The following is a 55,486-nucleotide window of genomic DNA, read 5'->3' as shown; positions in this document are numbered from 1 at the left end:
CAAGCAACTCCGGATGCTGATCGAGGTCTAAAAGACGCAGCAATTCATCAGGACTGGTGATTACATCGGCAAGTTGCGATAACCAATCTTCTCTGGATGGGGTGTTTAGGGTTACAATATGCGCCATTTTGTGGCTTAGCTACCAGTTAACAAATTTAGAGGGCCTTATGGCAACGTACTATAGCAACGATTTTCGTGCTGGTCTTAAAATCATGATGGACGGCGAACCGTACGCGGTTGAAGCCAGCGAATTCGTTAAACCAGGTAAAGGTCAGGCATTCGCACGCGTTAAGCTGCGCCGCCTGCTGACCGGCACCCGTGTTGAGAAAACCTTCAAATCTACTGACTCCGCTGAAGGCGCTGATGTTGTCGATATGAACCTGACTTACCTGTACAACGACGGTGAGTTCTGGCACTTCATGAACAACGAAACCTTCGAGCAGCTGTCTGCTGACGCGAAAGCCATTGGCGATAACGCGAAGTGGCTGCTGGATCAGGCTGAGTGCATCGTGACCCTGTGGAACGGCCAGCCTATCGCCGTTACCCCACCAAACTTTGTTGAGCTGGAAATCGTTGAAACCGATCCAGGTCTGAAAGGTGACACCGCGGGTACTGGCGGCAAGCCAGCAACGCTCTCCACCGGCGCTGTGGTGAAAGTACCGCTGTTCGTACAGATCGGTGAAGTGATCAAAGTGGATACTCGCTCCGGCGAATACGTATCCCGCGTGAAGTAATTTACGTCATGATTCGAGGCGCAGCGTCCGCTGCGCCTGATTTTTGCAGGCAGGGATGATGAAACGTACCGTTAAAATTCTGCTTCTGTTAGCGCTCTCCAGCGTACTGCTTTCCGGCTGTAACACCGCCCGTGGCATGGGGGAAGATATCCAGGACCTCGGTCATATCATTTCTCACGCAGCCAGCTAAGTCCGTCTAATTTTCCTAAAATTGCTTCCTTTTCCGTCAATCGGCGGGATCTTGTCTATTCTTAAGTTGCTATACACAAAACAACTTTGGCTATAAAAGGAAGATATTATGGTTAAGAAAACAATTGCAGCGATCTTTTCTGTCCTCGTGCTTTCCTCCGTGTTGACTGCATGTAATACCACCCGCGGCGTAGGGGAAGATATCTCCGACGGTGGTAACGCGATTTCTGGTGCAGCAACTAAAGCTCAGAACTAATGAAGCATGGACGGTACGGCACGTGAGTTTCACCGTACCGTCAATTATCTGCTTCCTAAAGGGATAAAAACGGTGAAAAGCGTGTATCCATATGCAGCTTCATGCGGATATTGCGTTTATAGGTATAAACCGTTTTTCCGTTAATGCTCAGGTGAGCGGCTATCTTTTGGTTGCTCGCGCCGTCCATCCATAACGTCAACACTTTCTCCTCCTGTCGTGTCAGCAAGGGGGCGGCCACCGTCGGGCGGTACGTGCTTGCGCGCGAAATTAACGCGTCATTGATAACCGTCGCGATTTCCTCAAGAGGGGCATTTTTCATTAGCGAAGACCAGACCGGGAAGTTCCCGAGCCAGGTCGCCAGGTCCTTGTCCTCTCCCGATTGCAGCATAATAAAAGGTAATTTTTCGCTGGCGTTCAGCAAAGAAGAGAGTTGCTGGAAATGGTGAATATCCTGCCTGAAACCATGCAGGTCAGCGATGACCAGCTCAGGTTTCCATTGCAGAATGTGCTCCCTGGCGAGGAATAGATTGTTCAGCCCGGTCACAACGTAGTGCCCCGGGAATAAACCGGAATGATTGAGCCATGCTTCAAACCCGGTGCGGGTGAAGTGACAACGGTCAATCAAAAGAATCTTGAACATATTTTATTCGCAGTCGGCTAGTGGTTTGGCTTCCTGCCATCAGAAAGCACATCATCATAGAGAAGTCCGATGAGCTATAAATGCCTGAACTCCGCGCCATACTGCGGCTATTTCTGGGCTTAACGCGTACATCAGAAAATGATTGAAAAAAAATCACACGCTAACCAAAATATGGGGTGTTATCTGCCTTGCGGGACGACCCGTAAGCGCTTCCTTCATCGGGGACGGCCCCAACTGTTTTTAAGTTAAGGAGCCCGAGATGTCCTGGATTATTCTCTTTATTGCTGGTCTGCTCGAAGTGGTATGGGCGATTGGTCTCAAGTACACCCACGGATTTACCCGCCTGACGCCCAGCGTTATTACCGTTACGGCGATGATCGTGAGCATTGTTCTGCTATCGTGGGCAATGCGTTCTCTGCCCGTGGGAACGGCCTATGCCGTCTGGACGGGGATCGGTGCCGTAGGCGCGGCGATTACCGGCATTCTGCTGCTGGGTGAGTCAGCGAGCCTGGCGCGCATTGCCAGCCTCGCTCTGATTGTTGCCGGTATCATTGGGCTGAAGCTCAGTACCCATTAACGGGGCTGTTTTACCCAGATGAGTTTCGACACATCAAACCCCTGTCGGGTCGCGACGTCCAGCATCTGCTGTTTCATTTCTGACGAAATAGTTGGCGTGCGGGAAAGTATCCACAGATAGTCGCGATCCGGCCCGCAGACCAGCGCGTGACGGTACTCTCTGTCGAGTGCTATCACGTTATAGCCGCCATAAAACGGGCCGAAGAAAGAGACTTTGAGCGCGGCCCGTCGCGGGTCGCCAGTGAAGTAGGCTTTCCCGACCGACTGCTGCCACATCTCACGATCGGGATTATAGCCCCGGTTGATCACCTGAATACCGCCATCATCCATTGGGCTGTAATTAGCAGTAACCTTCTCTAAGCCCTGCTCAAACCGATGGTCGAGGCGCGCGATTTCATACCATGTTCCAAGGAAGCGTTGTGCATCAAAAGGCGTGACGACGGTAACGCCAGGAGGTGGGGTAGGGGAACTGCAGGCCACCACTAAAAACGCGGCTGTCACCGCGGCGATAACAGGCAAAATGCGCATAGGAGTTTCCTTACTGTTTTTTGTTAAGTGTAGATGACGGCAAGGAAAATGTGGTTTTTGTGCGGTGTGTTTCGCCGGGTAAGCGCAGCGCTACCCGGCAATGTTTTACTGCAGCGCGTCGAGGATACGGTATGCCGCCTCAACTCGCGCCGGGTTCGGATAGCTTTTATTCGCCAGCATCACAATGCCGAGCTGCTTTTCAGGAATAAAGGCCACGTAGCTGCCAAACCCGCCGGTGGAGCCCGTTTTGTGCACCCATGAGGCCTTAACCGGGGGAACGGGTGGACTCACTTCTCTCGCAGGCAACGGTGCCAGCGCCACCTTGTTATCACTGCCTCCGACGACGGTTTTGGCATCGACCGGCCAGTTAAGCATCTCCCAACCTAACCCCTGATACATGGCACCCACGCGCCAGTAGCGAGACTGCGCCAGCGTAATGCCTTGCTTCAGGGACGTATCCTGCAGCGCGTCAGGGGCCATATTGGCCATCACCCAGCTCGCGATATCCTGCACGTTGGTTTTCACGCCATATGCCTCTGCGTCCAGCATGCCCGGTGAAACGTGGACCGCTTTACCGTCACGATATCCCCAGGCGTAATGCGTCTCCTCCGCTTTCGGAACGTTAATCCAGGTATGATCCAGCTTGAGCGGCTTAAAGACCCGCGTCGTCATGGCCTGCTCATAGTTCATGCCGGAAGGTTTGACCGCCAGCGCGCCAAAAAGACCGATGCTGGAGTTGGCGTAAAGACGCGTTGTGCCCGGCTTCCACTGAGGCTGCCAGTTTTGATAAAAGCGCAGCAGGGAAGCGTTATCTGTAACCTCATCGGGCACCTGTAAAGGCAGGCCACCGGCGGTGTAGGTTGCCAGATCCAGCATGCGAATCCCTTGCCACTGCTTGCCGGTCAGATCAGGCCAATATTTGGTTACCGGATCGCCCAGCGAAATTTCGCCGCGGGCAATAGCATCGCCCCCCAGCACGCCGGTGAAGGTTTTACTTATAGAGCCCAGCTCGAACAGGGTTTGCGGGGTGACGGATTTGTTCGCCGCGATATCGGCCTTTCCAAAGGTAAAGTAGTGTGGCTGGCCCTGATAAATCACGGCCACCGCCATGCCTGGAATACCCTGCGCTTTCATCAGGGGCGTAACGTTGCGTTCTACCACGTCAGCCAGCTGTTTTACCGACATCGGCGCGGCGAGTACAGAGCAGGATGTGCTGAGCAGCAGGGCGCAGCAAAGGAATTTTTTCATCATCAATTATCTTCCATAATAGCAGGTCAAGGGAGTGTCCGGGCCCGGCAGACCGCTGTAGTCTGTTGGATTTGACTATGGCTGACAAACGGTTAAATTTAGCATGAGCTGTTAATTTTTCTAACGGATGGAACAATGACCCGCAGCTATCTTCCGCTTAATTCGCTTCGCGCCTTCGAAGCGGCCGCCCGGCACCTCAGTTTTACGCATGCCGCGATAGAGCTGAACGTCACCCATTCCGCCATCAGCCAGCACGTTAAGGCGCTGGAGCAGCATCTGAATTGCCAGCTGTTTGTCCGCGTCTCGCGCGGCCTGATGCTGACCACGGAGGGGGAAAATCTGCTGCCGGTGCTGAATGATTCATTCGATCGTATCGCCGGAATGCTGGATCGCTTTGCCAGCCAGCGCGCTCAGGAGAAGCTAAAAATTGGCGTAGTAGGGACTTTCGCCACGGGTATCCTGTTCTCTCAGCTCGCGGACTTTCGCCGCTGTTATCCGCATATCGATCTTCACCTTTCCACCCATAACAACCGCGTCGATCCGGCTGCTGAAGGGCTTGATTATACGATCCGCTACGGTGGTGGAGCGTGGCACGGCACCGAGGCGCAGTTCCTGTGCCCTGCGCCGCTGGCGCCGCTTTGCTCGCCCGAAATCGCCGCCGTGCTCCAGTCTCCGGCCGACATCCTGAAGTTTACCCTGCTGCGCTCTTACCGACGCGACGAATGGTCGGCGTGGATGCAGGCGGCAGGCGAGCATCCTCCGTCGCCAACGCACCGGGTGATGGTGTTTGATTCGTCTGTCACCATGCTGGAAGCCGCACAGGCAGGTATGGGCATTGCCATTGCGCCTGTCGATATGTTTACCCATTTGCTGAACAGCGAGCGCATCGTGCAGCCGTTTACAACGCAAATTGATCTGGGCAGTTACTGGTTAACGAGACTGCAGTCGCGGGCTGAAACGTCCGCAATGCATGAATTTGCCCAGTGGCTGGTGGCAAAGATGCAGAAATAAAAGGCCCGCCGGATGGCGGGCCAGAAGCGTCAGATGGTGACCACGGCAATCAGCGTCACCACTGTCAGGATGGTTGCCAGCCCGTAGAACACCCATTTACCGCTCGGCACATGGATTTTCAGGTCATGCATCGCATGGTGAATGCGGTGCAGGCCGCACCACAGCGGCAGGACGATCATCAGGAAGATGAACACGCGGCCAATAAAGCTGCTCGCAAACGCCAGCACGCGCTCGTAGCTCAGCGCATCGCCCGGGAATAGCCCCAGCGGCAGCATAATGCCGACCAGCAGGATGATCACCGGGGCGATGATGGCACTCCACATGCCGCCTGCGCCAAACAGGCCCCAGAAGACCGGCTCGTCTGAACGTTTTGGATTTGGATTGATCACAGTAGTCTCCTTACCAGAACAGTGCGACAAACAGAATGACAACAGTGACCAGGATCGTCACTGCCCATAGCCCTTTAATGACCGGCTCCGGCCCCATTTTTTCGTCTTTAATGATGATGTTTGCCGCTTTTGGCGCCAGTTCAAACCAGGTTTTGGTATGAAGTAGCGCCGCCGCGAGCGCGATCAGGTTCAGAACCACGATGATTGGGTTTTGCAGGAAACCGACAAAGTTCGCCCAAGTTTCCGGCCCGTGTTTAAGGGCAAAAACGCCATACATTAACTCAAGGCTGAACCAGACCGCCGGTACCGCCGTGCCTTCACGCAGCATATAGAAGCGATAAAACGGCAGGTTTTTCCACCAGGTGGACGGCACAGGCCGCACGTAGGCTTTGCGTTTAGTCGTCATCATGCACTCCTTAGCGTGGTTTCAGGGTAGCGATAAGAAAGTCTTTCGAGCTTTCCACTTTACCCTGCTGAATTGCGGCGGCCGGGTCGACGTGCTTCGGACAGACTTCGGAGCAGTAGCCCACAAACGTACAGGTCCAGACGCCGTTCTGGCCGTTTAGCTGCGCCATACGTTCTTTTTTGCCGTGGTCGCGGCTGTCTTCGTTATAGCGGTGCGCCAGGGTAATGGCGGCCGGGCCGATGAACTCCGGGTTCAGGCCAAACTGAGGACAGGCGGCGTAACACAGGCCGCAGTTGATGCAGCCGGAGAACTGATGGTATTTCGCCATCTGCGCCGGCGTCTGGGTGTTCGGACCCTGGTCCGGCGTGCGCGGGTTGCCGATGATGTACGGCTTAATCGCTTCCAGGCTTTCGATAAAGTGGGTCATATCGACCACCAGATCGCGCTCGATTGGGAAGTTGCCCAGCGCTTCAACCTTAATGCCTTTGGTGTAGTCACGCAGGAAGGTTTTACAGGCCAGCTTCGGCACCTTGTTGACCATCATGCCGCAGGAGCCGCAGATCGCCATGCGGCAGGACCAGCGGTAGCTCAGGTCCGGCGCCAGGTTGTCTTTGATATAGCCGAGCGCATCCAGCAGGGAGGTTTGCTCGTCATAAGGCACTTCGTAGAAAGCGCTGTGGGGGGCGGTATCCACTTCCGGGTTGTAGCGCACCACTTCAACTTTCAATTTTTGCATCTCAGCCATTCGCCTTCTCCTTCTTCTCGGCGGCTTCTGCTTCTGCGCCATACACGCGTTTAGCCGGTGGCAGCGTGGTGATTTTCACGTCGCTGTAGTCCAGACGCGTGGTGCCATCCGCATCGCGCCAGGCGAGAGTGTGTTTCAGGAAATTGACGTCGTCACGTTCGGTGCAGCCTTCGTCCAGACGCTGGTGGGCGCCGCGAGACTCTTTACGCGCCAGCGCAGAGTGCGCCATACATTCCGCGACGTTCAGGCCGTGGCCAAGCTCAATGGTATAGAGCAGGTCGGTGTTGAAGACGCTGGAGGTATCGGTGATGCGCACGCGCTTGAAGCGCTCCTGCAGTTCCGCCAGCTTGTCGACGGTTTTCTGCATCAGTTCCGGCGTACGGTAGATACCGCAGCCTTCTTCCATCGACAGGCCCATCTCGTCGCGGATCTTCGACCAGTTCTCGTTGCCTTCCTGGTTCACCAGATCCTTCAGGCGTTTTTCAACGTCTGTGACCTGCGCATCCAGCGCCGCACCGTTTGCTTCGCCTGCGGTTGCCGCACGCTCCATGGCGCGCTCGCCCGCCATGCGGCCAAAGACGACCAGCTCTGCCAGCGAGTTAGAGCCCAGACGGTTGGCGCCGTGCAGGCCGACGGAGGAACACTCGCCCACGGCGAACAGCCCTTTAATGCGGGTTTCACACTGCTGGTCGGTTTCAATCCCGCCCATGGTGTAGTGCGCGGTTGGGCGTACCGGTATCGGCTCTTTCACCGGGTCGACGCCCACGTAGGCTTTTGCCAGTTCGCAGATAAACGGCAGACGCTCCAGCAGTTTCTTCTCGCCCAGGTGACGCAGGTCGAGATAGACCACGTCGCCGCGCGGCGTTGAGATGGTGTTGCCCTTGCGCCACTCGTGCCAGAAGGCCTGAGAAACTTTGTCGCGCGGGCCGAGCTCCATGTATTTGTTTTTCGGCTCGCCGAGCGGGGTTTCCGGGCCCATGCCGTAATCCTGCAGATAACGGTAGCCGTTTTTGTTGACCAGAATACCGCCTTCACCGCGGCAGCCTTCCGTCATCAAAATGCCGGAGCCAGGCAGGCCGGTTGGGTGATACTGCACAAACTCCATATCGCGCAGCGGCACGCCGTGGCTCAGCGCCATGCCCATCCCGTCGCCGGTGACGATGCCGCCGTTGGTGTTGTAGCGATATACGCGACCCGCACCGCCCGTTGCCATCACCACCGCATTGGCGCGGATCTGGACGAGCGTGCCTTCCATCATATTCATCGCCACCAGGCCACGTGCATGACCGTCGTCGACCAGAATGTCGAGGACAAAATGTTCATCGAAGCGCTGAATTTGTGGGAACTGAAGGGAGGTCTGGAAGAGGGTGTGCAGCATGTGGAAGCCGGTCTTATCGGCGGCGAACCAGGTGCGTTCGATCTTCATGCCACCGAAGCGGCGGACGTTAACGCTGCCGTCCGGGCGGCGGCTCCACGGACATCCCCACTGCTCGAGCTGGGTCATCTCCGTTGGGCAATGGTGCACGAAGTAGTCAACGACATCCTGTTCGCAAAGCCAGTCGCCCCCTGCAACCGTGTCGTGGAAATGGTATTCGAAGCTGTCATGATCCTGCGCGACGGCGGCGGATCCTCCTTCTGCTGCCACCGTGTGGCTGCGCATCGGATAGACTTTTGAAATCAATGCGATTTTAGCGTTCGGGTTGGCTTGTGCCGCAGCAATTGCAGCGCGTAATCCAGCCCCGCCAGCGCCTATTACGGCAAGATCGGCTTGAAAAGTTTGCACGACATTCCTCCAGATTTTTGTTTTCCCGCAATGCGATGAACTAAAGGAAGTTCACCTGCCCGAACGGGCGATTGCGGAAGCGATTCCACTGCTCCTTTATGGGTATAACAGTATAACCGCGTAGTTGTGAGGGAAATTTGACGTGTTCGATTTTTTTGCTGTTCTGTGCGGTGATTTATCATCGTGATTGATGAATTGCATCACAAAATAATCCACATAAATGAAATACGCGTTTTTACTGCGCAAAATTTGTCTCTGCCACAGCTAACGAGTAGACTTCGTGCCCTTGTCTGAAATCGGAGAAAAACTCATGAGCGAAACGGCCACCTGGCAGCCGAGCGCATCCATCCCAAATCTGTTAAAACGCGCCGCAATTATGACGGAGATCCGCCGTTTCTTTGCCGACCGCGGCGTCCTGGAGGTGGAAACCCCGTGCATGAGTCAGGCAACGGTAACGGATATTCATCTTGTCCCGTTTGAAACCCGTTTTGTTGGCCCAGGCCACTCCCAGGGCATGAATCTGTATCTGATGACCAGCCCGGAATATCACATGAAGCGCCTGCTGGCGGCGGGGTGTGGTCCGGTGTATCAGCTGTGCCGCAGCTTCCGTAATGAAGAGATGGGGCGTCACCACAACCCGGAATTCACCATGCTGGAGTGGTACCGCCCGCACTATGATATGTACCGCCTGATGAATGAGGTGGACGATCTGCTGCAGCAGGTACTGGACTGCTCAGAAGCCGAAACGCTCTCCTATCAGCAGGCCTTCCAGCGCCATCTGGAAATCGATCCGCTGTCGGCGGACAAAGCCCAGCTGCGTGAAGTGGCGGCAAAACTGGATCTGAGCAACGTGGCGGATACCGAAGAGGATCGCGACACGCTGCTGCAGCTGCTGTTCACCTTCGGCGTGGAACCGCAGATTGGCAAAGACCGTCCGACGTTTGTCTATCACTTCCCGGCAAGCCAGGCGTCTCTGGCGCAGATCAGCACCGAAGATCACCGCGTGGCAGAGCGTTTTGAGGTTTACTACAAAGGCATCGAGCTGGCGAACGGCTTCCACGAGCTGACCGACGCGCGCGAACAGCAGCAGCGTTTCGAGCAGGATAACCGTAAGCGCGCCGCACGCGGTCTGCCGCAGCAGCCGATTGATGTTAACTTGCTGGAAGCATTAAAAGCCGGTCTGCCGGATTGCTCCGGCGTGGCGCTGGGCGTGGATCGTCTGGTCATGCTGGCGCTGGGCGCCGAGCAGCTGGGCGATGTGATTGCCTTTACGGTCGATCGCGCCTAAAGCATGGCCGGGTGGCGCTGTCGCTTACCCGGCATATAGTTTCTGTGGCAATTTTCCTTTCCATTTCTTCTTCGCAACATTAAAAACTGCCATTTTCTCTGTACACGGGTCTTTTTCTTAAATTGCCTCGTATAGCCACAATATTAGTCTGGTCATCTGCTACCATCCGCGCAGTTTAATTCCTCTTCGGATGGTTATATGTCCCAGTCACTCAAAAAGATGACCCTCACCGGGCTCATTCTGATGATTTTTACGTCAGTTTTTGGCTTTGCCAACAGCCCGTCGGCTTTCTATCTGATGGGCTACAGCGCGACGCCGTTTTATATCGTTTCTGCTCTGTTCTTCTTTATCCCGTTTGCGCTGATGATGGCGGAGATGGGCTCGGCTTACCGGAAAGAAGAGGGCGGTATCTATTCATGGATGAACAACAGCATCGGCCCGCGCTACGCGTTTATCGGCACGTTTATGTGGTTCTCCTCCTACGTCGTCTGGATGGTCAGCACGGCGGCCAAAGTCTGGGTGCCGTTCTCCACGTTTCTTTTCGGCGCGGATAAAACGCAGGTCTGGTCTTTAGCCGGGCTGAGCTCCACGCAGGTGGTCGGGATTCTGGCGGTGTGCTGGATGGTGGTGGTGACGCTGGTGGCGTCAAAAGGCATCAACAAAATTGCCCGTATCACCGCCGTTGGCGGTATTTCCGTGATGTGCCTGAACCTGGTGCTGCTGCTGGTGAGTATCGCCATTCTGTGCCTGAACGGCGGACACTTCGCGCAGGAGGTGAACTTCGTTTCGTCGCCTAATCCGGGCTATCAGTCCGGGCTGGCCATGCTCTCCTTCGTGGTATTTGCCATTTTTGCCTACGGCGGTATTGAAGCGGTAGGTGGGCTGGTCGATAAGACCGAGAACCCGGAAAAAAACTTTGCCAAAGGGATTATTTTTGCCGCCATCGTGATTTCCATCGGCTATTCGCTGGCGATTTTCCTCTGGGGCGTTAGCACTAACTGGCAGCAGGTGTTGAGTAACAATACCACTAACCTCGGGAACATCACCTACGTGCTGATGAAAAGCCTGGGAATGACGCTGGGTAACGCCATGCACCTGACGCCGGAAGCATCGGCCACCCTGGGGATCTGGTTTGCGCGCATTACCGGCCTGTCGATGTTCCTTGCCTATACCGGCGCGTTCTTCACGCTAATCTACTCGCCGCTGAAAGCAATCATCCAGGGTACGCCAAAGGCGCTGTGGCCGGCACGCATGACGCAGCTCAATACCGCAGGCATGCCTGCCAACGCCATGTGGATGCAGTGTCTGCTGGTGTGTGTGTTCATTCTGCTGGTGTCATTTGGCGGTGATACCGCGTCTGCGTTCTATAATAAGCTGACCCTGATGGCGAACGTATCGATGACGCTGCCGTACCTGTTCCTGACGCTGGCGTTCCCGTTCTTTAAGGCGAAGCGGGATCTTGAGCGTCCGTTTGTGATCTTCAAAACCCGCGCGGCAACGCTGCTGGCGACCACGGTGGTGGTGCTGGTCGTGGCATTTGCCAACATCTTTACCGTTATTCAGCCCGTGGTTGAGGCGAACGACTGGAACAGCGCGCTGTGGATGGTCGGTGGGCCAGTCTTCTTCTCGCTGCTGGCGATGGGGATTTATGAGAATTACCGCCGGCGCTCAATGGCGTACGTCACGGAAGTGGCGTAGCGGTAAAATACCCCTCCCGAAAGGGAGGGGAGAACGATTACAGACTTCCCGCCGGGCGCGATCTTGCCGCCGACGTGAGCGTTTTACCCATCTTGCGTCCGTCCATGCTTTCCAGACGCATCTGGAACGGTGGGAACGGCATATCAATACCATGCTCGCGGAATCCCGCCAGAATCAGCTGGTGGATCTCATGGCGCAGCGGCATGCGGTGCCCCATTTCGGCGGCGTAGATACGCAGTTCGAAAATCTGGATCCCCTGCTGTAAATCAACCAGGAATACTTCCGGCGCAGGGTTATCGAGCACCAGCGTACAGCGTTCAGCGGCGGTGTATAGGATCTGCGTGACCTCTTCACTGTTGGCATCCGACGGCGCCGGTACCGTCAGCACCACGCGCGTAACGGAGTCCGACAGGGACCAGTTGATAAACTGCTCGGTAATAAATGCCTTGTTCGGCACGATGATCTCTTTACGGTCCCAGTCGCTGATCGTGGTGGCGCGGGTGTTGATCTTCGTTACGCTCCCGGTCAGATCGCGGATCGTCACCGTATCGCCAATGCGAATCGGCTTTTCAAACAGGATGATCAGGCCGGATACAAAGTTAGCGAAAATCTCCTGCATGCCAAAGCCAAGGCCAAACGTCAGCGCGGCCACCAGCCACTGCAGTTTAGACCACTCAATACCAATCATTGAGAACCCGACCATTCCGCCAAACAGCAGTATCAGGTATTTCGTAATGGTCGTAATGGCGTATCCCGTGCCGGGGGTTAAATCCAGATGCTGCAGCAGCGCCAGCTCCAGCAGTGCCGGGAAGTTACGCACCAGCTGGGTGGTGATGATCAGCACCAGAATGGCAATCAGCACCGCGCCTAAGGTGATCGGCTCCAGGCTTTCAACGCCCTGCACCGTGGACGTCACGTCCCACAGAGAGATGTTCTCCAGGAAGCCAAACGCGGAGTGAATTTCCGACCACAGGAAGATCACCGACAGAAGGGCAATCAGCATCAGGAGGGAGCGCACCAGGCGCAGAGACTGGGTACTGATGGCATCCAGATCCAGTTCGACCTCGTCCGCATCCATCGTGCCTTCCGTGCTGTTGACATGGGTTGGCTCTTCCTCGCCACGGGCACGCTGAGCGAGGATCTCTGCCCGGCGATGCTTGGCGCGGTCAAAGGCCAGACGGCGGCGCTGGATCAGCATCCCGCGCCGGATCACGTGATACACCACCAGCAGCAGGAACCAGATCGCCACCGACGTTTCCAGTCGCGCCAGCAGCGCCTGCGAGGTTGCCAGGTAACCTACCGCTGCTGCCAGCATCGCAATCAGAGGAGCGCTCAGCAGCAGGTTCCAGAGCAGCCGGTTGAACATGTTGTCGCCGCTGCCGGATTTATCCAGATAGAGCGGTATCCCCGCGCGTTTCAGGCTGAGCGTGACGATGGCCAGCGCGCCGCAGATCAGCATAAAGCAGAGGCGCCCCAGCGAGCCTGAGAATTCCCGGTCGTTGAGATTATCAAACATGATCAGCGCCATAATCAGCGGCACAATCAGCCCGATGCTCATCAGGTAATAGCGCATGGCGCGCGCCACGCGGTTACGAGGCCAGCCAAAGTGGGCGATGAACAGGCCGTTAGGCCGCGCGAACGTCGCGCAAATCATCACCACCCACAGCAACGGTACCGTGGCGGTGACGCCATCGCCAATGGCGACCGCGAGCGGATAGGGCCAGGCTTCCCGCAGGCCATAGCCAAGCGTCATCCACAGCACCGGTAGCGGAGACGCGACGAGAATCGACCAGAACACGGTGCGCAGCGTCAGCCAGAAGTGATCCTGAGTGACTTTCCCCACCCGCGCGCTGGAACGCTCCAGGAAGCGGGTGAAATGTCTGCGCGAATAAATGCTGAAGCCTACCAGAACCAACGCGCCCAGCAGCGGGAAAATCGTCTCTTTACTGGTCAGCATCATCACGCTGGCCTGTCCGAGCTGGCTAAAGGTGTCGAGGGAAATCAGGCGGCGCAGATCCTGAACGATCTCAATTGGCCACGAGAAGGTCATTGGACGTACGTCGGATGTCCAGAAGAGATAACGGTGCGTAGCCTCGTTCACCTCTTTCAGCGCGTCTTCCAGCTGGCTGTTAGAGACCTTGAGCTTAGTCAGTTCCAGAATCAGCGTATCCCCGCCCTGCAGCAGGGAGTTCAGCAGTTCGCGCTGGGTGCGCAACTGGGCTTCCAGAATACGGTTTTGCTCGCTGGTCAGAGGTTGTCCGTCAGCCTGACGGATCTGGCGTATTTGCGGCTGCTTATTGAGAAGATCTTCAAAGTGCAGTCGCTGCACGCGCAGCTGGGCCATCTCGGTATCCAGCTGCTGCGGTTTCGGCATTTCCGGCAGGCGCGCGACCTGGGCGCGTAACGCTTCGCCCAGCAGGTTTGATGACCCGAGCCACTGGGACTGCTCGCGCAGGGTGTTGAGCGCCTGGCGCACCTGCAGGGTTTGATTCGTCGCCTGACGCTGCTGGGAGGCAACCAGATCCATACGCTGCGCCTGCTGATTCAGGGCGGCAGAAAGCTCGCGGTTGACCTTAAACTGATCGACGATACCTTCCGGCAGATTGGCGCTGTTTTCCGCCAGCAGCTCGGTGCTTTCAAGCGCTCGCTCGGCTTCGCGCTGGCGCTGGCTGTTAAGCAAATTACGCAGGGCCTGAAGGTACGCATCCAGCTGCTCGCTCTGCTTCTGAGCGAGTTCAGAGCGCATCCGCGCCAGCTCCTGGCGGTTGTTGGCGGAAAGCTGCGCCAGCTCCAGCTCATCCACAAGGGCCTTCAGACGGGCAGATTCCGCCTGCAGACCCAGATTTTGCGCCTGAGCCTGCGGCGTGTTGCCGCTTTGCGTACCCACGCGGCGCTCAACGTCGTTTAGCTGGCGGCGGGCGTCGGTTTGCTGCTGCGGAAGCTGGCTGAGGGAGTCGGCAATTTCACGCGCTCGCTCCTGCTCCTGCTGAGCCAGGCGGCTCTTTTCCAGAAGTTGGCTGCTGACCTGCAGGATTTCCTGGTTCAGGGCGTCGGTGGTCATGCCTTCCGGCACTTCGCGCGGCTCATCGCGCAGATTAGCGAGTTGCGCGCGCAGCGTTTGCGAGAGTTTAGGGAAGTTGTCGATAACCTGCTGATACTGCTGAGCGCGCTCAAGCGAGCCTTTCCGCTCTTCAAGCGCGTTCAGTGCGGACTGGAGTGACTCAACGGTCTCTGGCTGAGCGGGTTTAGCCGCTTTCGCCTGCTCCAGCTCTTGGGTTATCTGTTTGGCGTCGGGGGCTGTCGCTGCGTACGCCCCCATACTGAGGCACCAGGCCATCAGTAGAACGATAATCGGGCGCACGTCAGCGATCCTTCTGTTGTTAGCCTTCGTCTTTTTTGTCGTCAACCAGCGGGCTGGCGTCGTGCTCGGCGTCGATCTCTTCTTGCGGCAGCGGAGCAGGTTCTGCATCCGGCGTCACGAAGGTTTCGGTAGAGACCGCCAGCGGCTGACCCAGTTTGGTGACCGACAGGCTTTCGAGCTGCTCCGCCAGCTTCACTTTGCCCGGCGCAAACAGGTTGATGACGGTAGAGCCCAGCTTGAAGCGACCCATCTCCTGGCCTTTCAGCAGGGCGACAGAGCCTTCTTCTTCACCGGCAGGCCACGTCCAGCGCTTGATCACGCCTTCACGCGGCGGGGTAATGGTGCCAGCCCAGACGGTTTCGATGCTGCCGACAATGGTCGCGCCAACCAGAATCTGCGCCATAGGGCCGAATTCAGTATCGAACAGGCAGATGACACGTTCGTTACGGGCAAACAGGTTCGGTACGTTTTGCGCGGTCAGGTGGTTCACGGAGAACAGATCGCCCGGCACGTAGATCATCTCACGCAGGATACCGTTACACGGCATGTGTACGCGGTGGTAGTCGCGCGGTGACAGATAGGTGGTGGCAAAGGTGCCGTTGCGGAACAGGTCCGCCATCAGGTAATTGCCCGCCAGCAGCGCTTCCAGGCTGTAGTTATGGCCCTTCGCCTGCAGAATTTTGTCGTCTTCGATGTTACCCAACTGGCTGATCACGCCGTCTGCTGGCATCACCAGGACGTTAGGGTCGGTGTTCAGCGGGCGCACTTCGTCGCGCAGCGGGCGCACGAAAAACTCGTTGAACGTGCGGTAGCTGGCGGTGTCCGGCTTCTGCGCTTCTTTCATGTCGACCTTGTAATACTTAACGAAAAGGTCGATGACCAGTTTGGTCAGCCAGCCCGCGCGTTTGCTTGCGCCCCAGCCCGCCAGGCGAGTGAGCCACAGTTTTGGCAGAATGTATTGAAGCGAAAGTTTAAATGCGTTTAACAAGGTAGCCTCCAGGCCATTGTTTTGTCGTTCCTGATCCGGCAGTAAGCCGCCGGAACCTGAAAAAAGGGGACGATTTTAGCGATGCTTAGCTTAGTTGTCAGTTATCAGAATCAGAAAAGTTTTTACGCGTTTTTACCTGATCCATGCTCTCAAGAATGCGGTGGTAATTCTCGAAGCGGGTCTCCGCGATTTCACCTTTCTCAACCGCTTCGCGGATAGCGCAGCCTGGATCGTTATCGTGTTTGCAGTCGCGGTATTTGCAAGCGCCTAAATAATCATGGAATTCGACAAATCCATTAAAGATTTGTTCCGGCTCAAGATGCCATAAACCGAATTCACGCACGCCCGGTGAGTCGATTACATCGCCGCCGTGAGGGAAATGATAGAGACGTGAGGCGGTGGTGGTGTGCTGGCCCAGACCCGAGACGTCAGACACATCGTTAGTGAGGATCTCCTGCTGGAGGCCGAGAAGGTTGTTTAGCAGGCTCGATTTCCCCACGCCGGACTGACCCGCAAAGATGCTGATGCGATCGGTAAGCGCCTCTTCCAGCGGTTTCAGTCCGTCTTTGGTGTAGCTGGACACCATCAGAACGCGGTAGCCAATCTTGCGGTAGATATCCATCTGCTCATTAACGAAAGCCATGCCTTCGTCATCCAGCAGATCGATTTTGTTCAGCACGATAATCGGTTCAACCTGCAGCGTTTCACAGGCGACAAGGTATCGGTCGATAATATTGAGCGAAAGTTCGGGCAAAATCGCCGATACGATGACAATCTGGTTAATGTTGGCGGCAATCGGCTTCACCCCGTCGTAAAAATCGGGACGGGTTAACACGGACGTACGCTCATGGACCGCTTCAACGATACCTTTTACCGTAACGCCCTCTGCCGCCTCTTTACCCGGTCGCCAGACGACGCGGTCGCCGGTCACCAGAGAACGAATGGTCCGGCGAATGTTACAGCGGTGGATTTCGCCATCAGCGGATTCCACGTCGGCGTGCATACCGAAACGGCTGATGACTACGCCTTCCGTTGGTTCGCCAAACAGGTTGTCGTCGTAATCGACCTTCTCCGAAGTGGTTTTAAGACGGCGCTGATGATTGGCATTCACGCGGCGCTGCTGCCCTTTGGAGAGTTTATTTTTACTCAATCGCACTGGCTCCTGGTCGCCCGTAAGGGGCAAAACCTCTATGATACACTCTAATTAATACTAGTTAACCTGCTACTGCCGGTTATGCGAGAAGGGTGGAAAATAACATGAGCGCGGATGAAAACAACCTGATTTGGATCGATCTCGAAATGACCGGGCTGGATCCCGAGCGCGATCGCATTATTGAGATTGCAACTCTGGTGACCGATGCAAACCTGAATATCCTTGCCGAAGGGCCAACGATTGCGGTGCATCAGTCCGACGACCAGCTTGCGCTGATGGATGAGTGGAACGTGCGTACCCACACCGGCAGCGGTCTTGTCGAGCGCGTGAAGGCGAGCACGCTGGGCGATCGCGAGGCGGAACTGGCGACGCTCGAATTTCTGAAGCAGTGGGTACCAGCGGGTAAATCGCCGATCTGCGGGAACAGCATCGGTCAGGATCGCCGTTTCCTCTTCAAGTACATGCCGGAGCTGGAGTCTTACTTCCATTACCGCTATCTGGACGTGAGCACCCTGAAAGAGCTGGCGCGCCGCTGGAAACCTGAAATTCTTGATGGCTTTAAAAAACAGGGTACGCACCAGGCGATGGACGATATCCGCGAGTCTGTTGCGGAACTCGCGTACTACCGCGAAAACTTTATTAAGCTGTGATTTTGAGATCCGGCACCTTGCGTGGCCGGGTTTTTGTCGTTAAATTGTTCAGCTTGCCGATTAAATAAGCACTTGAACTGAATTTCGAAAAAATCACTTTAAGGGGGGTTGCAGCTAAAAGGATTTCTCGTATAATGCGCCTCCCGTAACGACAGAGAATTACACGTTACGACAGCAACAAAAGCAGTACAGATTTGCGGGAATAGCTCAGTTGGTAGAGCACGACCTTGCCAAGGTCGGGGTCGCGAGTTCGAGTCTCGTTTCCCGCTCCAAAATTTGAAGGTGCTTCCACAGCACAGACTGCCCAAGCGGGAATAGCTCAGTTGGTAGAGCACGACCTTGCCAAGGTCGGGGTCGCGAGTTCGAGTCTCGTTTCCCGCTCCAAAATTTGAAAGTGCTTCTAAAGCACGGACCACCCAAGCGGGAATAGCTCAGTTGGTAGAGCACGACCTTGCCAAGGTCGGGGTCGCGAGTTCGAGTCTCGTTTCCCGCTCCAAATTCTTCTTCATCTCTAAAATATCCACAGCGAAAAGACGCGCTGGGGACGTTTTCTATTGCATCTGAAATACTCTTGTAAACAGAGTTATCCACAGAATTCTCGCTTTACCCAAACCGTACAGAAAGTTAGCAGGGTGAATAATATCTTCCCAAGTTACTGTATTAATTGGATAAAATTTCATTTCAAAATGTTATTGAGATCACTTGACCTCTTCTCAAGTCCAGATGGCGCTTGAGTTTTTATTTTTATACACAGGCTGTGAATATATCACGCATCCCGCGTAAGCCCTTTTTCAATCACCCTAACCAGCCGCTGTTTCTTAGGAAGCTGCACCTCGACCACGCAGGCATTTCGCTTCTCGATTTGCTGCGCAATCGCCCATTCTATGTGTTCATCAAGAAGTGGGTGCTCACCTCTACGGCTTTCGAGCGCCTGAATATTCGCTTCATCCCACGGGGCATTGCCCAGCGCGACGGCCACGTTTCGCAGCCAGCGCAGGTGGCCGATACGCCGAATAGCGGAACCTTCCGTCACCTTCAGGAACCAGGCTTCGGTCCAGGCGAACAGCTCAATAAGCTGTGGCGCATGCAGCGCTTTACGCGGGCTGAAGTCCTCTTCGTCCGTCAGCTGTGAATAGCGGTTCCACGGGCAAATCAGCTGGCAGTCGTCGCAGCCGTAGATCCGGTTGCCGATAAGCGGTCGGAATTCTTCCGGGATCGCCCCTTCGAGTTCGATGGTGAGATATGAAATACAGCGGCGCGCATCGACGGTGTACGGCTCAACGATGGCGCCCGTCGGGCAGATGGTCATGCAGGCCACGCAGCGGCCACAGCCTTCCTCTACCGGGCCGTCTACCGGCAGGGGTAAATCTATCAGCAGCTCACCGAGGAAGAAGAACGATCCGGCGTCGCGGCTCAGGATAAGTGAGTGCTTACCTGTCCAGCCAAGTCCGGCTTTTTCGGCGATCGGGCGCTCAAGAACAGGCGCGGAATCGACAAAGGGTCTAAAATTCAGCGAATCACAGTGCTGCTGAATGGTTTCCCCGAGTTTTTTTAAGCGGTTACGCAGAAGCTTATGGTAATCACGTCCCAGAGCGTACCGGCTGACGTAACCCAGGGAGGGATTTTTTAGCGTGCGCGCAAAGGCCGCGTTGGCAGGCAGGTAGTTCATGCGCACGCTGATGACGCGTAGTGTACCCGGTAAAAGTTCATGTGGACGGGCGCGCATCATGCCGTGACGCGCCATCCACTCCATTTCGCCGTGGTATTGTTTGTCCAGCCAGGCCTGCAGTTTTGGCTCGCTGGCAGAGAGGTCGGTATCGGTAATGCCTACCTTCTGGAAGCCAAGCTCAGCACCCCACTGTTTTATTTTTTGCGCTAATTCATTGAGATCGAGGGGCTGTGACATGACGGACCATACGGTGAAGAAAAACCCCGCAAGTATACCACATTCCATCTGGCATGCGGATGACCTCCGGCGCGCCGAAAAAGAGGCCGCAGACAGTCTCGGCATTACCCTTTATGAACTGATGCAGCGCGCGGGAGAGGCGGCGTTTAACGTTGCCCGCAGCGCGTACCCGCAGTCCACTCACTGGCTGATTTTGTGCGGGCACGGCAATAACGGCGGCGACGGCTACGTCGTTGCGCGTCTTGCCGTTGCAGCCGGTCTCCGCGTTACCCTGCTGGCGCTGGAGAGTGATAAGCCCCTGCCGGAAGAGGCCTGCGCGGCGCGGGAGGCATGGCTGAACGCAGGCGGCGTGATTCATGCTCCTGATATCGTCTGGCCGGAAGATGTTGATCTGATTGTTGATGGTCTGCTGGGGACCGGGCTACGCAGCGCGCCTCGCGAAAACATTGCCGCGCTTATTGAACACGCTAACGGGTACTCTGCACCGGTAATCGCGTTGGATATTCCGTCGGGCCTGATCGCGCAGACCGGCGCGACGCCTGGCGCCGTTATTCAGGCTGCGCACACCGTGACCTTTATCGCTCTGAAGCCGGGCCTGTTAACCGGAAAAGCGCGGGATGTGGTCGGCGTATTGCACCATAACGCGCTGGGGCTGGAGAGCTGGCTCGTTGGACAGGAAACGCTCCTGTCGCGCTTTGATTCCTCGCAGCTAAAAGAGTGGCTTCCGCCGCGCCGCCCAACGTCTCACAAGGGCGATAACGGCAGGCTGGTGATTATTGGTGGCGATCGCGGTACGGCAGGAGCGGTTCGCATGACCGGTGAGGCGGCACTTCGCAGCGGTGCCGGGTTAGTGCGAGTACTCACTCGCATTGAAAATATTGCGCCAATCATCACAGCCCGACCGGAACTGATGGTCCATGAGCTTACGCCCCAGACGCTGGAAGAAAGCCTCGAATGGGCGGATGTGGTGGTTATTGGTCCCGGGCTTGGACAACAGACATGGGGTAAACAGGCCCTGCAAAAGGTCGAGAATTTTCGTAAACCGATGCTGTGGGATGCCGACGCGCTTAACCTTCTGGCAATAAATCCGGATAAGCGTCACAATCGCATTCTGACGCCACACCCCGGCGAAGCCGCGCGCCTGCTTAACTGCAGCGTGGCAGAAATTGAAAGCGATCGCTTACTTTCTGCGCAGCGTCTGGTAAAACGTTACGGAGGTGTTGCCGTTTTGAAAGGGGCAGGCACCGTTGTCGCCAGTGACGAGACGCAGGGCATTATTGATGCTGGAAATGCGGGCATGGCGAGCGGCGGTATGGGCGATGTGCTTTCAGGCATCATCGGCGCATTGCTTGGACAGAAACTTCCCCTTTATGATGCAGCCTGTGCGGGCTGCGTGGCCCACGGCGCGGCAGCTGACAGGCTTGCTGCGCGGGAGGGGACACGCGGTATGCTGGCCACCGATCTCTTTTGCACGCTGCGGCGTGTTGTTAACCCGGATGTGATTGACGTAGAAAATGACTAATCGAGCGATTCCTTTACCTGATGAACAAGCCACTTTAGATCTCGGCAAGCGCGTGGCGCAGGCCTGTCAGGGGGCAACCGTCATTTATCTGTATGGCGATTTAGGTGCGGGTAAAACCACCTTCAGCCGGGGTTTTTTGCAGGCGTTAGGGCATAACGGGAACGTGAAAAGCCCTACCTACACGCTGGTCGAGCCGTACACCCTCGACAATCTTATGGTGTACCACTTTGATTTATACCGCCTTGCGGATCCTGAGGAGCTGGAATTTATGGGGATCCGTGATTATTTTGCCAACGACGCCATCTGCCTGGTGGAGTGGCCGCAACAAGGTGCGGGTGTGCTGCCTGACCCGGATGTCGAAATTCACTTAGATTACCAGGCTCAAGGGCGTGAGGCTCGCATCAGTGCGGTTTCCTCATCAGGGTGTTCCTTACTGGCGCGTCTCGCCGGTTAAGAGTAGGGATGACGGGATGATTAGTCGCGTTAAAGGTTGGGTGTTGGCTGCGACGGTGCTGCTGTGCGCGCAGGCCGGGGCGGCAAGCCTTTCGGATATTCAGGTGTCAAACGGCGAAAGCCAGGCGCGGATTACGTTCAGCTTTATGGGCGACCCTGAATACGCGTTTTCACAGCCAGACAGCCACAGCGTGGCGCTGGATATCAAACAGACAGGCGTGATCCAGGGGTTACCGCTGCGGTTCAGCGGTAACAACCTGGTGAAAAGTATCCGCTCGGGTACCCCTCAGGACAGCCAGTCGCTGCGCCTGGTGGTCGATCTGACCGAAAAGGGCAAAACGAAGGCGGTGAAGCAGCAAAACGGGGCGAACTATACGGTGGTCTTCACCATCAATGCCGATGTTCCGCCGCCTCCGCCGCCACCGGTTGTCGCGAAACGCGTGGAAGAACCGGTGTATACGCCTCGCCCATCGGAACCTGCGCGTAATCCGTTTAAATCGCAGAACGATCGCATCACCGCGGCAACCAGCAGTAACACGGTAACGCGTCCGGCGGTCAGCGCACGGCGTACGGTCAGCGGTGACAAAGTAATTATCGCCATTGATGCCGGGCACGGTGGACAGGATCCTGGAGCGATTGGCCCGGGCGGCACGCGAGAGAAAAATGTCACTATTGCGGTGGCCCGCAAGCTGCGGACGCTGTTAAACGATGATCCGATGTTTAAAGGCGTACTAACCCGCGACGGCGACTATTTTATCTCTGTGATGGGCCGCTCAGACGTGGCGCGTAAGCAAAACGCCAATTTCCTGGTCTCCATTCACGCGGATGCCGCGCCGAACCGTAACGCGACGGGCGCCTCGGTATGGGTCCTGTCGAACCGCCGGGCAAACAGCGAAATGGCCAACTGGCTGGAAGAGCATGAGAAACAGTCTGAACTGTTAGGCGGCGCGGGTGATGTGCTGGCAAACAGCCAGTCTGACCCATACCTCAGCCAGGCGGTGCTGGATTTACAGTTCGGTCATTCTCAGCGCGTCGGGTATGATGTCGCCACTAACGTATTGAACCAGTTGCAGGGCATCGGGGCATTGCATAAGCGCCGCCCTGAACATGCGAGCCTGGGCGTTCTGCGCTCGCCGGATATTCCGTCAATTCTGGTAGAGACGGGCTTTATCAGCAATAACAGTGAAGAGCGCCTGCTGGGCAGCGACAGCTATCAGCAGCAAATTGCCGAAGCGATTTATAACGGTTTACGTAAATATTTTGAGGCGCATCCTCTGCAGTCCGCGCCGCAGGGCGGAGCAGCCCAGACGGCCAGCGCCGCGCAGCCGGGTGGGTTGACCGCCACAAATTAAGGAGATTTCATGCCGATTCAGGTTCTGCCGCCGCAGCTCGCGAACCAAATCGCCGCCGGTGAGGTGGTGGAACGCCCTGCGTCGGTGGTGAAGGAGCTGGTTGAAAATAGCCTCGATGCGGGCGCCACCCGCATTGATATTGATATCGAACGCGGCGGCGCAAAGCTTATCCGCATTCGCGACAACGGCTGCGGCATCAAAAAAGAGGAGCTGGCGCTGGCGCTGGCGCGTCATGCCACCAGTAAAATTGCCTCTCTGGATGACCTGGAAGCGATTATCAGCCTCGGTTTTCGCGGAGAAGCGCTGGCCAGTATCAGCTCGGTTTCTCGTTTAACGCTGACCTCCCGCACCGCTGAACAGCAGGAAGCCTGGCAGGCCTACGCTGAAGGGCGAGATATGGACGTCACGGTCAAACCCGCGGCGCACCCTGTCGGTACTACGCTGGAAGTTCTGGACCTGTTCTACAATACTCCCGCCCGCCGCAAGTTTATGCGTACCGAAAAAACCGAGTTCGGCCATATCGACGAGATCATCCGCCGAATTGCGCTTGCCCGTTTCGACGTCACCATCAACCTCAGCCATAACGGCAAGGTGATGCGCCAGTACCGCGCGGTGGCTGAAGGTGGTCAGAAAGAGCGACGGTTAGGCGCTATCTGCGGGACCCCGTTCCTGGAGCAGGCGTTGGCTATCGAGTGGCAGCACGGCGATCTGGCTTTACGCGGCTGGGTGGCCGATCCGAACGCCAGTAGCGCGGCGTATTCTGAAATTCAGTATTGCTACGTGAACGGCCGCATGATGCGCGACCGCCTGATTAACCACGCCATTCGCCAGGCCTGCGAAGACAAGCTCGGGGCCGATCAGCAACCGGCCTTTGTGCTTTATCTGGAGATCGACCCGCATCAGGTGGATGTCAACGTCCATCCTGCCAAGCATGAAGTACGGTTCCATCAGTCGCGTCTGGTGCATGATTTTATCTACCAGGGCGTGCTGAGCGTGCTGCAACAGCAGCTTGAACCCACGCTGCCGCTGGAAAAAGAAGACTCCGCACCGCGCCCCATTCCGGAAAACCGTGTCGCGGCAGGCCGCAACCATTTTGCGGAGCCTGCCGTCGCGCGTGAACCAGACGCCCCGCGTTTCTCCTCTGCAGGAGCCGCGCCGCGTCCGACGGGCGTGAACTACCCGAACGCTCAGCCCGGCTATCAGAAGCAGCAGGGGGCGCTGTACCGTAAACTGCTGGAAACGCCCGCAGTCGAGCGCAAAGAGCACGTTTCGGTGGCGACACCTTCCCTTGAAGGCCATAGCCAGAGTTTTGGCCGGGTGCTGACGATTATCGCACCGGATATGGCCCTGCTTGAGCGCGACGGCAAACTGCTGCTTCTGGCGCTGCCGGTTGCCGAACGCTGGCTCAAGCAGGCGCAACTGACGCCGGGGGAAAATGCGGCCTGTGCGCAGCCGTTATTGATCCCGGTTCGCCTGAAACTATCCGCTGAAGAAACAAGGGTATTGCAGCGTGCAGAGGCCCAGCTGGCGCAAATGGGCATTGAAATTGTGCTCGAACCACAACATGTGACAATTCGCGCAGTGCCTTTACCCTTACGCCAACAAAATTTACAAAACTTGATTCCTGAACTGATAGGCTACCTGGCGCAGCAAACATCGTTGGAGGCTGCCAACACTGCGCAGTGGATCGCCCGCCATCTGGCCAGCGAACATTCACCGTGGAGTATGGCGCAGGCGATTACCGTGCTGGCGGAGGTGGAACGCCTCTGCCCACAGCTGGTGAAAGCGCCGCCGGGTGGGTTATTACAACCTGTTGATTTAAAAACGGCGATGACCGCCCTGAAACATGACTGACGTAAGCAAGGCGAGCCTGCCAAAGGCAATTTTTTTAATGGGCCCAACGGCCTCTGGCAAAACAGCGTTAGCCATTGAGTTACGTAAAGTTTTGCCTGTAGAGTTGATTAGCGTTGATTCCGCCCTCATCTATCGAGGGATGGACATCGGCACGGCGAAGCCCGGCGCAGACGAACTGCGTGCGGCACCGCACCGTTTGCTGGATATACTCGACCCGGCAGAGGCTTACTCCGCAGCGGATTTCCGCCGGGATGCCTTAGCTGAGATGGCCGAGATAACGGCGGCGGGGCGTATACCGCTGTTGGTTGGCGGAACCATGCTCTACTTCAAGGCGCTGCTCGAAGGTTTGTCACCCTTACCTTCTGCAGATCCTGAAATCAGAGCAAAGATTGAGCAGCAGGCGGCAGAGCAGGGGTGGGACGCATTGCATAAGCAACTGGCAGAAATTGACCCGGTTGCGGCGGCGCGAATCCATCCAAACGATCCGCAAAGGCTTTCCCGGGCACTGGAAGTTTTTTTCATTTCGGGTAAAACTTTAACGGAACTGACGCAAACGTCAGGAGACGCTCTGCCGTATCAGGTGCATCAGTTCGCCATCGCCCCGGCGAGCCGTGAACTGCTCCATCAACGAATTGAGCAGCGTTTTCATCAGATGTTGGCTTCAGATTTTGAAGCAGAAGTGCGGGCGCTATTTGCCCGTGGAGATTTGCATACGGATATGCCTTCCGTTCGTTGTGTGGGATACCGCCAGATGTGGTCGTATCTTGAAGGTGAGATTTCATACGATGAAATGGTTTATCGAGGTGTTTGCGCCACGAGACAGTTAGCGAAGCGCCAGATCACCTGGTTGCGCGGTTGGGATGGGGTTCACTGGTTAGACAGTGAAAAACCGCAACAGGCGTTAAACGATGTGATTGAGGTTGTTGGTGATATCGCCCACTGAATGTGTACAATTGAGACGTATCGTGCGCAATTTTTCAGAATCGCAAGGTTCTAAGTACAAAACAAGCATATAAGGAAAAGATAGAATGGCTAAGGGGCAATCTTTACAAGATCCGTTCCTGAACGCATTGCGTCGGGAACGTGTTCCAGTTTCTATTTATTTGGTGAATGGTATTAAGCTGCAAGGTCAGATTGAGTCTTTCGATCAGTTCGTGATCCTGTTGAAAAACACGGTCAGCCAGATGGTCTACAAGCACGCTATCTCTACTGTTGTTCCGTCCCGTCCGGTCTCTCATCACAGCAATAACGCTGGCGGCGGCACAGGCAGTAACTACCATCATGGCAGCAACGCGCAGGGTTCTTCTGCTCCTGCGCAGGACAGCGACGAGACCGAATAAGGTTTTAGCTGTTATCCACACGGGGAGCCAGGGATCCTGCGTTCCCCGCTGATCTTTTTAGAGAGGTTTACGCTTGTTTGACCGTTATGATGCCGGTGAGCAGGCGGTGCTGGTACACATCTATTTTTCGCAAGACAAAGATATGGAAGACCTCCAGGAGTTTGAATCTCTGGTCTCTTCCGCCGGTGTCGAAGCAATGCAGGTGATTACCGGTAGCCGTAAAGCGCCGCACCCAAAGTATTTTGTTGGTGAAGGTAAAGCAGTAGAAATTGCGGATGCCGTAAAAGCAACCGGCGCGTCAGTCGTGTTGTTTGATCATGCGCTGTCTCCAGCCCAGGAACGCAACCTGGAAGCTCTCTGCGAGTGCCGTGTTATCGATCGCACGGGATTGATTTTAGATATTTTTGCTCAGCGTGCCCGTACCCACGAGGGGAAACTGCAGGTTGAGCTGGCGCAGTTGCGCCATCTGGCGACGCGTCTGGTGCGTGGCTGGACCCACCTTGAAAGACAAAAAGGCGGGATTGGTTTGCGCGGTCCGGGTGAAACCCAGCTCGAAACCGACCGCCGTTTGCTGCGTGGCCGTATTACCCAGATCCTCTCACGTCTGGAACGTGTCGAGAAACAGCGTGAACAGGGGCGTCGGGCGCGAACCAAAGCCGACATCCCCACGGTGTCGCTGGTGGGCTATACCAACGCCGGTAAATCCACCCTGTTTAACCAGATAACCGAGGCCCAGGTGTATGCCGCAGACCAGCTGTTTGCGACCCTGGACCCGACGCTGCGCCGCATTGACGTTGCAGACGTGGGTGAAACAGTGCTGGCGGATACCGTAGGGTTTATCCGCCATCTGCCGCACGATCTGGTGGCGGCGTTTAAGGCGACGTTGCAGGAGACGCGTCAGGCGACCCTGCTGCTGCACGTGATTGATGCGGCTGACGTACGCGTGCAGGAGAACATCGATGCGGTGAACGTGGTGCTGGAAGAAATTGACGCCCACGAAATTCCCACCCTGTTGGTGATGAATAAGATCGATATGCTGGAGGATTTCGAACCGCGTATCGACCGTGATGAAGAGAACAAACCGATTCGGGTCTGGCTTTCTGCTCAGGCCGGAATCGGTGTGCCACTGCTTTTCCAGGCTTTGACAGAACGTCTTTCCGGTGAGGTAGCTCAGCACACGCTGCGACTGCCGCCACAGGAAGGCAGGCTGCGCAGCCGGTTTTATCAGCTTCAGGCGATAGAAAAAGAGTGGATGGAGGATGACGGCAGCGTGGGGATGCAGGTGCGTATGCCGATCGTTGACTGGCGTCGCCTCTGTAAACAAGAACCTGCGCTGGCGGACTATATCGTCTGATCAGAAAGGGGAAGCCTGAAAAATTCGCCCTTGCATAACAAATATGGAGCATATACATGGCGTGGAATCAGCCCGGTAATAACGGACAAGACCGCGACCCGTGGGGAAGCAGCAATAATCAAGGCGGCAACTCTGGGGGAAATGGCAACAAAGGTGGTCGCGAGCAGGGGCCGCCGGATCTGGATGATATCTTCCGCAAGCTGAGCAAAAAGCTTGGTGGCCTTGGCGGAGGAAAAGGTTCTGGCTCGGGTGGCAGTTCCAGCCAGGGGCCGCGCCCGCAATTAGGTGGCCGTCTGGTGGGCATCGTTGCTGCCGGGCTGGTGATCGTCTGGGCTGCCAGCGGGTTCTACACCATTAAAGAAGCAGAACGCGGCGTGGTCACCCGTTTCGGTAAGTTCAGCCACCTGGTTGAGCCGGGCCTGAACTGGAAGCCGACCTTCATTGACGACGTGACTGCGGTAAACGTGGAATCCGTCCGTGAACTGGCCGCCTCCGGCGTGATGCTGACGTCTGACGAGAACGTGGTGCGCGTTGAGATGAACGTGCAGTACCGCGTGACCGATCCTGAGCGTTATCTGTTTAGCGTGACCAGCGCCGATGACAGCCTGCGTCAGGCGACCGACAGTGCCCTGCGTGGTGTGATCGGCAAATACACCATGGACCGCATCCTGACCGAAGGTCGTACCGTTATTCGTAGCGATACCCAGCGCGAGCTGGAAGAGACGATTCGTCCGTACAACATGGGTATCACCCTGCTGGACGTCAACTTCCAGGCTGCACGTCCGCCGGAAGAGGTGAAGGCCGCGTTTGACGATGCGATTGCTGCCCGTGAAAACGAACAGCAGTACATCCGCGAAGCAGAAGCGTACACCAACGAAGTTCAGCCGCGTGCTAACGGCCAGGCGCAGCGTATTCTGGAAGAGGCGCGTGCGTATAAGACCCAGACCATCCTGGAAGCTCAGGGTGAAGTGGCTCGCTTTGCGCGCATCCTGCCGGAATACAAAGCCGCGCCGGAAATTACCCGCGAGCGTCTGTATATCGAGACTATGGAAAAAGTGCTGAGCCACACCCGCAAAGTGCTGGTTAACGACAGCAAAGGAGGAAACCTGATGGTTCTGCCGCTGGATCAGATGCTGAAAGGCGGTTCTGCACCGGCAGCGAAAGACACCAGCGGAGCGAACAACCTGCTGCGTCTGCCGCCAGCCTCATCAGGCAGCTCCAGCGCGAACACAACGCCTTCTTCGAACGATGGTGACATTATGGACCAACGCCGTGCTAACGCGCAGCGTAACGACTACCAGCGTCAGGGGGAATAAGGATGCGTAAGTCAGTTATTGCGATCATCGTCATCGTACTGGTCGTGCTGTATACCTCGATCTTTGTGGTGAAAGAGGGCGAGCGTGGGATCAAGTTCCAGTTCAGCAGCGTCGTGCGTGATGGCGACAAACGTCCGGTGATTTACGAGCCGGGCCTGCACTTCAAGGTGCCGTTCATTCAGTCTGTTAAAACGCTTGATGCGCGTATCCAGACCATGGATAACCAGGCCGACCGTTTCGTGACTAAAGAGAAGAAAGACCTGATCGTTGATTCTTACATCAAATGGCGTATCAGCGATTTCAGCCGTTACTTCCTGGCAACGGGCGGCGGTGACGTGTCTCAGGCAGAAGTGCTGCTGAAACGTAAGTTCTCTGACCGTCTGCGTTCTGAAATTGGTCGTCTTGATGTGAAAGACATCGTGACCGACTCCCGCGGTCGTCTGACCCTGGAAGTGCGCGATGCGCTGAACTCCGGTACAGCGGGCACCGAAGACGAAGTGGCAACGCCAGCAGCGGATGACGCGATTGCTAAAGCGGCCGAACGCGTTCAGGCTGAAACCAACGGTAAAGTGCCGGTGATCAACCCGAACAGTATGGCGGCGCTGGGTATCGAAGTGGTTGACGTGCGTATCAAGCAGATCAACCTGCCAGCGGAAGTGTCCGAGGCGATCTACAACCGTATGCGCGCCGAGCGTGAAGCGGTTGCCCGTCGTCATCGTTCACAGGGTCAGGAAGAGGCTGAAAAACTGCGTGCGGCAGCGGACTATGAAGTGACCAAGACGCTGGCGGAATCTGAACGTCAGGGCCGTATCCTGCGCGGTGAAGGCGATGCGGAAGCGGCGAAGCTGTTTGCCGATGCATTCAGCCAGGATCCAGACTTCTACGCCTTTATCCGTAGCCTGCGCGCTTACGAGAATAGCTTTAAGAGCAACCAGGACGTGATGGTGCTCAGCCCGGACAGCGATTTCTTCCGTTATATGAAGACGCCGACCAACGCAACGCGATAAACTCAGGCTCGTTTGAGTATTCAAACCACCGCTCCCAACGGAGCGGTGGTTTTCTTTTATAAGGATGAAAAATGAATTCAACGATCTGGCTCGCGCTGGCCCTGGTTCTGGTGCTGGAAGGTCTCGGCCCGATGCTCTATCCGCGCGCATGGCGTCGTATGATCGCGACCATGAGCCAGCTACCGGATAATATTTTGCGTCGTTTCGGCGGTGGTCTTGTGGTTGCCGGTATCGTTATCTACTACATGTTGAGGAAAACGATTGGCTGATCAAAAACTAGCCGCAATTGGCGTATTTTAAGGTCAAAAAGTGCTGTATATCTGAAAAAGCGATGGTAGAATCCATTTTTAAGCAAACGGTGATTTTGAAAAAAATGGGTAACAACGTCGTCGTACTGGGCACCCAATGGGGTGACGAAGGTAAAGGGAAGATTGTCGATCTTCTGACTGAACGGGCTAAATATGTTGTACGCTACCAGGGCGGTCACAACGCAGGCCATACTCTCGTAATCAACGGTGAAAAAACCGTCCTCCATCTTATTCCATCAGGCATTCTTCGCGAAAACGTCACCAGCATCATCGGTAACGGCGTTGTGCTGTCTCCTGCTGCGCTGATGAAAGAGATGAAAGGTCTGGAAGACCGTGGTATCCCTGTTCGTGAGCGTCTGCTGCTCTCCGAAGCCTGCCCGCTGATCCTGGACTATCACGTGGCGCTGGACGTGGCGCGTGAAAAAGCGCGTGGCGCGAAAGCGATTGGCACCACCGGTCGTGGTATCGGCCCGGCTTACGAAGATAAAGTTGCACGTCGCGGTCTGCGCGTGGGCGACCTCTTCGACAAAGCGACCTTCGCTGAAAAACTGAAAGAAGTGATGGAATATCACAACTTCCAGCTGGTGAACTTCTACAAAGCTGACGCTGTTGACTACCAGAAAGTGCTGGATGACGTCATGGCGATTGCAGATATTCTGACCGGTATGGTTGTTGATGTGTCCGATCTGCTGGACCAGGCGCGCAAGCGTGGCGATTTCGTCATGTTCGAAGGTGCGCAGGGTACGCTGCTGGACATCGACCACGGTACCTATCCGTACGTTACTTCTTCTAACACCACCGCGGGTGGCGTGGCGACCGGCTCCGGCCTGGGTCCACGTTATGTGGATTACGTTCTGGGCATCATCAAAGCGTACTCCACTCGCGTGGGTGCGGGTCCATTCCCGACCGAACTGTTTGATGAAACCGGCGAGTTCCTGTGCAAGCAGGGTAACGAGTTTGGCGCGACCACCGGTCGTCGTCGTCGTACCGGCTGGCTGGATGCGGTTGCCGTGCGTCGCGCAGTGCAGATCAACTCCCTGTCTGGCTTCTGCCTGACCAAGCTGGACGTGCTGGACGGCCTGAAAGAAGTGAAAATCTGCGTAGGCTACCGTATGCCAGATGGCCGCGAAGTGACCACCACTCCGCTGGCTGCTGACGACTGGGAAGGCATTGAGCCAATCTACGAAACCATGCCAGGCTGGTCTGAGACCACTTTCGGTGTGAAAGAGCGTAGCGGCCTGCCTCAGGCGGCGCTGGATTACATCAAGCGCATTGAAGAACTGACCGAAGTGCCGATCGATATTATTTCTACCGGCCCGGATCGTACTGAAACGATGATCCTGCGCGACCCGTTCGACGCATAATCTTCGTGACTGCTGGCCTGCGGGGAGACCCGTAGGCCGGATAAGCGTAGCGCCAACCGGCGACCGCTCCTGGATCTCCGCTTTTTCGCCCCGTCTGTCAAATAAATTAGCCGCTAACTATCTGGCTGGTTTATCATCATTAATGAATATCTCTGCGGTTTAACCGCGTTTTCCCTTTTTCCTGAGGTTGATGTGCAGTTAACAAGTTTCACCGATTACGGCTTACGCGCGCTGATTTACATGGCGTCGTTACCCGAAGGGAAGATGACCAGTATCTCTGAAGTCACAGAGGTATACGGTGTGTCCCGTAATCATATGGTCAAAATAATCAATCAACTTAGCCGTGCCGGATACGTTGCTGCCGTCCGCGGGAAGAATGGAGGGATCCGTCTTGGTAAACCGGCACAGAGTATTCGTATCGGGGATGTGGTACGCGAGCTGGAGCCCTTGTCTCTGGTGAACTGCAGCAGCGCGTTCTGCCACATTACGCCCGCTTGCCGCCTGAAACAGGCGCTTTCTAAGGCCGTGCAAAGTTTTCTCAAGGAACTGGATAACTACACGCTGGCCGATTTGGTTGAAGAGAATCAACCACTTTATAAATTATTGCTGGTGGAATGAAGAAAATTTCCACCGGAGCTGACAACGGAGGAACCGACATGTCACAAGATCCTTTCCAGGAACGCGAAGCCGAAAAATACGCGAATCCTATCCCCAGCCGCGAGTTCATCATTGAACACTTAACAAAACGCGAAAAACCCGCCAATCGTGAAGAACTTGCCGTTGAATTAAATATTGAAGGTGAAGAGCAAATTGAAGCCCTTCGCCGCCGCCTGCGCGCGATGGAGCGTGACGGGCAACTGGTCTTTACCCGCCGCCAGTGCTACGCGCTGCCGGAACGCCTCGATCTGCTGAAAGGGACCGTCATTGGTCACCGCGATGGCTTTGGCTTCCTGCGCGTGGAAGGCCGTAAGGACGACCTTTACCTCTCATCCGAACAGATGAAAATGTGCATTCACGGCGACCAGATCCTGGCGCAGCCGCTGGGTGCAGACCGTAAAGGCCGCCGCGAAGCGCGCGTGGTTCGCGTGCTGGTGCCAAAAACCAGCCAGATTGTGGGCCGCTACTTTACCGATGCGGGCGTAGGCTTCGTGGTGCCTGACGACAGCCGTCTGAGCTTCGATATTCTGATCCCACCTGAAGAGGTGATGGGCGCGCGTATGGGCTTTGTGGTGGTGGTTGAACTCACCCAGCGTCCGACCCGTCGCACCAAAGCGGTCGGTAAAATCGTCGAAGTGCTGGGCGATAACATGGGCACCGGCATGGCCGTCGATATGGCGCTGCGTACCCATGAAATTCCGTATGTCTGGCCGAAAGCGGTCGAAGAGCAGATCGAAAACCTGCGCGAAGAAGTACCGGAAGAGTCCAAAGCGGGCCGTGTGGATCTCCGCTCCCTGCCGCTGGTCACCATTGATGGTGAAGACGCCCGCGACTTCGATGATGCCGTGTACTGCGAGAAAAAACGCGGCGGCGGATGGCGTCTGTGGGTGGCCATTGCTGACGTAAGCTATTACGTGCGTCCGCACACGCCGCTGGATAACGAAGCGCGCAGCCGTGGTACGTCGGTCTACTTCCCGTCGCAGGTGGTACCGATGCTGCCGGAAGTGCTCTCCAACGGCCTGTGCTCCCTGAACCCGCAGGTTGACCGTCTCTGTATGGTATGTGAGATGACCATCTCCACCAAAGGGCGCTTAACGGGCTACAAATTCTACGAAGCGGTAATGAGCTCGCACGCGCGTCTGACCTATACCAAGGTCTGGCATATGCTGCAGGGCGACCAGGACCTTCGCGAGCAGTACGCACCGCTGGTTAAACACATTGAAGAGCTGCATAACCTCTACAAAACGCTGGAGCAGGCGCGCGAAGAGCGCGGCGGGATCTCCTTTGAGAGCGAAGAAGCGAAGTTTATCTTCAACGCCGAGCGCCGCATTGAGCGTATCGAACAGACCCAGCGTAACGATGCGCACAAGCTGATCGAAGAGTGTATGATTCTGGCGAATATCTCGGCGGCACGCTTCGTTGAGAAAGCCAAAGAACCTGCGCTGTTCCGTATTCACGATAAGCCGACCACGGAAGCCATTACGTCGTTCCGCTCCGTGCTGGCTGAGCTCGGTCTGGAGCTGCCGGGCGGTAACAAGCCTGAGCCGCGCGATTACGCCGAACTGCTGGAATCCATTAGCGACCGTCCTGACGCGGAAATGCTGCAGACGATGCTGCTGCGCTCCATGAAGCAGGCGATTTACGATCCGGAAAACCGGGGGCACTTCGGCCTGGCGTTGCAGTCTTACGCGCACTTTACCTCGCCGATCCGTCGCTATCCGGATCTGTCACTGCACCGCGCGATCAAGTATCTGCTGGCGCAGGAGCAGGGCCACAAAGGCAACACGACCGAAACCGGTGGCTATCACTACTCCATGGACGAAGTGCTGCAACTGGGTCAGCACTGTTCCATGACCGAGCGCCGTGCGGATGAAGCGACGCGCGACGTGGCGGACTGGCTGAAGTGTGACTTTATGCTGGATCAGGTGGGCAACGTCTTTAAGGGCGTGATTGCCAGCGTGACCGGCTTTGGGTTCTTTGTTCGTCTGGATGAGCTGTTTATCGACGGTCTGGTGCACGTCTCCAGCCTGGATAACGACTACTACCGCTTCGACCAGGTCGGCCAGCGTCTGATTGGCGAATCAGGCGGCCAGACCTACCGTCTGGGCGATCGCGTGGAAGTGAAGGTCGAAGCCGTGAATATGGACGACCGTAAAATCGACTTCAGCCTGATTTCCAGCGAGCGCGCACCGCGTAACGTCGGTAAAACCGAGCGTGAAAGGGCGAAAAAAGGCGGAAACGGCAAAGCGAGCGGTAAACGTCGCCAGGCGGGCAAAAAGGTAAACTTCGAGCCGGACAGCGCGTTCCGCGGCGAGAAGAAACAGAAGCCAAAGGCGGCGAAGAAAGAGGCTCGCTCAGCGAAAAAGCCTTCCGCGAAAACGCAGAAAATCGCTGCCGCGACAAAAGCGAAGCGCGCAGCCAAGAAAAAGCAGGCGGAATAATTCTCCCCTCACCCTGACCCTCTCCCCAACCGGGAGAGGGGAAATATTTATTACGAGAACCATCAATGAGTGAAATGATTTACGGCATCCACGCGGTGCAGGCCCTTCTCGAGCGCGCACCGGAGCGTTTTCAGGAAGTGTTTATTCTGAAAGGTCGTGAAGACAAACGTCTGATGCCGCTGATCCACGCGCTGGAAGCGCAGGGCGTGGTGATCCAGCTGGCGAACCGCCAGTTCCTGGATGAGAAAAGCGAAGGCGCGGTGCACCAGGGGATCATTGCCCGCGTGAAGCCGGGCCGTCAGTATCAGGAAAACGATCTGCCGGATCTGATTGCTGAGCTGGAGAATCCGTTCTTCCTGATCCTCGATGGCGTCACCGATCCACATAACCTCGGCGCGTGCCTGCGCAGCGCGGATGCGGCGGGCGTGCACGCGGTGATCGTACCGAAAGATCGCTCTGCCCAACTGAACGCGACGGCGAAGAAAGTAGCCTGCGGCGCGGCGGAAAACGTTCCGCTGATCCGCGTGACCAACCTTGCGCGCACCATGCGTCTGCTGCAGGAAGAGAATATCTGGATCGTCGGTACCGCGGGCGAAGCGGATCATACTCTGTATCAGAGCAAAATGACCGGCCGTCTGGCGCTGGTGATGGGGGCGGAAGGTGAAGGCATGCGTCGTCTGACGCGCGAGCACTGCGACGAGCTGATCAGCATCCCGATGGCGGGCAGCGTGTCGTCTCTGAACGTTTCCGTTGCAACGGGTATCTGCCTGTTTGAAGCGGTGCGCCAGCGCGGGTAGCCTGTTGTGCCGGGTGGCGGCTTCGCCTTACCCGGCCTACAAAAGCATGGTACCGTAGGCCCGGTAAGCGCAGCGCCACCGGGCAACAATCTCACTCCTCTAACGACCGTAAATGGTCATCCTTCCTGAGCGTCATCAGCGCGAAAATACTCACCACCGCCGTTGCCATCACGTAATAGGCCGGAATGTCCAGGTTGCCCGTCTGCTTAATCAGCCCGGTAATGATTAACCCCGCACAGCCCGAAAAAATCGCGTTCGATAACGAATAGGCCAGCCCCAGCCCGGTATAGCGCACGCGCGTCGGGAACATCTCAGACAGCATCGCCGGCCCCGGCCCTGCCAGCATCCCCACCAGACCGCCCGCAATCAATACCACTATCGCTTTCACCGCCAGCGTGCTGGATTCCGCCTGCAAAATTTTCAGCAGCGGCAGGGCGAGGATCAGCAGGAGCACGGTGGCGATAATCATCACCGTTCGCCGCCCGATCCTGTCGCTCAGCATTCCCGACGGAATGATGGTGAGCGCAAACCCAATGTTAGAAATCACCGCTATCAGCAGCGCCTGATTAAACCCGGTGTGCAGCGCAGACTGCAGATAGGTCGGCATGATCACGAGGTAGGTATACCCCGCCGCGGACCAGACCATCACGCGGCCAATGCCCATCAGGATGGTTTTGAGCGTGGCGGAAGTACTGGCCTGAGCAATGACCGCTTTTTCCTTCTGCTGCACAAAGCTCGGCGTCTCTTCCATGCTCACCCGCAGCCACAGCGCGACCACGCCCATCGGCAGCGCCAGGAAGAAAGGAATGCGCCAGCCCCAGTCGTGCAGGGCTTCAGGCGTGAGGAGGACAGAGAGCAGCGCGACAATACCTGCGCCTGCTAGCAGCCCGAGCGCCACGGTAAAGGACTGCCACGCGCCGTACAGACCGCGCTTGCCGCGCGGGGCGAACTCCGTCATCAGCGAGACCGCACCGCCGTACTCGCCGCCCGCGAACAGACCCTGCAGGATGCGCAGCAGCGTAACGATCAGCGGTGCCGCAATGCCGATGCTGGCGTAGACGGGCACGATGCCGATGGCCGTGGTGGCGAGCGTCATTAGCACCAGCACAATAATCAGCGTCGGTTTTCGGCCTATCCTGTCACCAATGCGGCCAAATACCACCGCACCCAGCGGACGGAAGAAGAAGGCAATGGCAAACGAGGCCCAGGTGAGGATCAGACTGGTCAGTCCCGCCTCTCCCTCAAGCTGGAAGAAGTTCTTCGCAATTACGGTCGCCAGAAAACCGTAGACCGCAAACTCATACCACTCGATAAAGTTACCAATGGAGCCTGCAATTAATGCTCGCTTGTGCGCATCCTGTTGCATAACGATCCTCACAAAGACGGGTTAAGAATAAATTATTCAACATAAGCGAAGTAATGAAATAGTTTATTCTTATGTTCTGTGAGCTATTTCACGAATGATATCAGCGGGATCGCCATCGTGTGACCTCACTCCCATGCAGCGTTCATACGGTCTGTCCATACTTACCTTCATTGCCACTGAAGGAGGGAGACAGCATGCACTGGCAGACCCATACCGTTTTTAATCAACCAGCCCCACTCTCTAACAGCAACCTTTTCCTCTCTGACTGCGCCCTGCGCGACGCGGTTGCGCGCGAGGGTGCCGAGTGGGATATGGATCTTCTTGCCAGCATTGGACAGCAGTTAGGCACGGCGGAGTCGCTGGAGCTGGGCAGGCTGGCGAACGTGAATCCGCCGGAGCTATTACGCTACGACCCCACGGGTGAGCGGCTGGATGACGTCCGCTTTCATCCGGCATGGCACCTGCTGATGCAGGGGCTCTGCGCTAACCGGGTACATAATCTGGCATGGGAGGAAGAGGCACGAAAAGGTTCTTTCGTCGCCAGGGCCGCGCGCTTCGTGCTCCATGCTCAGGTAGAAGCGGGGACGTTATGTCCGGTGACCATGACCTTCGCCGCCACGCCGCTGTTGCAGCAGTCGCTGCCCAAACCGTTTCATGAATGGTTAACGCCGCTGATGAGCGACCGTTACGATCCCCATCTCGCGCCGGGTGGGCAAAAGCGCGGCCTGCTGATCGGCATGGGAATGACGGAAAAGCAGGGCGGCTCGGACGTGCTCAGCAACACCACCAGAGCGGAAAAATGCAGCGACGGCAGCTACCGTCTGGTGGGCCACAAGTGGTTTTTCTCCGTGCCGCAGAGCGATGCGCATCTGGTGCTGGCGCAGGCGAAAGGCGGTTTGTCATGCTTCTTTGTCCCGCGTTTCTTACCCGACGGACAGCGCAACGCCGTACGGCTGGAACGTCTGAAAGACAAGCTCGGCAACCGCTCGAACGCCAGCAGCGAGGCGGAGTTCCTCGATGCCTCCGGTTGGCTGCTGGGTGAAGAGGGAGAAGGCGTGCGGCAAATCCTGAAGATGGGCGGGCTGACGCGCTTCGACTGCGCGCTGGGCAGCCACGGGCTAATGCGCCGGGCGCTTTCCGTGGCGCTGTACCATGCCCATCAGCGTCAGACCTTCGGCAAAAATCTTATCGATCAGCCGCTAATGCGTGAAGTGCTGAGCCGTATGGCGCTGGTGCTGGAGGGGCATACGGCGCTGTTGTTCCGTCTGGCCCGGGCGTGGGATAACCGCACCGACCCGCAGGAGGCCGCCTGGGCGCGGCTTTTTACCCCGGCCGCAAAATTCAGCGTGTGCAAAGCGGGCATTCCGTTCGTGGCGGAGGCGATGGAGGCACTCGGTGGCGTCGGGTACTGCGAGGAGAATGAACTTCCACGCCTGTATCGTGAGATGCCGGTGAATAGCATCTGGGAAGGATCGGGCAATATCATGTGCCTGGACGTGCTGCGGGTGCTGGCGAAGCAGCCAGGTATCCACGACCTGCTTGCCGACGAGTTTGCCCAGGTCAAAGGACAGGACAGACACTTTGACCGCAGTTGGCGGCAGCTTCAGCAAAAGCTGCGTAAACCGCAGGAGGCGCAGGGGAGGGAGATCGCTCAGCAGCTCTTTTTGCTGGGGGCCAGCAGCCAGATGCTGCGGCACGCATCGCCGCCCGTGGCGCAGGCGTGGTGCCGCATGATGCTGGATACCCGTGGCGGTACGCTCATGAATGAGCAGGTGCAAAGCGATCTGCTGCTGCGCGCCACGGGCAGGGTTGGCTAGCGTTTAAGCTGGAACAGGCTGACCAGTTGGGTAAGGTGTGACCCTTTCTCGCGCAGCGTGCGTGCGGTTTGCTCGCTGCGTGAGATGCGATCGGCATTGATATGCGACGCTTCGCCAATGTGGGTCATGGCAAGATTGACCTGGCCGATCCCCGCGGACTGCTCGCGTGACGCGTGGTTAATCTCCGTGACCAGCTGGCTGATGTTGTCGATATGAACGATGATGGAATCCATCGCCAGACGCGTCTGTTCAGACAGCGCATGGCCTTCGCCCACTTTTCGCAGGGTATCGCCAATCAGATGTTCAATCTCCTTCACCGCGTTGGCGCTTCGACCTGCCAGGGCGCGAACTTCCTGCGCGACCACAGCAAAACCTTTTCCATGCTCGCCTGCGCGTGCCGCTTCTACCGCCGCATTCAGCGCCAGAATATTAGTCTGGAACGCGATGGACTCGATCACGCGGGTGATGTCTTCGATACGTTTTGACGCTTCGCGAATGTCGTCCATGGTGGCAACCGCATGGGTCACCGTTTCACCACCCTGATGAACCGCGCGCGAGGTTTCACCAACCAGCTGCTGCGTTTGCTCCATGTTGGCGGCATTTTGCTGCACGGTCGCGGCCAGTTGCTCCATGCTGGCGGAGGTCTCTTCAACGCTGCTGGCCTGCTTGTTGATCTGCTCGGAGATGTCTCCGGTATCGGAGGCCAGCGCATTGGTGCCCAGATGGATCTCGCCCGCGGCCTCGCGGACCTGCAGGACAATTTTTTGTAGCCCATCACCGATACCGTTAATGGCTTCAACCAGCTGGCCAACCTCATCCTGGTGGGTCACGGGCAGGCTGGAGCGTAGATCGCCCGCGGCATACTGGCGGGCAAGGTCAATCACGTTACGCAGCGGACGGGTCAGCATCCGGCGAATAAGCACCACAAACAGGCCCGCGAAGAGGACGGACAACGCTACGCCGGCCAGCAGGAAACGGTCGCGCATAGCGTTAACGCTTGAGAGCAGGACTGATTTATCCACTTCACCGACGATGGTCCAGTTCCAGCCGGGCAGCGGCGTATAGGCCATTTTCAGCGTGCGACCGTCGTCGCTTACGCGTTCCAGCGTGCCTGAGGAATCGCTCAACAGCTGCTGTTGGGTGGCGCTATCCCACTTCGGCTGTTTTCCCTCTTCGCTGGCGTGGAACAGATACTGACCGCGCGTTTTGCCGTTGCTGCGGTCCAGCACGAAGAAGTGCCCGCTCTCGCCCAGGCGGCGGTTGAGGATTTTCTCGCGCATGACATTCCAGGAGTGAGTGATATCCACCCCAACGAAGATGATCCCGATAACCTGACCTTCACTGTTCTTCACGGGCTGGTACTGGGTTATGTAGCGCTTGCCAAACAGGAGCGCCAGGCCGCGGTACACCTCGCCTTTCGTGACGGAGGCAAACGCCGGGCTGCTCGTGTCCAGAACCGTCCCCATAGCGCGATCGCCATTCTCTTTGCGCAGGGAGGTGGCAACGCGAATGAAGTCGTTACCACTGCGAACAAACAGCGTTGAGATCGCTCCCGTACGGCTCAGAAAATCATCAGAAAACGTTGTATTTTCATGGAGTTCAGCGTCGCCCCCTTTCAGCAGGGGAACGGCGAGCCCGTTTATGGTCCGGGTCTGCTGAGTATCGACGCTAAACGGCTGAGGCAGAAATGTCGTAAACAGTCTGGTGTAGCTTTCGACTTCTTCGCTCAGGCTGGTATTAAACATCTGCACCATGTCGACCATACCGGTGGACTGATTATGCAGATCTTCGACCGCGAGGGCTTCAAGCTGCTGGCTGGCTTTTTGGCTGAGCAGGAAAGTGAAAAGCAGAAACAGCGTGGCGACACTGACGCCCGTCAGCAGCGACAGCTTTGTTCCAAGGCCCGCACGGCGGAAAACATTGATCATAAATTGCTCATCATTGAAAAGGTATGGTTCTTCAACGGCAGAGCGGAGATTACGTTTACTGAATTAATGTAACAAAATGTTATTTTATTGTTTTAGAGTGGTTTTAAATTAGATAAAAAATTTGCAAAAACGAAAAGCCACTAAAAATAAGTGGCTTTTATCAGGAAGGATTTATACGTAGAGAATGGCCTGTACCCGCCACTGGTCGATATGGTTATCTTCCTGCATCTGGATGATGCGATACCATGACGCGCCCTGTTCATCGGCCTTTAATGCCACGATACGTTCAACGTCTTGCGGGCTCCCCGGAATGTTATTGACGGAGATCTGGCCTATTTCATTCAGACCTGTTACGCAATCCGCACTGGCGAATTCTGCTGACTGCGCGGTGGTGCTCACCAGGCCTGCAGAGAGCAACAGAGAGGTCAAAGCAAGAGTTCGTTTCATCGTCAGCTCCATTTCACATATTTCCGGTATCCGCCGGGCAATCCTTCGCGAATAAACTCCCATTCCTTGTCGCTGGCATGGAGTTTATTGTGGACAGGAAAATGTCTATGGACGCAAAGCAGTGTAAATGTCGTTCAAAGGTAAACCATTATTTCCGGTACAAAATGGCTTGTGAATACCACTGTCCCGTTATGATGGTTTCGTCGATCATAATAATGACGTAATAATCTGCTTTGGCAGCGACGGCTTGTGCCTTTATTGCGTCTTCTGCGTCATCCGGCGAACCGCGAACGAGCGCGGAGACGGTGCCCATTCGCTGTAATCCTTCCGTCTGATTACGACGAATCTCCTGCGGATGATCGGCAACCGGGGGAGCGGGTTGCGGTGTACCCTGCAGTGCGCTACAGCCGCTGAGCAGAAACACCAGCAATAAAGCAGCAAACCTGTGCATAACCATATCTCGTTTCCTGTTAGCCATAGTGTAGTTGTCTGCGAATTTAGTTTTGGGGGAATGTTCCCGAAGTGTTATCTGGGACGTAATTTTCGAATGAAAATAGCGTCAAACCGTAATCCAGTTCTCAACATTATGAATCATTCATTCGTACAGGGTCGACAATGATTGAAATTGAAATACGCCATCTCGGCGACCATGAAATTTTACACGCTGTGCCGGCAGGGAAACGTGATAAATCGCTGCCTGTTGTGGTTTTTTATCATGGGTTTACCTCATCGAAACTGGTTTACAGTTATTTTGCAGTGGCGCTGGCTCAGGCAGGTTTTCGCGTGGTAATGCCGGATGCGCCTGACCACGGCGCGCGCTTTATGGGCAATGAGCGGGCGCGACTGGGGCAGTTCTGGCACATTCTGCACGGCAGCCTGACCGAGTTTGCCGGGCTGCGCGATGCGCTTTATGAGGCTGGGCTGGTGGCCGATAATCGGCTGGCGGTGGCCGGGGCGTCCATGGGTGGCATGACGGCGCTGGGGATTATGACGCATCATCCTGACGTGCGGTCTGTTGCCTGTCTGATGGGCTCGGGCTATTTTACCTCGCTGGCGAAGACGCTTTTCCCCCCTCAGGATTTAACGGAAATTACGCCGATGCTGGCAGAGTGGGAAGTGACCCGGGCATTGCCGCGCCTGGCCGATCGCCCGCTGCTGCTATGGCATGGTGATGCGGACGATGTTGTCCCGCCCGATGGAACCTTCCGCCTGCAGCAGGCGTTAAAGAATGAAGGACTGGACGCTAATCTGACCTGTTTGTGGGAATCAGGCGTCCGCCACCGCATCACGCCAGCGGCGCTGGACGCCACGGTGGCGTTTTTCCGCAAGCATCTTTAAACGCGCAGGACTTTCACCCCTTGATCTTCCAGCTTCTGCAGGATCTCGGGGTTCGCCCCTTTGCCGGTGATCACCATGTCGATCTGTTCTGCGCGGCTGAACAGCATGCCTGCGCGTTCACCGACTTTGCTGCTGTCGACCAGCACAACGAGCTTGCCCACCACGTTGAGCATGTTTTGTTCCGCCATCGCGGTCAGCATATCGGTTTTATACAGGCCGTCAGCGGTCAGGCCTTTGCCGCTGGTAAACATCCAGTGCCCGGCGTAGAGACTGTTTTCGCTGTCCTGCGGGCTGAGCGTGATGGACTGGCTTTTGTTGTACTGGCCGCCCATGATCACCACGCTTTCATGTTCCTGATCGATCAGGTAGTTAGCCAGCGGCAAATAGTTGGTAATGATTTGCACCGGCTTGCCGCACATTTCACGGCCCAGCAAAAACGCCGTGGAGCCGCAGTTGATGACGACGCTCTCACCGGGGTTCACCAGCTGTGATGCCGCTCTGGCAATCCGTACTTTTTCATCGTGATTCTGCGCCTGATGAATATTCATTGGCGACCAGCGTGGACGCTGCTGGCTGATGGCTTCTGCGCCGTTGCGGACTTTTTTCAGCTTGCCGCTCTCATCCAGCTTGTTGATGTCTCGCCGCGCGGTGGCGGGGGAGATCCCTAAACGTTCAATCACTTTCTCGACGGTGATAAACCCTGTTTGCGCCAGGAGTTCCAGTAAAATTTGATGCCGTTGCGCTTCCGTCATGAGCTATTCCGATAAGAATTGATTTGAAAAGATGATATTTGAAATAGCGTGAAATTACTAAAATAAATATGAAATCGCCAGACACAGGGTCTGGCGATGTGGCCTCACAATCAGAGGAAGGATTTGAACGGGAGATCTGGCTCAATGGTGAAGCAATCATCGAAGCCGCGCGGGTAGTGATACTCAAGATTGTCTTTGTCCAGCGGCCAGGTGAACTTGCCGCCTACCTGCCAGATAAAGGGCTTGAAGCCGTACTTCAGGCGGTCTTTTTTCATCTCCCACAGCACGCGGATCTCTTGCGGATCGGCCTGGAAGTTTGACCAGATATCGTGGTGGAACGGGATCACTACTTTGGTGTTGAGCGCTTCCGCCATGCGCAGCATATCGGCGCTGGTCATTTTGTCCGTAATACCGCGCGGGTTTTCCCCGTACGAGCCCAGCGCCACGTCAATCTGATGTTCGTTGCCGTGCTTCGCGTAATAGTTAGAGTAGTGGGAATCACCGCTGTGATACAGGGAGCCGCCCGGCGTCTTGAACAGGTAATTCACCGCACGCTCGTCCATGCCGTCTGGCAGTACGCCAGCAGCCTTCTGGTCGGCTGGCAGGGTAATCAGCGCGGTACGGTCAAAGGCATCCAGCGCGTGGATTTCAATGTCTTTAATTTTCACCACGTCGCCAGGCTTCATCACGATGCAGCGCTCTTTAGGCACGCCCCAGCCAATCCAGAGATCTACGCAGGTTTGCGGCCCGATAAACGGTACGTCGTCCGCGCAGTTTTGCATCACCGCTGCCGCCACGTTCACGTCGATATGGTCGTTGTGATCGTGAGTCGAAAGCACGGCGTCGATCTGGCGAATGGCAAAAGGATCAAGCACAAACGGCGTGGTGCGCAGGTTCGGCTGGAGCTTTTCCACGCCGGCCATACGCTGCATCTGGTGGCCTTTTTTCATCAGCGGGTTGCCGTGACTCTGTTTGCCGGTGCCGCACCAGAAATCGACGCAGATATTGGCGCCGCCTTCAGATTTCAGCCAGATACCGGTGCAGCCCAGCCACCACATTGCAAACGTGCCAGGAGCAACCTGTTCCTGCTCGATCTCTTCGTTCAGCCAGCTACCCCACTCCGGAAAGGTGCTCAGAATCCATGATTCACGGGTAATGGTTTTCACTTTACTCATCGTTTTGACTCCTGGTTTAATCAAAAATAATCACATCATGATTCGTTATGATTAATGCTGGCACTATTTGACGTGCTTTGCAATGGTGAAAATGCGGAATTTTATCTGCGCGACTTCACGGACTCTCCACTCTTTACTTGTTAGATTATCCTGCATTAAACATTAATTTGATGAATTATAAGGATTAATTTATTTTTGTGGTGCGGTAGTGAAAATCATTACTAACAGCATGGAAATAAATTGCGTGATGCGTCACAAATAATCAAATGCAATCTTGTGGTGATTATTTGTGATTAATAGAGTGATGGCACCAACCGCACAGGGATTGCCCCTCGTGTTCTCATTTCTGGAGAGAGTTATGGAGATCCTCTACAACGTCTTTACCGTTTTCTTTAATCAGGTAATGACCAACGCCCCGCTGTTGCTGGGTATCGTGACGTGCCTGGGGTACATCCTGCTGCGCAAAAGCGTCAGCGTGATTATTAAAGGCACCATCAAAACCATTATCGGTTTCATGCTGTTGCAGGCGGGGTCAGGCATTCTGACCAGCACGTTTAAGCCGGTCGTCGCCAAAATGTCGGAAGTGTATGGCATCAACGGCGCTATCTCTGATACCTACGCCTCAATGATGGCGACCATCGATCGCATGGGTGATGCCTATAGCTGGGTGGGGTATGCGGTGCTGCTCGCGCTGGCGCTGAACATCATTTACGTGCTCCTGCGCCGCATTACCGGCATTCGCACCATTATGCTCACCGGGCACATCATGTTCCAGCAGGCGGGGCTGATCGCGGTTTCTCTCTATATCTTCGGTTACCCAATGTGGACCACGATTATCTGCACCGCGGTGCTGGTCTCGCTCTACTGGGGTATCACCTCCAACATGATGTACAAGCCAACGCAGATCGTGACCGACGGCTGTGGCTTCTCCATCGGTCACCAGCAGCAGTTTGCCGCCTGGATTGCCTATAAAGTTGCGCCGTACCTGGGCAAAAAAGAGGAGAGTGTCGAAGACCTCAAACTGCCTGGCTGGTTGAATATCTTCCACGACAACATCGTCTCAACGGCGATTGTGATGACCCTCTTTTTCGGCGCCATTCTGCTCTCTTTCGGCATTGACGTCGTGCAGGCGATGGCGGGTAAAACCCACTGGACGGTCTATATCCTGCAGACCGGTTTCTCCTTCGCGGTAGCGATTTTCATCATCACTCAGGGCGTGCGTATGTTCGTCGCCGAGCTGTCGGAAGCCTTTAACGGCATCTCTCAGCGCCTGATCCCTGGTGCGGTACTGGCGATTGACTGTGCGGCTATCTATAGCTTTGCGCCAAACGCCGTCGTCTGGGGCTTTATGTGGGGCACCATCGGCCAGCTGATTGCGGTGGGCATCCTGGTGGGCTGCGGCTCCTCAATCCTGATCATTCCGGGCTTTATCCCGATGTTCTTCTCCAACGCCACCATTGGTGTGTTTGCGAACCACTTCGGCGGCTGGCGCGCGGCGCTCAAGATCTGTCTGGTGATGGGCATGGTGGAAATCTTCGGTTGCGTGTGGGCGGTCAAGCTCACCGGTATGAGCGCCTGGATGGGCATGGCTGACTGGTCAATTCTGGCACCGCCGATGATGCAGGGCTTTGCCTCCGTCGGTCTGGCCTTTATGGCCGTCATCATCCTGATTGCTCTGGCTTATATGTTCTTCGCTGGCCGTTCGCTGCGAGCTGAAGAAGATGCGGAAAAACAAACAGCAGAAGTGTCTGCTCATTAAGGAGTTTCGATTATGACCGTACGTATCCTGGCTGTGTGTGGCAATGGGCAAGGTAGCTCCATGATCATGAAGATGAAAGTGGACCAGTTTTTGACCCAGTCAAACATCGACCACACGGTGAACAGCTGCGCAGTGGGTGAATACAAAAGTGAACTGAACGGCGCGGACATCATCATCGCTTCAACTCATATTGCCGGTGAGATTAGCGTGTCGGGCAACAAATATGTGGTAGGCGTGCGCAACATGCTGTCGCCTGCGGATTTCGGGCCAAAACTGCTGGAAGTGATCAAAGAACACTTCCCACAAGACGTGAAGTAAGGACGCCACATGAAACTACGTGATTCGCTGGCAGAGAATAACGCCATCCTTTTACAGGCCGACGCCAGCACCTGGCAGGAAGCGGTGAAGCTGAGTGTGGATCTGCTGGTTAAAGCGGACGTTGTCGAGCCGCGCTATTACCAGGCCATTCTGGATGGCGTGGCGCAGCACGGCCCCTATTTCGTGATTGCGCCGGGCCTGGCCATGCCGCACGGCCGCCCGGAAGAGGGCGTCAAGAAAACCGGTTTTGCACTGGTGACGCTGAAAACGCCGCTGGTGTTCAACCACGAAGATAACGACCCGGTCGACATTCTCATCACCATGGCGGCCGTTGATGCCAACACCCACCAGGAGGTGGGCATCATGCAGATCGTCAACCTGTTTGATGACGAAGCCAATTTTGACCGTTTACGCGCCTGCCGCACCGCGCAGGAAGTGCTGGATTTAATTGATAACGCCACTGCGGCGGCCGTTTAAGAGGAATTGAACATGTCATTACCAATGTTGCAAGTTGCGCTGGATAACCAGACGCTGTCTCACGCTTACGAAACCACCCGCCTGATTGCGGAAGAGGTGGATATCATCGAAGTGGGGACCATTCTGTGCGTGGGCGAAGGTGTGCGCGCCGTTCGTGACCTGAAAGCGCTCTATCCGCACAAAATCGTGCTGGCGGATGCCAAGATTGCTGACGCAGGCAAAATCCTTTCCCGCATGTGCTTTGAAGCCAACGCCGACTGGGTCACCGTGATCTGCTGTGCGGATATCAACACCGCCAAAGGCGCGCTGGACGTGGCAAAAGAGTTTAACGGCGACGTGCAGATTGAACTGACCGGCTTCTGGACCTGGGAGCAGGCGCAGGAGTGGCGCGATGCGGGCATCCAGCAGGTGGTGTATCACCGCAGCCGCGATGCGCAAGCCGCAGGCGTGGCGTGGGGCGAAGCGGATATCAGCGCGATTAAGCGTCTGGCGGATATGGGCTTCAAAGTCACCGTCACCGGTGGCCTGGCGCTGGAAGATCTGCCGCTGTTCCAGGGCATCCCTATTCACGTCTTTATCGCTGGCCGCAGCATTCGCGACGCGGCATCTCCGGTGGAAGCTGCGCGTCAGTTCAAACGCTCAATCGCTCAGCTTTGGGGTTAAGGAGCGGGTATGTTGTCAAAACAGGTCCCGCTTGGCATTTATGAAAAGGCACTCCCTGCAGGGGAGTGCTGGCTGGAGCGGTTACGGCTGGCAAAACAGCTGGGTTTCGATTTTGTCGAAATGTCCGTGGATGAGACGGATGTGCGCCTTTCTCGCCTGGACTGGAGTCGCGAGCAGCGCCTGGCGCTGGTGGGCGCCATTGCCGAAACCGGCGTGCGCGTGCCGTCCATGTGTCTGAGCGCCCACCGCCGTTTTCCGCTCGGCAGTGAAGACGATGCCGTGCGCGCTGAAGGGCTGGAGATCATGCGCAAAGCCATTCGTTTTGCGCAGGATGTCGGCATCCGCGTGATCCAGCTGGCGGGTTACGACGTCTACTATCAGGAAGCCAACGACGAAACGCGCCGTCGTTTCCGTGACGGCCTGAAAGAGAGCGTTGAGATGGCAAGCCGCGCGCAGGTCACGCTGGCGATGGAGATCATGGACTACCCGTTGATGAACTCCATCAGCAAGGCGCTGGGCTATGCGCACTATCTGAATAACCCCTGGTTCCAGCTTTATCCGGATATCGGCAATCTGTCGGCCTGGGATAACGACGTGCAGATGGAGCTGCAGGCGGGCATCGGGCATATCGTGGCGGTGCACGTCAAAGATACCCGCCCTGGCGTGTTTAAAAACGTACCGTTCGGCACCGGGGTGGTGGATTTCGAACGGTGCTTCGAGACGCTCAAACAGACAGGATATTGCGGGCCTTATCTGATTGAGATGTGGAGCGAAACGTCAGACGATCCGGCTGCGGAAGTGGCAAAAGCGCGGGACTGGGTGCGCGAGCGTATGGCGCGCGCGGGGTTACTGGAGGCTGAACATGCTTAAGCTGAAACAGCAGGTCTTTGAGGCCAATATGGATCTGCCGCGCTATGGCCTGGTAACGTTCACCTGGGGCAACGTGAGCGCCATCGACCGTGAACAAGGTCTGGTTGTGATCAAGCCGAGCGGCGTGGCGTATGAAACCATGAAAGCGGACGATATGGTGGTGGTCGACCTCGAAGGAAACGTCGTTGAGGGCAAATGGCGTCCTTCTTCTGATACGGCGACCCATCTGGCGCTGTACCAGCGTTATCCATCGCTGGGTGGCGTTGTGCATACCCACTCCACGCACGCCACCGCCTGGGCACAGGCGGGGTTGCCCATCCCGGCGCTGGGCACGACGCATGCAGACTACTTCTTCGGCGACATTCCCTGCACGCGGGCATTATCGCAGGCTGAAGTAGAAGGGGAGTACGAACGCAACACCGGCAAGGTGATTATTGAAACGCTGGGTGAAACTGAACCGCTGCATACGCCGGGGATTGTGGTGTATCAGCACGGTCCCTTCGCCTGGGGAAAAGATGCCCACGACGCCGTTCATAATGCGGTTGTCATGGAGGAAGTGGCGCGCATGGCGTGGATTGCCCGCGGCATCAACCCACAGCTTCAGGACATTGACGATTACCTGATGAACAAGCATTTCATGCGCAAGCACGGCCCGAATGCCTACTACGGGCAGAAGTGAATAAGTGCTCTGGAATACCGAAAACAGTTGTAACCGGTGGTATTCCGGAGCCATTCATAAAAAAAAGCCCCCGGACAGGGGGCAACGTCAACTATGGCTATGTTCTCGTTGTTGGCTTTCCTGGTGCTAGCGTTAAGGGTTACCGGTAGATATCTGCACTGGCGTGCATATTGCCGTTGCTGCCGGGCTCACGGGTTAACATCACGTGGTAATAGGTTGCGCCCTGGGCATCGGTCTCTTCATTTAGTGCCCGATCTGCTTCGCTTTCAGTGGCGAAATTATGATTGATATAGATTACGCCCAAGCTGTGCACATCATCCATGTTTCTGGCCTGCCGGCCGTCTATTTTGATGGCTGCCATCGCGTTTGCACTGAGCAAAAGCGCCGCCATTATGGCTACTGCGATTTTTTTCATGATATGCGCTCCACGACTGCGTGCTGTGTGAGGGGAATACTCCTTCTTTAATTCAGCTGATCTCTGATTAAAGTGTAATCATTCCTCCGGCGGGGATGCGTGACCATTTCTGATGCAGTTGTTCAAAAAAACAACGCTTCCTGATGCGATTAATTTTAAATCACCCACTTAGACCAGCTTTACGCTTTGTGCGAATTATTTGTGCAATCAGCTTGAGTTTCCTGGGGGGGGCAAGTATTATGACGCGTCAATTTTTCAGCCGACCTTTAACACGTTCCTTGCCTCCCCGGGCCTCGGCTGACCCAGACAGGAGGCTGAATAATCCGTAAGGAGCAATTCGATGCGTCATTACGAAATCGTTTTTATGGTCCATCCTGACCAGAGCGAACAGGTTCCGGGTATGATCGAGCGTTACTCTGCTGCCATCACTGGTGCAGAAGGTACGATCCACCGTCTGGAAGACTGGGGCCGCCGTCAGCTGGCTTACCCGATCAACAAACTGCACAAAGCACACTACGTTCTGATGAACGTTGAAGCGCCGCAGGAAGTGATCGATGAGCTGGAAACTACCTTCCGCTTCAACGATGCCGTTATCCGCAGCATGGTTATGCGTACCAAAAACGCAGTTACCGAAGCATCTCCGATGGTTAAAGCGAAAGACGAGCGCCGTGAGCGTCGCGATGATTTCGCAAACGAAACCGCAGATGATTCTGATGCTGGGGATTCTGAAGAGTAATTTCTGATGACCAACCGTCTGGCGTTGTCCGGCATCGTATGCAGGGCTCCCCTTCGAAAGGTCAGTCCATCAGGAATTCCGCATTGCCAGTTCGTGCTTGAGCATCGTTCTGTGCAAGAGGAAGCCGGGTTTCACCGGCAGGCGTGGTGCCAAATGCCCGTTATTATTAGCGGACACGAAAACCAGGCCATTACTCACAGTTTAACGGTCGGTAGCGCAGTAATCGTTCAGGGGTTCATCTCTTGCCACAAGGCAAAGAACGGCCTGAGCAAAATGGTTCTGCATGCCGAGCAGATTGATTTGATAGATACTGGAGACTAGCCATATGGCACGTTATTTCCGTCGTCGCAAGTTCTGCCGTTTCACCGCGGAAGGCGTTCAAGAGATCGACTATAAAGATATCGCAACGCTGAAAAACTACATCACCGAAAGCGGTAAGATTGTCCCAAGCCGTATCACCGGTACTCGTGCAAAATATCAGCGTCAGCTGGCTCGCGCTATCAAACGCGCTCGCTACCTGTCCCTGCTGCCGTACACTGATCGTCATCAGTAATCGGGCACGGTCCATTAATACGACTTTAAGAGGATAAGGTAATGCAAGTTATTCTGCTTGATAAAGTAGCAAACCTGGGCAGCCTGGGTGATCAGGTTAACGTTAAAGCGGGCTACGCTCGTAACTTCCTGGTTCCACAGGGTAAAGCTGTTCCAGCTACTAAGAAAAACGTAGAGTTTTTCGAAGCACGTCGCGCTGAACTGGAAGCCAAACTGGCTGACGTTCTGGCGGCTGCTAACGCTCGCGCTGAAGCAATCAACGCACTGGGCACTGTTACCATCGCTTCCAAAGCTGGCGACGAAGGTAAACTGTTCGGTTCCATCGGTACCCGCGATATCGCTGATGCAGTTACTGCAGCAGGCGTTAAAGTGGCTAAGAGCGAAGTTCGCATGCCGAACGGCGTTCTGCGTACCACTGGTGAGCACGAAGTTGACTTCCAGGTTCACAGCGAAGTGTTCGCTAAACTGGTTGTTAACGTTGTAGCTGAGTAATTTTTTACTCTGCTCGCGTCGAAGCGCCGGCCTTGTGCCGGCGTTTTGCTATTTAAAGCTACCGGAAATTCTCTTTTTATCTCGTATGGTAGCTATTCCTGACGCATTCTCTGATAATAAATTGAAACGCAATTTTATTTATGAGATTTGTCATGGATACCGCTCTGCCCACGCCCGTCTTTGCCCGTCGACATGTGGCCTACGCCTGCGCCACGCTCTGCTGCCTGCTTTGGGGGAGCTCGTACCCGGCCATTAAAAATGGCTACGAACTCTTTCAGATCGCGACCGATGATATTCCGTCCAAAGTCGTTTTTGCCGGATACCGTTTTCTGTTTGCCGGTGCCTTGCTGCTGCTGTTTGCGCTGGCCCAGCGCAAACCGATTGGCAGGCTCACGCCCGCGCAGTTTGGTCAGCTCACGATCCTCGGGCTGACCCAGACCACCATTCAGTACACATTCTTCTATATAGGACTGGCCTACACGACGGGGGTAAACGGCTCAATCATGAACGCCACCGGGACTTTCTTCAGCGTACTGCTGGCGCACTTTATCTACCACAATGACAAACTCAGCTATAACAAAACGCTGGGCTGTATTCTTGGGTTTGCCGGTGTGATGCTGGTGAACTTTCACAGTGGGTTGAGCGATTTCCAGTTTATCTGGAAAGGCGACGGTTTTGTGGTGCTGGCGGCTTTTATTCTTTCTGCCGCCACGCTTTACGGGAAACGTATTTCCCAGACCGTCGACCCAACGGTGATGACCGGCTGGCAGCTGGCGATAGGCGGGGCTGCGCTGGTTGCGGGAGGTTATGCCACGGGCGGAACGCTGGAAGTGCACAGCATGAAGGCCGTTGCGGTGCTGGGGTATCTGACGCTGCTCTCATCGGTGGCGTTCGCCCTGTGGAGCGCGCTGCTGAAAGTGAACCGGGTAAGCATGATTGCTCCGTTCAACTTTGTCATTCCTGTTGCAGGGACGGTGCTTTCCGCCATTTTCCTCGGCGAAAACATTCTGGATATCAAATACGCGATTGCGCTGGTGCTGGTCTGCTCGGGGATCTGGTGGGTGAATAAACGGAGTGCCTGAGAACAAAAGTGCCGGGTGGCGGCTTCGCCTTACCCGGCATACGCCATTAACGTGCTCTGATGAAACTGCCGTCCGGCTGGCGGGTAAACAGCACCTGCTGCCCATTTCCGGTATCAATGGTCAGCCCGGTGACCACCCCGCTGGCGTTCTGGCGAATCTGCACCATCTGGCCGTTCTGTAAGTTGCTCAGCGGTTTACCTGCGCCTTCCACTTTTGCCATGGCATACACGTCGGTCGGCGGCAGGTTGTGGTCGCGGAAAAGCTGTGCCAGGGTTTTGCCCGGCTCCACGCGATAGGAACGCCACTGCTGCTCGATGCCGGTCGGCTGCTGGGTTTGCGGCTCAGACGGCGCTGCGGCCTGCTCCTGTTCATCCTGAACGGGTTCGGGTTCAACAGGCGCGACCTGACCCGGATCGTTAGACGGGGTTACCAGCTGCGTCTGCATCGGCTGCGCGTCAGGCTGCGGCCGCGTTTGCGACTGAAGATCCAGCTGCGCATTGCGGGTGACCGGCGCGGTATCAACATCATCACCGCCGGAAGGAAGCAGGAAGCCCACGATCACCATCAGCGCACCAATGATGATCCCCCTGCGGTGCAGAGGAGGCAGCGGGTCCATAATGCGAAAATTGTCCGGCGCCTGCCAGATTTTCGCCAGGGTAGGTTTCAGTTCAAATCGCCCGGGCATGGCTCTCCTCCTGCTCCGCGTCTTTTATATCCTGTGCTTCGAAGTATAGTTCGCTAACTGCCTGAACGACGTAGCAAACCGGACATCCGTGACATCAGTTCGGGATTAATCCTGGTTGTCTCTATTGTTTCTGTTTCGTCGCGGTTTGTCACCTTAACTTCAGACAAAGTTTTACCCATAAGGGCATGGCTGATATGCTGCCCGCTACTTTAAATGTGATGGAAGGAAAACCCATGACCACCCCGACTTTTGACACTATCGAAGCGCAGGCAAGTTACGGTATCGGCTTGCAGGTAGGACAGCAGCTGAGCGAATCCGGCCTGGAAGGTCTGTTACCTGAAGCGCTGGTGGCGGGTATCGCTGATGCGCTGGAAGGTAAACAGCCTGCCGTTCCGGTTGACGTTGTGCATCGTGCGCTGCGTGAAATCCACGAACGTGCTGACGCCGTGCGTCGCGCGCGCTTCGAAGAGATGGCAGCTGAAGGCGTTAAATATCTGGAAGAGAACCGCGAGCGCGAAGGTGTGAACAGCACCGAATCCGGCCTGCAGTTCCGCGTGATCAACCAGGGCGACGGCGCTATCCCGGCGCGTACCGACCACGTTCGCGTGCACTACACCGGTAAGCTGATCGACGGAACCGTGTTCGACAGCTCCGTGGCGCGCGGCGAACCGGCTGAGTTCCCGGTCAACGGCGTTATCGCAGGCTGGATCGAAGCCCTGACCCTGATGCCAGTGGGTTCCAAATGGGAACTGACCATCCCGCACAACCTGGCTTACGGCGAGCGTGGCGCTGGTGCGTCCATCCCGCCATTCAGCACCCTGGTATTTGAAGTCGAGCTGCTGGAAATTCTGTAATCGACTTTTCTTATTTCCTCTCCCCGTCAGGGGAGGGGAAAATAGTGATAAAACCCATAGTTACGACGGAATCAACATTTTATCTTGCAAACGAAACTGTTGCGTGTATTTTTGTGAGCTGTTTCGCGCTGTATGAGTGATATGACACTCACTTTCAACATATTATTAACATAATATCTAAATCATAGTATTCATCCCGCCGATTCTTACCTAATATCGATAAACCCTTACGAAGGGACCGTCATTTATTTGACGTTTTTAAAGGCCAGAAGAGCCTTAACAACACAGACAGGCATAAACAGGAAAAATTACATGGTAGATCAGGTCAAAGTCGCCGCTGCAGAAGAGGCGACGTCTGAACAGTCGCTACGGCGCAATCTCACAAACCGTCATATACAGCTTATCGCCATCGGCGGTGCCATCGGCACCGGGCTGTTTATGGGGTCGGGCAAAACCATCAGTCTTGCCGGGCCGTCGATCATCTTCGTTTATATGATCATCGGTTTTATGCTCTTCTTCGTGATGCGCGCAATGGGTGAATTGCTGCTCTCGAACCTCGAATACAAATCCTTCAGCGACTTCGCGTCGGACCTGCTCGGCCCGTGGGCGGGCTACTTTACCGGCTGGACCTACTGGTTCTGCTGGGTGGTCACCGGCATGGCGGACGTCGTGGCGATTACCGCTTACGCGCAGTTCTGGTTCCCGGGGCTGTCGGACTGGGTCGCCTCGCTGGCGGTGATTATTCTGCTGCTGAGCCTGAACCTTGCCACCGTGAAAATGTTCGGTGAGATGGAGTTCTGGTTCGCGATGATCAAGATTGTCGCTATCGTGGGGCTGATTGTGGTGGGCCTGGTGATGGTCCTGACGCACTTCCAGTCGCCAACGGGCGTTCAGGCGTCCTTCACCCATCTGTGGAACGACGGCGGCTGGTTCCCGAAAGGCATCAGCGGCTTCTTTGCGGGCTTCCAGATTGCGGTGTTTGCGTTTGTGGGGATTGAGCTTGTCGGAACGACCGCTGCGGAAACCAAAGATCCGGAGAAGTCCCTGCCGCGCGCCATCAACTCCATACCGGTGCGTATCATCATGTTCTACGTCTTCGCGCTGATCATCATTATGTCCGTGACGCCGTGGAGCTCCGTGGTGCCCAGCAAGAGCCCGTTCGTTGAGCTGTTCGTGCTGGTAGGGCTGCCTGCTGCGGCGAGCCTGATTAACTTCGTGGTGCTGACCTCTGCGGCATCGTCTGCGAACAGCGGCGTGTTCTCAACCAGCCGTATGCTGTTTGGTCTGGCGCAGGAGGGCGTAGCGCCGAGCGCGTTCGCCAAGCTCTCTAAGCGTGCCGTACCGGCAAAAGGGCTGACCTTCTCCTGCATGTGCCTGCTGGGTGGTGTGGTGATGCTCTACGTGAACCCAAGCGTAATTGGCGCGTTTACCATGATCACCACCGTGTCGGCGATCCTGTTCATGTTCGTCTGGACCATTATCCTGTGCTCGTACCTCGTGTACCGCAAACAGCGTCCGCACCTGCATGAGAAGTCGATCTACAAGATGCCGCTGGGCAAGCTGATGTGCTGGGTGTGCATGGCGTTCTTCGTGTTCGTGCTGGTGCTGCTGACGCTCGAAGATGACACCCGTCAGGCGCTGATCGTCACGCCGCTGTGGTTTATCGCGCTGGGGCTGGGCTGGCTGTTTATCGGTAAGAAACGTATGGCAGGCATGCGTTAAGCATGTTGCCGGGTGGCGCTGACGCTTACCCGGCCTATGTTCGAG

The 55,486-nt window shown here is 56.0% G+C and carries 57 protein-coding genes and 3 tRNA genes (1 of these 60 cut by a window edge); 40 read left to right on the top strand and 20 right to left on the bottom strand.

Annotated elements, in window-relative coordinates; all coding sequences use genetic code 11:
* Positions 1-127, bottom strand: the start of a protein-coding gene (epmB, locus tag ACTJI7_RS16305; protein ID WP_126326199.1) for an EF-P beta-lysylation protein EpmB. It extends 902 nt beyond the left edge of the window; only the first 127 of its 1,029 coding nucleotides appear in the window; it begins with the start codon at positions 125-127; its stop codon lies beyond the left edge, outside the window.
* A 40-nt stretch (positions 128-167) separates the two neighbouring features.
* On the opposite strand from epmB, the gene efp reads away from it, so the two are divergent.
* From efp to ecnB, 3 genes are all read left to right on the top strand, one after another.
* Entirely contained in the window at positions 168-734 is a 567-nt protein-coding gene (efp, locus tag ACTJI7_RS16300; RefSeq protein WP_003855940.1) for an elongation factor P, read from the top strand.
* A 58-nt stretch (positions 735-792) separates the two neighbouring features.
* Positions 793-924: an entericidin A/B family lipoprotein gene (locus ACTJI7_RS16295; protein ID WP_028015234.1), complete on the top strand. Its 132-nt coding sequence runs from the start codon at positions 793-795 to the stop codon at positions 922-924.
* Between the two features lie 108 nt (positions 925-1,032).
* The gene (gene ecnB, locus ACTJI7_RS16290; protein ID WP_003855942.1) at positions 1,033-1,179 is read left to right on the top strand and encodes a lipoprotein toxin entericidin B; all 147 of its coding nucleotides are present in this window, start codon (positions 1,033-1,035) and stop codon (positions 1,177-1,179) included.
* A gap of 55 nt (positions 1,180-1,234) precedes the next feature.
* On the opposite strand, the gene ACTJI7_RS16285 is transcribed toward ecnB, so the two are convergent.
* Complete coding sequence (locus tag ACTJI7_RS16285) at positions 1,235-1,819, bottom strand: helix-turn-helix transcriptional regulator (protein ID WP_440670682.1); 585 nt, start codon at positions 1,817-1,819, stop codon at positions 1,235-1,237.
* Positions 1,820-2,078: 259 nt separating this feature from the next.
* Here ACTJI7_RS16285 and sugE point away from each other — a divergent pair, with 259 nt between their 5' ends.
* Positions 2,079-2,396 (top strand): quaternary ammonium compound efflux SMR transporter SugE, encoded by a 318-nt coding sequence (sugE, locus tag ACTJI7_RS16280; protein WP_006178944.1) that lies wholly within the window; start codon positions 2,079-2,081, stop codon positions 2,394-2,396.
* Here the strand turns inward: sugE and ACTJI7_RS16275 are convergent.
* Entirely contained in the window at positions 2,393-2,923 is a 531-nt protein-coding gene (locus tag ACTJI7_RS16275) for a lipocalin family protein (protein WP_028015236.1), read from the bottom strand. The genes sugE and ACTJI7_RS16275 overlap by 4 nt on opposite strands.
* 105 nt (positions 2,924-3,028) lie before the next feature.
* Positions 3,029-4,174 carry an ACT family cephalosporin-hydrolyzing class C beta-lactamase gene (gene blaACT / locus ACTJI7_RS16270; RefSeq protein ID WP_440670685.1) on the bottom strand — a complete coding sequence of 382 codons (1,146 nt, stop codon included), beginning with the start codon at positions 4,172-4,174 and terminating at the stop codon, positions 3,029-3,031.
* Positions 4,175-4,306: 132 nt separating this feature from the next.
* Between blaACT and ampR the strand changes: the two genes are divergently transcribed.
* The gene (gene ampR, locus ACTJI7_RS16265) at positions 4,307-5,182 is read left to right on the top strand and encodes a LysR family transcriptional regulator AmpR (protein WP_192986659.1); all 876 of its coding nucleotides are present in this window, start codon (positions 4,307-4,309) and stop codon (positions 5,180-5,182) included.
* 29 nt (positions 5,183-5,211) lie between these two features.
* Here the strand turns inward: ampR and frdD are convergent, their stop codons facing one another.
* From frdD to frdA, 4 genes are read right to left on the bottom strand one after another with little or no spacing between them, the layout of a single operon-like run.
* Complete coding sequence (frdD, locus tag ACTJI7_RS16260) at positions 5,212-5,571, bottom strand: fumarate reductase subunit FrdD (protein ID WP_000609653.1); 360 nt, start codon at positions 5,569-5,571, stop codon at positions 5,212-5,214.
* 10 nt (positions 5,572-5,581) lie between these two features.
* Positions 5,582-5,977 (bottom strand): fumarate reductase subunit FrdC, encoded by a 396-nt coding sequence (gene frdC / locus ACTJI7_RS16255; RefSeq protein ID WP_028015239.1) that lies wholly within the window; start codon positions 5,975-5,977, stop codon positions 5,582-5,584.
* A 10-nt stretch (positions 5,978-5,987) separates the two neighbouring features.
* Entirely contained in the window at positions 5,988-6,722 is a 735-nt protein-coding gene (locus tag ACTJI7_RS16250) for a succinate dehydrogenase/fumarate reductase iron-sulfur subunit (RefSeq protein WP_041911494.1), read from the bottom strand.
* Positions 6,715-8,505 (bottom strand): fumarate reductase (quinol) flavoprotein subunit, encoded by a 1,791-nt coding sequence (gene frdA, locus ACTJI7_RS16245; RefSeq protein ID WP_028015241.1) that lies wholly within the window; start codon positions 8,503-8,505, stop codon positions 6,715-6,717. The genes ACTJI7_RS16250 and frdA overlap by 8 nt, the downstream gene beginning before the upstream one ends.
* A gap of 310 nt (positions 8,506-8,815) precedes the next feature.
* On the opposite strand from frdA, the gene epmA reads away from it, so the two are divergent.
* Complete coding sequence (gene epmA, locus ACTJI7_RS16240; protein WP_041911493.1) at positions 8,816-9,793, top strand: elongation factor P--(R)-beta-lysine ligase; 978 nt, start codon at positions 8,816-8,818, stop codon at positions 9,791-9,793.
* A 198-nt stretch (positions 9,794-9,991) separates the two neighbouring features.
* Positions 9,992-11,491, top strand: coding sequence for a glutamate/gamma-aminobutyrate family transporter YjeM (gene yjeM, locus ACTJI7_RS16235; protein WP_045261278.1), 1,500 nt, complete (start codon positions 9,992-9,994; stop codon positions 11,489-11,491).
* A 37-nt stretch (positions 11,492-11,528) separates the two neighbouring features.
* On the opposite strand, the gene mscM is transcribed toward yjeM, so the two are convergent.
* From mscM to rsgA, 3 genes are all read right to left on the bottom strand, one after another.
* Positions 11,529-14,852, bottom strand: a complete 3,324-nt coding sequence (mscM, locus tag ACTJI7_RS16230; RefSeq protein ID WP_048999792.1) for a miniconductance mechanosensitive channel MscM — start codon at positions 14,850-14,852, stop codon at positions 11,529-11,531.
* A 19-nt stretch (positions 14,853-14,871) separates the two neighbouring features.
* Positions 14,872-15,840 (bottom strand): archaetidylserine decarboxylase, encoded by a 969-nt coding sequence (gene asd, locus ACTJI7_RS16225; protein WP_028015245.1) that lies wholly within the window; start codon positions 15,838-15,840, stop codon positions 14,872-14,874.
* A 97-nt stretch (positions 15,841-15,937) separates the two neighbouring features.
* Positions 15,938-16,990 carry a small ribosomal subunit biogenesis GTPase RsgA gene (rsgA, locus tag ACTJI7_RS16220; protein ID WP_032644955.1) on the bottom strand — a complete coding sequence of 351 codons (1,053 nt, stop codon included), beginning with the start codon at positions 16,988-16,990 and terminating at the stop codon, positions 15,938-15,940.
* A gap of 107 nt (positions 16,991-17,097) precedes the next feature.
* On the opposite strand from rsgA, the gene orn reads away from it, so the two are divergent.
* The 4 genes from orn (at position 17,098) to ACTJI7_RS16200 (ending at position 18,139) form a co-directional block, all read left to right on the top strand.
* The gene (orn, locus tag ACTJI7_RS16215; protein WP_028015247.1) at positions 17,098-17,643 is read left to right on the top strand and encodes an oligoribonuclease; all 546 of its coding nucleotides are present in this window, start codon (positions 17,098-17,100) and stop codon (positions 17,641-17,643) included.
* 196 nt (positions 17,644-17,839) lie between these two features.
* Positions 17,840-17,915, top strand: a tRNA-Gly gene (locus ACTJI7_RS16210).
* 36 nt (positions 17,916-17,951) lie between these two features.
* Positions 17,952-18,027: transfer RNA gene (locus tag ACTJI7_RS16205), tRNA-Gly, on the top strand.
* 36 nt (positions 18,028-18,063) lie between these two features.
* A tRNA-Gly gene (locus ACTJI7_RS16200) sits at positions 18,064-18,139 on the top strand.
* A gap of 270 nt (positions 18,140-18,409) precedes the next feature.
* On the opposite strand, the gene queG is transcribed toward ACTJI7_RS16200, so the two are convergent.
* Entirely contained in the window at positions 18,410-19,549 is a 1,140-nt protein-coding gene (gene queG, locus ACTJI7_RS16195; RefSeq protein WP_028015248.1) for a tRNA epoxyqueuosine(34) reductase QueG, read from the bottom strand.
* Between queG and nnr the strand changes: the two genes are divergently transcribed.
* The 14 genes from nnr (at position 19,548) to rlmB (ending at position 35,314) form a co-directional block, all read left to right on the top strand.
* Positions 19,548-21,071: a bifunctional ADP-dependent NAD(P)H-hydrate dehydratase/NAD(P)H-hydrate epimerase gene (gene nnr / locus ACTJI7_RS16190; protein WP_193051146.1), complete on the top strand. Its 1,524-nt coding sequence runs from the start codon at positions 19,548-19,550 to the stop codon at positions 21,069-21,071. The two genes, queG and nnr, sit on opposite strands and share 2 nt — an antisense overlap.
* Positions 21,064-21,525: a tRNA (adenosine(37)-N6)-threonylcarbamoyltransferase complex ATPase subunit type 1 TsaE gene (gene tsaE, locus ACTJI7_RS16185; protein WP_028015250.1), complete on the top strand. Its 462-nt coding sequence runs from the start codon at positions 21,064-21,066 to the stop codon at positions 21,523-21,525. Before nnr ends, tsaE begins: the two co-directional genes overlap by 8 nt.
* Positions 21,526-21,541: 16 nt before the next feature.
* The gene (gene amiB / locus ACTJI7_RS16180; protein WP_028015251.1) at positions 21,542-22,876 is read left to right on the top strand and encodes an N-acetylmuramoyl-L-alanine amidase AmiB; all 1,335 of its coding nucleotides are present in this window, start codon (positions 21,542-21,544) and stop codon (positions 22,874-22,876) included.
* A gap of 9 nt (positions 22,877-22,885) precedes the next feature.
* The gene (mutL, locus tag ACTJI7_RS16175) at positions 22,886-24,730 is read left to right on the top strand and encodes a DNA mismatch repair endonuclease MutL (protein WP_440670688.1); all 1,845 of its coding nucleotides are present in this window, start codon (positions 22,886-22,888) and stop codon (positions 24,728-24,730) included.
* Positions 24,723-25,673, top strand: a complete 951-nt coding sequence (miaA, locus tag ACTJI7_RS16170) for a tRNA (adenosine(37)-N6)-dimethylallyltransferase MiaA (RefSeq protein WP_063154920.1) — start codon at positions 24,723-24,725, stop codon at positions 25,671-25,673. The genes mutL and miaA overlap by 8 nt, the downstream gene beginning before the upstream one ends.
* A gap of 85 nt (positions 25,674-25,758) precedes the next feature.
* A complete protein-coding gene (hfq, locus tag ACTJI7_RS16165; RefSeq protein WP_013095287.1) occupies positions 25,759-26,070 on the top strand; it encodes an RNA chaperone Hfq in 312 nt (103 codons plus the stop codon).
* A 73-nt stretch (positions 26,071-26,143) separates the two neighbouring features.
* Positions 26,144-27,424, top strand: a complete 1,281-nt coding sequence (gene hflX, locus ACTJI7_RS16160) for a ribosome rescue GTPase HflX (protein ID WP_023331851.1) — start codon at positions 26,144-26,146, stop codon at positions 27,422-27,424.
* Between the two features lie 56 nt (positions 27,425-27,480).
* A complete protein-coding gene (gene hflK, locus ACTJI7_RS16155) occupies positions 27,481-28,740 on the top strand; it encodes an FtsH protease activity modulator HflK (protein WP_028015254.1) in 1,260 nt (419 codons plus the stop codon).
* Between the two features lie 2 nt (positions 28,741-28,742).
* On the top strand, positions 28,743-29,747 hold the full coding sequence (gene hflC, locus ACTJI7_RS16150) for a protease modulator HflC (protein ID WP_028015255.1): 1,005 nt from the start codon (positions 28,743-28,745) through the stop codon (positions 29,745-29,747).
* 71 nt (positions 29,748-29,818) lie between these two features.
* Complete coding sequence (locus tag ACTJI7_RS16145; RefSeq protein WP_003855996.1) at positions 29,819-30,016, top strand: DUF2065 domain-containing protein; 198 nt, start codon at positions 29,819-29,821, stop codon at positions 30,014-30,016.
* A 104-nt stretch (positions 30,017-30,120) separates the two neighbouring features.
* Positions 30,121-31,419: an adenylosuccinate synthase gene (locus ACTJI7_RS16140; RefSeq protein WP_006178975.1), complete on the top strand. Its 1,299-nt coding sequence runs from the start codon at positions 30,121-30,123 to the stop codon at positions 31,417-31,419.
* Positions 31,420-31,611: 192 nt separating this feature from the next.
* Entirely contained in the window at positions 31,612-32,037 is a 426-nt protein-coding gene (nsrR, locus tag ACTJI7_RS16135) for a nitric oxide-sensing transcriptional repressor NsrR (RefSeq protein ID WP_028015256.1), read from the top strand.
* Positions 32,038-32,075: 38 nt separating this feature from the next.
* The gene (gene rnr, locus ACTJI7_RS16130) at positions 32,076-34,517 is read left to right on the top strand and encodes a ribonuclease R (protein WP_047364108.1); all 2,442 of its coding nucleotides are present in this window, start codon (positions 32,076-32,078) and stop codon (positions 34,515-34,517) included.
* Positions 34,518-34,582: 65 nt separating this feature from the next.
* A complete protein-coding gene (rlmB, locus tag ACTJI7_RS16125; RefSeq protein ID WP_021240712.1) occupies positions 34,583-35,314 on the top strand; it encodes a 23S rRNA (guanosine(2251)-2'-O)-methyltransferase RlmB in 732 nt (243 codons plus the stop codon).
* A 91-nt stretch (positions 35,315-35,405) separates the two neighbouring features.
* On the opposite strand, the gene ACTJI7_RS16120 is transcribed toward rlmB, so the two are convergent.
* Positions 35,406-36,680: an MFS transporter gene (locus ACTJI7_RS16120; protein ID WP_063154919.1), complete on the bottom strand. Its 1,275-nt coding sequence runs from the start codon at positions 36,678-36,680 to the stop codon at positions 35,406-35,408.
* A gap of 194 nt (positions 36,681-36,874) precedes the next feature.
* Here ACTJI7_RS16120 and ACTJI7_RS16115 point away from each other — a divergent pair, with 194 nt between their 5' ends.
* Positions 36,875-38,497, top strand: a complete 1,623-nt coding sequence (locus tag ACTJI7_RS16115) for an isovaleryl-CoA dehydrogenase (protein WP_193541734.1) — start codon at positions 36,875-36,877, stop codon at positions 38,495-38,497.
* Here ACTJI7_RS16115 and ACTJI7_RS16110 read toward each other — a convergent pair.
* The 3 genes from ACTJI7_RS16110 to bsmA all read right to left on the bottom strand — a co-directional run bounded on the left by ACTJI7_RS16110 (position 38,494) and on the right by bsmA (position 41,350).
* The gene (locus tag ACTJI7_RS16110) at positions 38,494-40,425 is read right to left on the bottom strand and encodes a methyl-accepting chemotaxis protein (RefSeq protein WP_049138534.1); all 1,932 of its coding nucleotides are present in this window, start codon (positions 40,423-40,425) and stop codon (positions 38,494-38,496) included. The genes ACTJI7_RS16115 and ACTJI7_RS16110 overlap by 4 nt on opposite strands.
* A 171-nt stretch (positions 40,426-40,596) precedes the next feature.
* Positions 40,597-40,884, bottom strand: coding sequence for a DUF1471 family protease activator YjfN (gene yjfN / locus ACTJI7_RS16105; RefSeq protein WP_032644956.1), 288 nt, complete (start codon positions 40,882-40,884; stop codon positions 40,597-40,599).
* A gap of 136 nt (positions 40,885-41,020) precedes the next feature.
* The gene (gene bsmA, locus ACTJI7_RS16100) at positions 41,021-41,350 is read right to left on the bottom strand and encodes a biofilm peroxide resistance protein BsmA (protein WP_028015263.1); all 330 of its coding nucleotides are present in this window, start codon (positions 41,348-41,350) and stop codon (positions 41,021-41,023) included.
* 137 nt (positions 41,351-41,487) lie between these two features.
* On the opposite strand from bsmA, the gene yjfP reads away from it, so the two are divergent.
* On the top strand, positions 41,488-42,210 hold the full coding sequence (yjfP, locus tag ACTJI7_RS16095) for an esterase (protein ID WP_063154917.1): 723 nt from the start codon (positions 41,488-41,490) through the stop codon (positions 42,208-42,210).
* Here the strand turns inward: yjfP and ulaR are convergent.
* Together ulaR and ulaG are read right to left on the bottom strand one after the other, a co-directional pair.
* Positions 42,207-42,962 carry an HTH-type transcriptional regulator UlaR gene (gene ulaR / locus ACTJI7_RS16090; RefSeq protein ID WP_024907324.1) on the bottom strand — a complete coding sequence of 252 codons (756 nt, stop codon included), beginning with the start codon at positions 42,960-42,962 and terminating at the stop codon, positions 42,207-42,209. The genes yjfP and ulaR overlap by 4 nt on opposite strands.
* Positions 42,963-43,072: 110 nt before the next feature.
* Positions 43,073-44,137 (bottom strand): L-ascorbate 6-phosphate lactonase, encoded by a 1,065-nt coding sequence (ulaG, locus tag ACTJI7_RS16085; protein WP_006810379.1) that lies wholly within the window; start codon positions 44,135-44,137, stop codon positions 43,073-43,075.
* Positions 44,138-44,495: 358 nt separating this feature from the next.
* Here ulaG and ulaA point away from each other — a divergent pair, with 358 nt between their 5' ends.
* Genes ulaA through ACTJI7_RS16055 form a run of 6 tightly spaced genes read left to right on the top strand, consistent with a single transcriptional unit; the run spans position 44,496 to position 48,903 of the window.
* Positions 44,496-45,896, top strand: coding sequence for a PTS ascorbate transporter subunit IIC (ulaA, locus tag ACTJI7_RS16080; RefSeq protein ID WP_028015265.1), 1,401 nt, complete (start codon positions 44,496-44,498; stop codon positions 45,894-45,896).
* Between the two features lie 12 nt (positions 45,897-45,908).
* A complete protein-coding gene (gene ulaB, locus ACTJI7_RS16075; protein WP_003856022.1) occupies positions 45,909-46,214 on the top strand; it encodes a PTS ascorbate transporter subunit IIB in 306 nt (101 codons plus the stop codon).
* 9 nt (positions 46,215-46,223) lie between these two features.
* Positions 46,224-46,691: a PTS ascorbate transporter subunit IIA gene (gene ulaC, locus ACTJI7_RS16070; protein ID WP_045259633.1), complete on the top strand. Its 468-nt coding sequence runs from the start codon at positions 46,224-46,226 to the stop codon at positions 46,689-46,691.
* A 12-nt stretch (positions 46,692-46,703) separates the two neighbouring features.
* The gene (gene ulaD, locus ACTJI7_RS16065; RefSeq protein ID WP_023334265.1) at positions 46,704-47,354 is read left to right on the top strand and encodes a 3-keto-L-gulonate-6-phosphate decarboxylase UlaD; all 651 of its coding nucleotides are present in this window, start codon (positions 46,704-46,706) and stop codon (positions 47,352-47,354) included.
* Between the two features lie 9 nt (positions 47,355-47,363).
* Positions 47,364-48,224, top strand: coding sequence for an L-ribulose-5-phosphate 3-epimerase (locus ACTJI7_RS16060; protein WP_063154916.1), 861 nt, complete (start codon positions 47,364-47,366; stop codon positions 48,222-48,224).
* Positions 48,217-48,903 (top strand): L-ribulose-5-phosphate 4-epimerase, encoded by a 687-nt coding sequence (locus tag ACTJI7_RS16055; protein WP_193541724.1) that lies wholly within the window; start codon positions 48,217-48,219, stop codon positions 48,901-48,903. Before ACTJI7_RS16060 ends, ACTJI7_RS16055 begins: the two co-directional genes overlap by 8 nt.
* 139 nt (positions 48,904-49,042) lie before the next feature.
* Here the strand turns inward: ACTJI7_RS16055 and yjfY are convergent, their stop codons facing one another.
* Positions 49,043-49,318 carry a DUF1471 family protein YjfY gene (gene yjfY / locus ACTJI7_RS16050; RefSeq protein ID WP_041911476.1) on the bottom strand — a complete coding sequence of 92 codons (276 nt, stop codon included), beginning with the start codon at positions 49,316-49,318 and terminating at the stop codon, positions 49,043-49,045.
* Between the two features lie 340 nt (positions 49,319-49,658).
* On the opposite strand from yjfY, the gene rpsF reads away from it, so the two are divergent.
* The 5 genes from rpsF (at position 49,659) to ACTJI7_RS16025 (ending at position 52,180) form a co-directional block, all read left to right on the top strand.
* Positions 49,659-50,054 carry a 30S ribosomal protein S6 gene (gene rpsF / locus ACTJI7_RS16045; protein WP_014068637.1) on the top strand — a complete coding sequence of 132 codons (396 nt, stop codon included), beginning with the start codon at positions 49,659-49,661 and terminating at the stop codon, positions 50,052-50,054.
* A gap of 6 nt (positions 50,055-50,060) precedes the next feature.
* On the top strand, positions 50,061-50,375 hold the full coding sequence (gene priB / locus ACTJI7_RS16040; protein ID WP_028015270.1) for a primosomal replication protein N: 315 nt from the start codon (positions 50,061-50,063) through the stop codon (positions 50,373-50,375).
* Between the two features lie 4 nt (positions 50,376-50,379).
* Positions 50,380-50,607 (top strand): 30S ribosomal protein S18, encoded by a 228-nt coding sequence (gene rpsR / locus ACTJI7_RS16035; RefSeq protein WP_000135199.1) that lies wholly within the window; start codon positions 50,380-50,382, stop codon positions 50,605-50,607.
* 41 nt (positions 50,608-50,648) lie between these two features.
* Positions 50,649-51,098, top strand: a complete 450-nt coding sequence (rplI, locus tag ACTJI7_RS16030; protein WP_006810372.1) for a 50S ribosomal protein L9 — start codon at positions 50,649-50,651, stop codon at positions 51,096-51,098.
* Positions 51,099-51,250: 152 nt separating this feature from the next.
* Positions 51,251-52,180: a DMT family transporter gene (locus ACTJI7_RS16025; RefSeq protein ID WP_063437233.1), complete on the top strand. Its 930-nt coding sequence runs from the start codon at positions 51,251-51,253 to the stop codon at positions 52,178-52,180.
* A 46-nt stretch (positions 52,181-52,226) separates the two neighbouring features.
* Here the strand turns inward: ACTJI7_RS16025 and ACTJI7_RS16020 are convergent, their stop codons facing one another.
* Entirely contained in the window at positions 52,227-52,865 is a 639-nt protein-coding gene (locus tag ACTJI7_RS16020) for an OapA family protein (protein ID WP_028015272.1), read from the bottom strand.
* 233 nt (positions 52,866-53,098) lie between these two features.
* Here ACTJI7_RS16020 and fklB point away from each other — a divergent pair, with 233 nt between their 5' ends.
* Together fklB and cycA are read left to right on the top strand one after the other, a co-directional pair.
* Positions 53,099-53,719, top strand: coding sequence for an FKBP-type peptidyl-prolyl cis-trans isomerase (fklB, locus tag ACTJI7_RS16015; RefSeq protein WP_008502892.1), 621 nt, complete (start codon positions 53,099-53,101; stop codon positions 53,717-53,719).
* Between the two features lie 312 nt (positions 53,720-54,031).
* Positions 54,032-55,441, top strand: coding sequence for a D-serine/D-alanine/glycine transporter (cycA, locus tag ACTJI7_RS16010; protein WP_041911474.1), 1,410 nt, complete (start codon positions 54,032-54,034; stop codon positions 55,439-55,441).
* Positions 55,442-55,486: the final 45 nt, after the last annotated feature.

It is taken from the genome of Enterobacter sp. 22499, assembly GCF_052044815.1.
GTDB lineage: Bacteria > Pseudomonadota > Gammaproteobacteria > Enterobacterales > Enterobacteriaceae > Enterobacter > Enterobacter bugandensis.
The sequence above is the reverse complement of the archived record's forward strand: the minus strand, read 5'-3'. Positions and strand labels throughout refer to the sequence as shown.

Excerpts from the sequence above, each read along its gene's own strand:
- tsaE (WP_028015250.1), top strand. The coding sequence starts at position 21,064 with ATGACTAATCGAGCGATTCCTTTACCTGATGAACAAGCCACTTTAGAT.
- hflC (WP_028015255.1), top strand. The coding sequence starts at position 28,743 with ATGCGTAAGTCAGTTATTGCGATCATCGTCATCGTACTGGTCGTGCTG.
- yjeM (WP_045261278.1), top strand. The coding sequence starts at position 9,992 with ATGTCCCAGTCACTCAAAAAGATGACCCTCACCGGGCTCATTCTGATG.
- priB (WP_028015270.1), top strand. The coding sequence starts at position 50,061 with ATGACCAACCGTCTGGCGTTGTCCGGCATCGTATGCAGGGCTCCCCTT.
- ACTJI7_RS16110 (WP_049138534.1), bottom strand. The coding sequence starts at position 40,425 with ATGATCAATGTTTTCCGCCGTGCGGGCCTTGGAACAAAGCTGTCGCTG.
- orn (WP_028015247.1), top strand. The coding sequence starts at position 17,098 with ATGAGCGCGGATGAAAACAACCTGATTTGGATCGATCTCGAAATGACC.
- ACTJI7_RS16295 (WP_028015234.1), top strand. The coding sequence starts at position 793 with ATGAAACGTACCGTTAAAATTCTGCTTCTGTTAGCGCTCTCCAGCGTA.
- ulaD (WP_023334265.1), top strand. The coding sequence starts at position 46,704 with ATGTCATTACCAATGTTGCAAGTTGCGCTGGATAACCAGACGCTGTCT.
- fklB (WP_008502892.1), top strand. The coding sequence starts at position 53,099 with ATGACCACCCCGACTTTTGACACTATCGAAGCGCAGGCAAGTTACGGT.
- ACTJI7_RS16275 (WP_028015236.1), bottom strand. The coding sequence starts at position 2,923 with ATGCGCATTTTGCCTGTTATCGCCGCGGTGACAGCCGCGTTTTTAGTG.
- ACTJI7_RS16250 (WP_041911494.1), bottom strand. The coding sequence starts at position 6,722 with ATGGCTGAGATGCAAAAATTGAAAGTTGAAGTGGTGCGCTACAACCCG.
- rplI (WP_006810372.1), top strand. The coding sequence starts at position 50,649 with ATGCAAGTTATTCTGCTTGATAAAGTAGCAAACCTGGGCAGCCTGGGT.
- miaA (WP_063154920.1), top strand. The coding sequence starts at position 24,723 with ATGACTGACGTAAGCAAGGCGAGCCTGCCAAAGGCAATTTTTTTAATG.
- ulaR (WP_024907324.1), bottom strand. The coding sequence starts at position 42,962 with ATGACGGAAGCGCAACGGCATCAAATTTTACTGGAACTCCTGGCGCAA.
- amiB (WP_028015251.1), top strand. The coding sequence starts at position 21,542 with ATGATTAGTCGCGTTAAAGGTTGGGTGTTGGCTGCGACGGTGCTGCTG.
- hflK (WP_028015254.1), top strand. The coding sequence starts at position 27,481 with ATGGCGTGGAATCAGCCCGGTAATAACGGACAAGACCGCGACCCGTGG.
- rpsR (WP_000135199.1), top strand. The coding sequence starts at position 50,380 with ATGGCACGTTATTTCCGTCGTCGCAAGTTCTGCCGTTTCACCGCGGAA.
- blaACT (WP_440670685.1), bottom strand. The coding sequence starts at position 4,174 with ATGATGAAAAAATTCCTTTGCTGCGCCCTGCTGCTCAGCACATCCTGC.
- nnr (WP_193051146.1), top strand. The coding sequence starts at position 19,548 with ATGACGGACCATACGGTGAAGAAAAACCCCGCAAGTATACCACATTCC.
- queG (WP_028015248.1), bottom strand. The coding sequence starts at position 19,549 with ATGTCACAGCCCCTCGATCTCAATGAATTAGCGCAAAAAATAAAACAG.
- hfq (WP_013095287.1), top strand. The coding sequence starts at position 25,759 with ATGGCTAAGGGGCAATCTTTACAAGATCCGTTCCTGAACGCATTGCGT.
- frdC (WP_028015239.1), bottom strand. The coding sequence starts at position 5,977 with ATGACGACTAAACGCAAAGCCTACGTGCGGCCTGTGCCGTCCACCTGG.
- ACTJI7_RS16145 (WP_003855996.1), top strand. The coding sequence starts at position 29,819 with ATGAATTCAACGATCTGGCTCGCGCTGGCCCTGGTTCTGGTGCTGGAA.
- rnr (WP_047364108.1), top strand. The coding sequence starts at position 32,076 with ATGTCACAAGATCCTTTCCAGGAACGCGAAGCCGAAAAATACGCGAAT.
- cycA (WP_041911474.1), top strand. The coding sequence starts at position 54,032 with ATGGTAGATCAGGTCAAAGTCGCCGCTGCAGAAGAGGCGACGTCTGAA.
- ACTJI7_RS16060 (WP_063154916.1), top strand. The coding sequence starts at position 47,364 with ATGTTGTCAAAACAGGTCCCGCTTGGCATTTATGAAAAGGCACTCCCT.
- ACTJI7_RS16285 (WP_440670682.1), bottom strand. The coding sequence starts at position 1,819 with ATGTTCAAGATTCTTTTGATTGACCGTTGTCACTTCACCCGCACCGGG.
- rlmB (WP_021240712.1), top strand. The coding sequence starts at position 34,583 with ATGAGTGAAATGATTTACGGCATCCACGCGGTGCAGGCCCTTCTCGAG.
- ACTJI7_RS16055 (WP_193541724.1), top strand. The coding sequence starts at position 48,217 with ATGCTTAAGCTGAAACAGCAGGTCTTTGAGGCCAATATGGATCTGCCG.
- bsmA (WP_028015263.1), bottom strand. The coding sequence starts at position 41,350 with ATGGCTAACAGGAAACGAGATATGGTTATGCACAGGTTTGCTGCTTTA.
- ampR (WP_192986659.1), top strand. The coding sequence starts at position 4,307 with ATGACCCGCAGCTATCTTCCGCTTAATTCGCTTCGCGCCTTCGAAGCG.
- yjfY (WP_041911476.1), bottom strand. The coding sequence starts at position 49,318 with ATGAAAAAAATCGCAGTAGCCATAATGGCGGCGCTTTTGCTCAGTGCA.
- ulaA (WP_028015265.1), top strand. The coding sequence starts at position 44,496 with ATGGAGATCCTCTACAACGTCTTTACCGTTTTCTTTAATCAGGTAATG.
- ACTJI7_RS16025 (WP_063437233.1), top strand. The coding sequence starts at position 51,251 with ATGGATACCGCTCTGCCCACGCCCGTCTTTGCCCGTCGACATGTGGCC.
- rpsF (WP_014068637.1), top strand. The coding sequence starts at position 49,659 with ATGCGTCATTACGAAATCGTTTTTATGGTCCATCCTGACCAGAGCGAA.
- ACTJI7_RS16115 (WP_193541734.1), top strand. The coding sequence starts at position 36,875 with ATGCACTGGCAGACCCATACCGTTTTTAATCAACCAGCCCCACTCTCT.
- yjfN (WP_032644956.1), bottom strand. The coding sequence starts at position 40,884 with ATGGAGCTGACGATGAAACGAACTCTTGCTTTGACCTCTCTGTTGCTC.
- ACTJI7_RS16140 (WP_006178975.1), top strand. The coding sequence starts at position 30,121 with ATGGGTAACAACGTCGTCGTACTGGGCACCCAATGGGGTGACGAAGGT.
- ulaC (WP_045259633.1), top strand. The coding sequence starts at position 46,224 with ATGAAACTACGTGATTCGCTGGCAGAGAATAACGCCATCCTTTTACAG.
- efp (WP_003855940.1), top strand. The coding sequence starts at position 168 with ATGGCAACGTACTATAGCAACGATTTTCGTGCTGGTCTTAAAATCATG.
- ACTJI7_RS16020 (WP_028015272.1), bottom strand. The coding sequence starts at position 52,865 with ATGCCCGGGCGATTTGAACTGAAACCTACCCTGGCGAAAATCTGGCAG.
- ecnB (WP_003855942.1), top strand. The coding sequence starts at position 1,033 with ATGGTTAAGAAAACAATTGCAGCGATCTTTTCTGTCCTCGTGCTTTCC.
- ACTJI7_RS16120 (WP_063154919.1), bottom strand. The coding sequence starts at position 36,680 with ATGCAACAGGATGCGCACAAGCGAGCATTAATTGCAGGCTCCATTGGT.
- mutL (WP_440670688.1), top strand. The coding sequence starts at position 22,886 with ATGCCGATTCAGGTTCTGCCGCCGCAGCTCGCGAACCAAATCGCCGCC.
- epmA (WP_041911493.1), top strand. The coding sequence starts at position 8,816 with ATGAGCGAAACGGCCACCTGGCAGCCGAGCGCATCCATCCCAAATCTG.
- yjfP (WP_063154917.1), top strand. The coding sequence starts at position 41,488 with ATGATTGAAATTGAAATACGCCATCTCGGCGACCATGAAATTTTACAC.
- sugE (WP_006178944.1), top strand. The coding sequence starts at position 2,079 with ATGTCCTGGATTATTCTCTTTATTGCTGGTCTGCTCGAAGTGGTATGG.
- ulaB (WP_003856022.1), top strand. The coding sequence starts at position 45,909 with ATGACCGTACGTATCCTGGCTGTGTGTGGCAATGGGCAAGGTAGCTCC.
- ulaG (WP_006810379.1), bottom strand. The coding sequence starts at position 44,137 with ATGAGTAAAGTGAAAACCATTACCCGTGAATCATGGATTCTGAGCACC.